General features: G+C 72.5%; 58 protein-coding genes (2 of these 58 only partly in view). 22 read left to right on the top strand and 36 right to left on the bottom strand.

Translation table 11 applies throughout. The features are described from left to right. Window positions 1-303 carry the 3' portion of a PaaI family thioesterase gene (locus tag IEX42_RS15060; RefSeq protein WP_188780505.1) on the top strand. Its footprint begins 96 nt before the window's first position, so the window shows 303 of its 399 coding nt (coding positions 97-399); its start codon lies beyond the left edge, outside the window; its stop codon occupies window positions 301-303. A gap of 14 nt (window positions 304-317) precedes the next feature. On the opposite strand, the gene IEX42_RS15055 is transcribed toward IEX42_RS15060, so the two are convergent. Further along, window positions 318-674 (bottom strand): hypothetical protein, encoded by a 357-nt coding sequence (locus IEX42_RS15055; protein WP_188780504.1) that lies wholly within the window; start codon window positions 672-674, stop codon window positions 318-320. Window positions 675-771: 97 nt separating this feature from the next. Between IEX42_RS15055 and trxA the strand changes: the two genes are divergently transcribed. Continuing rightward, complete coding sequence (gene trxA / locus IEX42_RS15050) at window positions 772-1,158, top strand: thioredoxin (protein ID WP_188780503.1); 387 nt, start codon at window positions 772-774, stop codon at window positions 1,156-1,158. 106 nt (window positions 1,159-1,264) lie between these two features. Here trxA and IEX42_RS15045 read toward each other — a convergent pair whose 3' ends face one another. Beyond that, window positions 1,265-1,522, bottom strand: a complete 258-nt coding sequence (locus IEX42_RS15045; RefSeq protein WP_188780502.1) for a hypothetical protein — start codon at window positions 1,520-1,522, stop codon at window positions 1,265-1,267. Between the two features lie 33 nt (window positions 1,523-1,555). Then, window positions 1,556-2,461, bottom strand: a complete 906-nt coding sequence (gene mca, locus IEX42_RS15040; protein WP_188780501.1) for a mycothiol conjugate amidase Mca — start codon at window positions 2,459-2,461, stop codon at window positions 1,556-1,558. A gap of 83 nt (window positions 2,462-2,544) precedes the next feature. Here mca and IEX42_RS15035 point away from each other — a divergent pair, with 83 nt between their 5' ends. After that, window positions 2,545-2,952 carry a DUF4307 domain-containing protein gene (locus tag IEX42_RS15035; protein WP_188780500.1) on the top strand — a complete coding sequence of 136 codons (408 nt, stop codon included), beginning with the start codon at window positions 2,545-2,547 and terminating at the stop codon, window positions 2,950-2,952. A gap of 198 nt (window positions 2,953-3,150) precedes the next feature. Further along, window positions 3,151-3,645, top strand: a complete 495-nt coding sequence (locus IEX42_RS15030; RefSeq protein WP_188780499.1) for a GreA/GreB family elongation factor — start codon at window positions 3,151-3,153, stop codon at window positions 3,643-3,645. Window positions 3,646-3,649: 4 nt separating this feature from the next. On the opposite strand, the gene ilvA is transcribed toward IEX42_RS15030, so the two are convergent. Genes ilvA through IEX42_RS15010 form a run of 4 tightly spaced genes read right to left on the bottom strand, consistent with a single transcriptional unit; the run spans window position 3,650 to window position 7,766 of the window. After that, window positions 3,650-4,873, bottom strand: coding sequence for a threonine ammonia-lyase (gene ilvA, locus IEX42_RS15025; protein ID WP_188780498.1), 1,224 nt, complete (start codon window positions 4,871-4,873; stop codon window positions 3,650-3,652). Window positions 4,874-4,882: 9 nt separating this feature from the next. Further along, window positions 4,883-6,073, bottom strand: a complete 1,191-nt coding sequence (locus IEX42_RS15020; RefSeq protein WP_229660895.1) for an AI-2E family transporter — start codon at window positions 6,071-6,073, stop codon at window positions 4,883-4,885. 15 nt (window positions 6,074-6,088) lie between these two features. After that, window positions 6,089-7,258: a cystathionine gamma-synthase gene (locus IEX42_RS15015; protein ID WP_188780497.1), complete on the bottom strand. Its 1,170-nt coding sequence runs from the start codon at window positions 7,256-7,258 to the stop codon at window positions 6,089-6,091. A gap of 10 nt (window positions 7,259-7,268) precedes the next feature. Further along, a complete protein-coding gene (locus IEX42_RS15010) occupies window positions 7,269-7,766 on the bottom strand; it encodes a 2'-5' RNA ligase family protein (RefSeq protein WP_188780496.1) in 498 nt (165 codons plus the stop codon). 205 nt (window positions 7,767-7,971) lie between these two features. Here IEX42_RS15010 and msrA point away from each other — a divergent pair, with 205 nt between their 5' ends. Continuing rightward, a complete protein-coding gene (gene msrA / locus IEX42_RS15005; protein WP_188780495.1) occupies window positions 7,972-8,625 on the top strand; it encodes a peptide-methionine (S)-S-oxide reductase MsrA in 654 nt (217 codons plus the stop codon). A 9-nt stretch (window positions 8,626-8,634) separates the two neighbouring features. Continuing rightward, on the top strand, window positions 8,635-10,302 hold the full coding sequence (locus IEX42_RS15000; protein ID WP_188780494.1) for a DNA repair helicase XPB: 1,668 nt from the start codon (window positions 8,635-8,637) through the stop codon (window positions 10,300-10,302). A 9-nt stretch (window positions 10,303-10,311) separates the two neighbouring features. On the opposite strand, the gene IEX42_RS14995 is transcribed toward IEX42_RS15000, so the two are convergent. Together IEX42_RS14995 and IEX42_RS14990 are read right to left on the bottom strand one after the other, a co-directional pair. Further along, window positions 10,312-10,686: a VOC family protein gene (locus IEX42_RS14995; RefSeq protein ID WP_188780493.1), complete on the bottom strand. Its 375-nt coding sequence runs from the start codon at window positions 10,684-10,686 to the stop codon at window positions 10,312-10,314. Between the two features lie 397 nt (window positions 10,687-11,083). Then, a complete protein-coding gene (locus tag IEX42_RS14990; RefSeq protein WP_188780492.1) occupies window positions 11,084-11,560 on the bottom strand; it encodes a hypothetical protein in 477 nt (158 codons plus the stop codon). Window positions 11,561-12,046: 486 nt separating this feature from the next. On the opposite strand from IEX42_RS14990, the gene IEX42_RS14985 reads away from it, so the two are divergent. After that, complete coding sequence (locus tag IEX42_RS14985; RefSeq protein WP_188780491.1) at window positions 12,047-13,237, top strand: hypothetical protein; 1,191 nt, start codon at window positions 12,047-12,049, stop codon at window positions 13,235-13,237. Window positions 13,238-13,425: 188 nt separating this feature from the next. Here the strand turns inward: IEX42_RS14985 and IEX42_RS14980 are convergent, their stop codons facing one another. After that, window positions 13,426-14,304, bottom strand: a complete 879-nt coding sequence (locus tag IEX42_RS14980) for an alpha/beta fold hydrolase (protein WP_188780490.1) — start codon at window positions 14,302-14,304, stop codon at window positions 13,426-13,428. A 326-nt stretch (window positions 14,305-14,630) separates the two neighbouring features. Beyond that, entirely contained in the window at window positions 14,631-15,482 is an 852-nt protein-coding gene (locus tag IEX42_RS14975) for a nucleoside hydrolase (protein ID WP_188780489.1), read from the bottom strand. Between the two features lie 324 nt (window positions 15,483-15,806). Here IEX42_RS14975 and IEX42_RS18210 point away from each other — a divergent pair, with 324 nt between their 5' ends. After that, complete coding sequence (locus IEX42_RS18210) at window positions 15,807-16,046, top strand: superinfection immunity protein (protein WP_229660894.1); 240 nt, start codon at window positions 15,807-15,809, stop codon at window positions 16,044-16,046. A 218-nt stretch (window positions 16,047-16,264) separates the two neighbouring features. Here IEX42_RS18210 and IEX42_RS14965 read toward each other — a convergent pair whose 3' ends face one another. Then, on the bottom strand, window positions 16,265-17,026 hold the full coding sequence (locus tag IEX42_RS14965) for an isocitrate lyase/PEP mutase family protein (protein ID WP_188780488.1): 762 nt from the start codon (window positions 17,024-17,026) through the stop codon (window positions 16,265-16,267). Between the two features lie 231 nt (window positions 17,027-17,257). Here IEX42_RS14965 and sigK point away from each other — a divergent pair, with 231 nt between their 5' ends. The 6 genes from sigK to IEX42_RS14935 all read left to right on the top strand — a co-directional run bounded on the left by sigK (window position 17,258) and on the right by IEX42_RS14935 (window position 24,405). After that, entirely contained in the window at window positions 17,258-17,872 is a 615-nt protein-coding gene (gene sigK, locus IEX42_RS14960) for an ECF RNA polymerase sigma factor SigK (protein ID WP_188780487.1), read from the top strand. Next, window positions 17,872-18,603, top strand: coding sequence for an anti-sigma factor (locus tag IEX42_RS14955; protein ID WP_188780486.1), 732 nt, complete (start codon window positions 17,872-17,874; stop codon window positions 18,601-18,603). The genes sigK and IEX42_RS14955 overlap by 1 nt, the downstream gene beginning before the upstream one ends. Then, entirely contained in the window at window positions 18,600-20,729 is a 2,130-nt protein-coding gene (locus tag IEX42_RS14950; RefSeq protein WP_188780485.1) for an FAD-dependent oxidoreductase, read from the top strand. The genes IEX42_RS14955 and IEX42_RS14950 overlap by 4 nt, the downstream gene beginning before the upstream one ends. Then, window positions 20,726-22,084, top strand: a complete 1,359-nt coding sequence (locus IEX42_RS14945) for an SAM-dependent methyltransferase (RefSeq protein WP_188780484.1) — start codon at window positions 20,726-20,728, stop codon at window positions 22,082-22,084. The genes IEX42_RS14950 and IEX42_RS14945 overlap by 4 nt, the downstream gene beginning before the upstream one ends. Continuing rightward, window positions 22,081-23,379, top strand: a complete 1,299-nt coding sequence (locus tag IEX42_RS14940) for an SAM-dependent methyltransferase (protein WP_188780483.1) — start codon at window positions 22,081-22,083, stop codon at window positions 23,377-23,379. The genes IEX42_RS14945 and IEX42_RS14940 overlap by 4 nt, the downstream gene beginning before the upstream one ends. 264 nt (window positions 23,380-23,643) lie before the next feature. Continuing rightward, window positions 23,644-24,405 (top strand): DUF1295 domain-containing protein, encoded by a 762-nt coding sequence (locus IEX42_RS14935; RefSeq protein ID WP_188780482.1) that lies wholly within the window; start codon window positions 23,644-23,646, stop codon window positions 24,403-24,405. A 27-nt stretch (window positions 24,406-24,432) separates the two neighbouring features. Here the strand turns inward: IEX42_RS14935 and IEX42_RS14930 are convergent, their stop codons facing one another. Genes IEX42_RS14930 through IEX42_RS14895 form a run of 8 tightly spaced genes read right to left on the bottom strand, consistent with a single transcriptional unit; the run spans window position 24,433 to window position 35,726 of the window. Then, complete coding sequence (locus tag IEX42_RS14930) at window positions 24,433-25,341, bottom strand: thiopeptide-type bacteriocin biosynthesis protein (protein WP_188780481.1); 909 nt, start codon at window positions 25,339-25,341, stop codon at window positions 24,433-24,435. Beyond that, the gene (locus IEX42_RS14925) at window positions 25,322-27,961 is read right to left on the bottom strand and encodes a lantibiotic dehydratase (RefSeq protein ID WP_188780480.1); all 2,640 of its coding nucleotides are present in this window, start codon (window positions 27,959-27,961) and stop codon (window positions 25,322-25,324) included. Before IEX42_RS14925 ends, IEX42_RS14930 begins: the two co-directional genes overlap by 20 nt. Before the next feature lie 45 nt (window positions 27,962-28,006). Next, window positions 28,007-29,710 (bottom strand): YcaO-like family protein, encoded by a 1,704-nt coding sequence (locus IEX42_RS14920; RefSeq protein WP_188780479.1) that lies wholly within the window; start codon window positions 29,708-29,710, stop codon window positions 28,007-28,009. Continuing rightward, a complete protein-coding gene (locus IEX42_RS14915) occupies window positions 29,698-31,416 on the bottom strand; it encodes a hypothetical protein (RefSeq protein WP_188780478.1) in 1,719 nt (572 codons plus the stop codon). Before IEX42_RS14915 ends, IEX42_RS14920 begins: the two co-directional genes overlap by 13 nt. Next, window positions 31,413-32,120, bottom strand: coding sequence for a tpaF (locus IEX42_RS14910; RefSeq protein WP_188780477.1), 708 nt, complete (start codon window positions 32,118-32,120; stop codon window positions 31,413-31,415). The genes IEX42_RS14915 and IEX42_RS14910 overlap by 4 nt, the downstream gene beginning before the upstream one ends. Then, complete coding sequence (locus IEX42_RS14905; RefSeq protein ID WP_188780476.1) at window positions 32,105-33,706, bottom strand: tpaE; 1,602 nt, start codon at window positions 33,704-33,706, stop codon at window positions 32,105-32,107. Before IEX42_RS14905 ends, IEX42_RS14910 begins: the two co-directional genes overlap by 16 nt. Window positions 33,707-33,714: 8 nt before the next feature. Then, complete coding sequence (locus IEX42_RS14900) at window positions 33,715-34,362, bottom strand: TOMM precursor leader peptide-binding protein (protein ID WP_188780475.1); 648 nt, start codon at window positions 34,360-34,362, stop codon at window positions 33,715-33,717. A 26-nt stretch (window positions 34,363-34,388) separates the two neighbouring features. Then, the gene (locus IEX42_RS14895; protein WP_188780474.1) at window positions 34,389-35,726 is read right to left on the bottom strand and encodes a YcaO-like family protein; all 1,338 of its coding nucleotides are present in this window, start codon (window positions 35,724-35,726) and stop codon (window positions 34,389-34,391) included. 68 nt (window positions 35,727-35,794) lie between these two features. Between IEX42_RS14895 and IEX42_RS14890 the strand changes: the two genes are divergently transcribed. Further along, window positions 35,795-36,595, top strand: a complete 801-nt coding sequence (locus IEX42_RS14890; protein WP_229660893.1) for a TrmH family RNA methyltransferase — start codon at window positions 35,795-35,797, stop codon at window positions 36,593-36,595. Window positions 36,596-36,607: 12 nt separating this feature from the next. Here the strand turns inward: IEX42_RS14890 and IEX42_RS18205 are convergent, their stop codons facing one another. Together IEX42_RS18205 and IEX42_RS14885 are read right to left on the bottom strand one after the other, a co-directional pair. Beyond that, window positions 36,608-37,645, bottom strand: coding sequence for a hypothetical protein (locus IEX42_RS18205; RefSeq protein ID WP_229660892.1), 1,038 nt, complete (start codon window positions 37,643-37,645; stop codon window positions 36,608-36,610). A gap of 93 nt (window positions 37,646-37,738) precedes the next feature. Then, window positions 37,739-37,885: a thiocillin/thiostrepton family thiazolyl peptide gene (locus IEX42_RS14885; RefSeq protein ID WP_188780473.1), complete on the bottom strand. Its 147-nt coding sequence runs from the start codon at window positions 37,883-37,885 to the stop codon at window positions 37,739-37,741. 160 nt (window positions 37,886-38,045) lie between these two features. On the opposite strand from IEX42_RS14885, the gene IEX42_RS14880 reads away from it, so the two are divergent. Continuing rightward, complete coding sequence (locus IEX42_RS14880) at window positions 38,046-38,633, top strand: HD domain-containing protein (RefSeq protein ID WP_229660891.1); 588 nt, start codon at window positions 38,046-38,048, stop codon at window positions 38,631-38,633. A 21-nt stretch (window positions 38,634-38,654) separates the two neighbouring features. On the opposite strand, the gene IEX42_RS14875 is transcribed toward IEX42_RS14880, so the two are convergent. Next, the gene (locus IEX42_RS14875) at window positions 38,655-38,921 is read right to left on the bottom strand and encodes a DUF4031 domain-containing protein (protein ID WP_188780472.1); all 267 of its coding nucleotides are present in this window, start codon (window positions 38,919-38,921) and stop codon (window positions 38,655-38,657) included. After that, entirely contained in the window at window positions 38,918-39,664 is a 747-nt protein-coding gene (locus tag IEX42_RS14870; RefSeq protein WP_188780471.1) for a copper homeostasis protein CutC, read from the bottom strand. The genes IEX42_RS14875 and IEX42_RS14870 overlap by 4 nt, the downstream gene beginning before the upstream one ends. A 9-nt stretch (window positions 39,665-39,673) precedes the next feature. On the opposite strand from IEX42_RS14870, the gene IEX42_RS14865 reads away from it, so the two are divergent. Beyond that, a complete protein-coding gene (locus IEX42_RS14865; protein WP_188780470.1) occupies window positions 39,674-40,021 on the top strand; it encodes a DUF8819 family protein in 348 nt (115 codons plus the stop codon). After that, on the top strand, window positions 40,018-40,635 hold the full coding sequence (locus IEX42_RS14860; RefSeq protein ID WP_188780469.1) for a class I SAM-dependent methyltransferase: 618 nt from the start codon (window positions 40,018-40,020) through the stop codon (window positions 40,633-40,635). Before IEX42_RS14865 ends, IEX42_RS14860 begins: the two co-directional genes overlap by 4 nt. A gap of 19 nt (window positions 40,636-40,654) precedes the next feature. Here the strand turns inward: IEX42_RS14860 and IEX42_RS14855 are convergent, their stop codons facing one another. From IEX42_RS14855 to IEX42_RS14835, 5 genes are all read right to left on the bottom strand, one after another. Further along, window positions 40,655-41,386, bottom strand: a complete 732-nt coding sequence (locus IEX42_RS14855) for a GntR family transcriptional regulator (RefSeq protein WP_188780468.1) — start codon at window positions 41,384-41,386, stop codon at window positions 40,655-40,657. Window positions 41,387-41,558: 172 nt separating this feature from the next. Continuing rightward, window positions 41,559-42,365 (bottom strand): SRPBCC family protein, encoded by an 807-nt coding sequence (locus IEX42_RS14850; RefSeq protein WP_188780467.1) that lies wholly within the window; start codon window positions 42,363-42,365, stop codon window positions 41,559-41,561. A gap of 1 nt (window position 42,366) precedes the next feature. Continuing rightward, entirely contained in the window at window positions 42,367-43,221 is an 855-nt protein-coding gene (locus tag IEX42_RS14845; protein WP_188780466.1) for an FAD binding domain-containing protein, read from the bottom strand. Further along, a complete protein-coding gene (locus IEX42_RS14840; protein ID WP_188780465.1) occupies window positions 43,218-45,716 on the bottom strand; it encodes a xanthine dehydrogenase family protein molybdopterin-binding subunit in 2,499 nt (832 codons plus the stop codon). The genes IEX42_RS14845 and IEX42_RS14840 overlap by 4 nt, the downstream gene beginning before the upstream one ends. After that, entirely contained in the window at window positions 45,713-46,192 is a 480-nt protein-coding gene (locus IEX42_RS14835; protein WP_188780464.1) for a (2Fe-2S)-binding protein, read from the bottom strand. Before IEX42_RS14835 ends, IEX42_RS14840 begins: the two co-directional genes overlap by 4 nt. Window positions 46,193-46,413: 221 nt before the next feature. Between IEX42_RS14835 and IEX42_RS14830 the strand changes: the two genes are divergently transcribed. From IEX42_RS14830 to IEX42_RS14820, 3 genes are read left to right on the top strand one after another with little or no spacing between them, the layout of a single operon-like run. Then, window positions 46,414-47,208 (top strand): basic amino acid ABC transporter substrate-binding protein, encoded by a 795-nt coding sequence (locus IEX42_RS14830; RefSeq protein WP_229660890.1) that lies wholly within the window; start codon window positions 46,414-46,416, stop codon window positions 47,206-47,208. Window positions 47,209-47,254: 46 nt separating this feature from the next. Then, a complete protein-coding gene (locus IEX42_RS14825; RefSeq protein ID WP_229660889.1) occupies window positions 47,255-48,073 on the top strand; it encodes an amino acid ABC transporter permease in 819 nt (272 codons plus the stop codon). Continuing rightward, window positions 48,073-48,807, top strand: a complete 735-nt coding sequence (locus tag IEX42_RS14820) for an amino acid ABC transporter ATP-binding protein (protein ID WP_188780463.1) — start codon at window positions 48,073-48,075, stop codon at window positions 48,805-48,807. Before IEX42_RS14825 ends, IEX42_RS14820 begins: the two co-directional genes overlap by 1 nt. 31 nt (window positions 48,808-48,838) lie before the next feature. On the opposite strand, the gene IEX42_RS14815 is transcribed toward IEX42_RS14820, so the two are convergent. After that, a complete protein-coding gene (locus tag IEX42_RS14815; protein WP_188780462.1) occupies window positions 48,839-49,750 on the bottom strand; it encodes an EamA family transporter in 912 nt (303 codons plus the stop codon). 73 nt (window positions 49,751-49,823) lie between these two features. Between IEX42_RS14815 and IEX42_RS14810 the strand changes: the two genes are divergently transcribed. Then, window positions 49,824-50,735, top strand: coding sequence for a LysR family transcriptional regulator (locus IEX42_RS14810; RefSeq protein WP_188780461.1), 912 nt, complete (start codon window positions 49,824-49,826; stop codon window positions 50,733-50,735). Here the strand turns inward: IEX42_RS14810 and IEX42_RS14805 are convergent. From IEX42_RS14805 to mftB, 6 genes are all read right to left on the bottom strand, one after another. Continuing rightward, window positions 50,701-51,105 (bottom strand): nuclear transport factor 2 family protein, encoded by a 405-nt coding sequence (locus IEX42_RS14805; protein ID WP_188780460.1) that lies wholly within the window; start codon window positions 51,103-51,105, stop codon window positions 50,701-50,703. The genes IEX42_RS14810 and IEX42_RS14805 overlap by 35 nt on opposite strands. After that, window positions 51,102-52,373, bottom strand: a complete 1,272-nt coding sequence (locus IEX42_RS14800) for a helix-turn-helix domain-containing protein (protein ID WP_188780459.1) — start codon at window positions 52,371-52,373, stop codon at window positions 51,102-51,104. The genes IEX42_RS14805 and IEX42_RS14800 overlap by 4 nt, the downstream gene beginning before the upstream one ends. Window positions 52,374-52,447: 74 nt before the next feature. Further along, window positions 52,448-53,896 carry a mycofactocin biosynthesis glycosyltransferase MftF gene (gene mftF / locus IEX42_RS14795; protein ID WP_188780458.1) on the bottom strand — a complete coding sequence of 483 codons (1,449 nt, stop codon included), beginning with the start codon at window positions 53,894-53,896 and terminating at the stop codon, window positions 52,448-52,450. Continuing rightward, window positions 53,893-54,606 (bottom strand): mycofactocin biosynthesis peptidyl-dipeptidase MftE, encoded by a 714-nt coding sequence (mftE, locus tag IEX42_RS14790; protein ID WP_188780457.1) that lies wholly within the window; start codon window positions 54,604-54,606, stop codon window positions 53,893-53,895. The genes mftF and mftE overlap by 4 nt, the downstream gene beginning before the upstream one ends. Before the next feature lie 78 nt (window positions 54,607-54,684). Continuing rightward, window positions 54,685-55,953: a mycofactocin radical SAM maturase gene (mftC, locus tag IEX42_RS14785; RefSeq protein ID WP_188780456.1), complete on the bottom strand. Its 1,269-nt coding sequence runs from the start codon at window positions 55,951-55,953 to the stop codon at window positions 54,685-54,687. Beyond that, on the bottom strand, window positions 55,950-56,007 hold the 3' end of the coding sequence (gene mftB, locus IEX42_RS14780; RefSeq protein ID WP_188780455.1) for a mycofactocin biosynthesis chaperone MftB. It continues 248 nt past the right edge of the window; only the last 58 of its 306 coding nucleotides appear in the window; its start codon lies off the right edge, out of view — the gene reads right to left on this strand; the stop codon is at window positions 55,950-55,952. The genes mftC and mftB overlap by 4 nt, the downstream gene beginning before the upstream one ends.

Raw genomic sequence — 56,007 nt, 5'->3', positions numbered from 1 at the left:
CTCGAGGTCGGCGACCTCGCCGGCAACGGCCTCGGCGGCACCCACGCCTCGGCGCTCGACGTGCTCGCCGAGCTGGCCGGCTTCCTCGCCGCCGTCCCCGCCCTCGGCGAGGGCGAGCACGCGGTGACGCACGCGATCTCCACCCAGCTGCTCGGCGCCGGCCGGCCCGGTCAGCGCGTCGAGGCCCGCGGCCGGCTCGTACGACGCACCGGCCGCCTGGCCTTCGTCGACGTCACCGTGACGGCCGACGACGTCGTGCTGGCGACGTCGCAGATCACCAAGTCCGTCGTCCGCCCGCGCTGAACGCGGCAGCCGCGTCAGCGAGCGGGTTCGTGCCCCGCTGTGGCGGTTTCCGTCACGTGGGCGCGCACGGCGGGGTTGATCAGGGCCACCGCCTGCAGGAGGCAGGCCCCGGCGACGGCGAGGTCACGCAACCGGTCTGCAGATCCGACCGACGCCAGGGCGTACACCGCGAACCCGGTCCACGCACTCAGCAGGATCAGAAGACGCGCGACCGAGCTGCGTCGCCACCCGACCATCGCGAGCAGCACGGCCCCGACGAACGTCCAGAAGCCGGCGACCTCGATGCCCTGCGGACCGTAGTCGGTCAGCGCGACCTGGACGACCAGGCCGATCGTCGCGAGGGCCAGCCAGGCGAGAAGGGGTGAGGGCACGTCCCGCACGCTAGCCGTACCGATGCACCCTGCGGGGTGGAATGAACGAGGACCCCGACGTGCTGCGCCCCGCAGACGTCAACGAAAGGGCATCGTCATGAGCACCACCGAGCTGACCGCCGCGACCTTCGCGGACACGATCACCGACAACGACATCGTCATGGTCGACTTCTGGGCGGACTGGTGCGGACCGTGCAAGCAGTTCGCGCCGACGTACGACAAGGCGAGCGAGGACCACCCGGACGTCGTCTTCGGCAAGATCGACACCGCGGCCGAGCAGCAGCTGGCCGCCGCGGCCAACATCACCTCGATCCCGACGCTGATGGCGTTCCGCGAGGGCGTGCTGGTCTTCTCCCAGCCCGGCGCGCTCCCGCCGAAGGGTCTCGAGGAGGTCGTGACCGCGGTCAAGGGCCTCGACATGGACGAGGTGCGCGCGGAGATCGAGAAGCAGCGCGCCGAGGCGGGCGAGACCCCCGACGCGTGAGGTCGTCGGGCCCCTCACCAGGTCTCGACGTCCTCCCTCGCTAGCGCTCGGTCAGGCTCGACCACCTGTCGTCACGCCGGTCGGGCTCGACCACGTGGCTACCTGGCTACATCTCCCCCGAGCGCTCCGCGTCGCGGCGCGCCTCGGGGGACATCTCGGGGTGACCCTCGACCGGCTCCTCGGGCTCGACGTACAGGTTCTTCCGCGCCGTCTTGAGCGAGCGCACCAGGAAGTAGCCGATCAGTGCGACCGCGACGCACAGCCCGATGAACACCGCGAAGCCGCCCCAGCCGGCGACGACGTCGTCGTCCTTGGGCGTCGGGTCGGCGGCGAGCGGTGCGAGTGCGACCAGGATGCTGTGCATCCCTCCATTGTGCGCCGCGGCGCGGAGGAGCGGTCAGCCGGTCACCCGGTCGCGGAGCCCGGCGAACAGGTCGTCCTCCGGCAGGGTGGTCTCGACCTGCGACTCGACGAGCTCGAAGTCCTCGTACGGCCAGACCTCCCGCTGCACCTCCAGCGGCACCTTGAAGAAGTGGCCGTCGGGGTCGATCTGCGTCGCGTGCGCGATCAGCGCCTGGTCGCGGACGCCGAAGTACTCCCCGCAGGGCACCTTCGTCGTGATCCGCTTGTCGTGCTCCGGGTCGGGCTTCCACTCCTTGAGCCGCTCGGCCCACGGTGACTCCAGACCGAGCTCGGTCATCTTGTCGTGGATGGCCTGCGTCCGGGGGCGGTTGAAGCCGTGCTGGTAGTACACCTTCAGCACCTGCCACGGCTCACCCGGCTCGTCACCGAGGTCGGCGTCCGGGTCGCTCGCCATCCGGTACGCCGCCATCGACACCAGGTGGCAGGCGATGTGGTCGGGGTGCGGGTAGCCGCCGTTCTCGTCGTACGTCGTGAGCACGTGCGGCCGGATGCCGCGGATCAGCCGTGCCAGCGGCACCGCCGCCTCCTCGGTGGGCACGAGCCCGAAGCAGCCCTCGGGCAGCGGCGGCTTCGGGTCACCCTCGGGCCAGCCGGAGTCGACGAACCCCAGCCACTCCTGGGTGACGCCGAGGATGTCGCGCGCGGCCTCCATCTCACGGCGGCGGATCTCGGTCATGTTCTCGAGCACGTCCGGCCGGTCCATGTTGGGGTTGAGGATCGAGCCGCGCTCGCCACCCGTGCAGGTGACGACGTGGACGTCGGCGCCCTGGGCGACGTACATCGCCGTGCTCGCCGCGCCCTTGCTCGACTCGTCGTCGGGGTGTGCGTGCACGTGCATCAGCCTCAGACCCACCGCAGAGGGCTCCACCACTCCAGCCATGGCCCCATCGTAGGAAGGCCGCGACAGGCCGCTCGCCTAGGGTGCGCCGCCCGTCACCCACCCTCGGTCCGTAGCCTGGGTCCGTGACGATCGACGACCAGGAGCGCGCGGAGCTCCTCGCCGCGCGCTACGGCACCCACCGGCCGGTCGCGCGGCTGGTCACCCTGGTGGTGGTCGTGATCGTCGCTGTCGTCGCCCTGGGCTGGCTCGCCTGGGCCGCGTGGTTCCATTCCTCAGAGTCGATCGACGCCGACATCGTCGGCTTCGAGGTCCGCGGGCCGCACCAGGTGCGTACGACGCTCGCGCTGCGGGTCGCCGACACGTCCACGACGGGCACCTGCCTGCTGCGCGCGAGCGCGGAGGACCACTCCATCGTGGGCGAGCAGTCCGTGCCGGTGAAGGGCCTCTCGGGCACCTCGCAGCGGTACGTCGACGTCCGCACCGAGCGGGCCGCGACCACGGTCGAGGTCGCCCGCTGCAGCAGCGACTGACGACGCGGCACCGGCTCGTTCGAGGTGAACGCAGCCGCGTCGGCGGCTATGGTGGAGCACTTGCCCCGCCCGGCACCGGGTCGGCGTCGGTCCCCGACCGACGTGCAGGACCACCCGAACCACGCGAGCGGGGCTCTCTCGCACCCGCAGGCGACCCACCAGGGGCCGCTCACCGATCAGCACACCAGGAGATCCCCCATGACTCAGTCCGACGAGCGCGAGACGATCTGGCTCACCGAGGACGCCCTGGCCAAGAAGAAGGCCGAGCTCGAGGAGCTGCGCGGCCCGGCCCGCGCCGAGATCGTCGACCGGATCAGTGCCGCCCGCGACGAGGGCGACCTGAAGGAGAACAGCGGCTACCACGCCGCGCGCGAGGCCCTGTCCAGCCTGGACGGCAGGATCGCGCAGCTGGAGCAGATGCTGGACCGCGCGGAGGTCGGCGAGGTCACCGACGACGGCACGATCAGCCCCGGCTACAAGGTCACCTACCGGCTCGGGACGATGGATCCCGACACGTGCCTGCTCGGCGCGCGGGAGATGATGACCGGCGAGGACATCCAGGTGATCAGCCCTCAGTCGCCGCTCGGCTCGGCCCTGATCGGCGCGAAGAAGGGGCAGACGGTCTCCTACACCGCGCCCAACGGCAAGGACATCGAGGTCGAGATCCAGGACGCCGAGCCGTACTCCGGCTGAGCGCCTACTCGCTCACCGCGTAGCCCTGGTCGCGCAGCCGCGCGACCAGGGCTTCTGCGTGCTCGGCGCCGCGCGTCTCCAGCTGCAGGCGTACGGCGACCTCGTCGAGGTGCAGCTGCATCGAGACCCGCTCGTGCGCGACGTCCATGACGTTGGCGCCCGCCTCGGCGAGCCGTCGGAGCAGCTCGGCCAGGCCGCCGGGGACGTCCGGGATCAGCACGTGGAGCTGCAGGTAGCGTCCGGCCGCCGCCATGCCGTGCCGGATCAGCTTGCCCATCAGCAGCGGGTCGACGTTGCCGCCGGAGAGGATCGCGACCGCCGGGGTCTCCCAGCGCGTCGGGTCGTCCAGGACGGCGGCGACGGCGGCGGCGCCCGCCGGCTCCACGACCAGCTTGGCCCGCTCCAGCAGCAGCACCATCGCCCGCGACATCGACTCCTCGGAGACGGTCACGACCTCGTCGACATACTCCTCGATCGCGGCGAACGGGACCTCCCCCGGCGTCCCGACCGCGATCCCGTCGGCCATCGTGTGCATCTCGGTGAGGGGTACGGGGTGGCCGGCGGCGAGCGAGGCCGGGTACGCCGCCGCCTGCTCGGCCTGGACCGCGACGACCCTCGGCTCGGGGCGGCCCTCCTCGCGGCACTGCTCCTTGACCGCCAGCGCGACGCCGGCGGCGTAGCCGCCCCCGCCGAGCGAGACCAGGATGGTCCGGGCCTCGGGGGCCTGCTCGAGGATCTCGAGACCGGCGGTGCCCTGTCCCGCGACGACCGCGGGGTGGTCGTACGGATGGATCAGTACCGCGCCGGTGCGCTCGGCGTACGCGATCGCCTCGGTCAGCGCCTCGTGCAGGTAGCTGCCGTGGAAGACCACCTCCGCGCCGTAGCCCCGGGTCGCGTTGAGCTTCGGGATCGGCGCCCCCTCGGGCATGTAGACGCGCGCCTTGATCCCGAGCAGCTGCGCCGCCAGCGCGACGCCCTGGGCGTGGTTGCCGGCGGAGGCGGCGACGACACCGCGGGCCCGCTCCTCCTCGCTCAGCTCGGACATGCGGACGTACGCCCCACGGATCTTGAACGAGCCGGTGCGCTGCAGGTTCTCCGCCTTGAGGTGGACCGGCCCGCCGACCAGGCTCGAGAGCCAGCGCGAGGACTGCATCGGGGTGCGGACCGCGACCCCGTCGAGCAGGTCGCGGGCGGCGCGGACGTCGGCGAGGGTGACGCGGTCGGGCATGGCTCGACCCTAGGCGGTGCCCTGGGCCTGGTCCGGGGTGCCCGGATCTCGTGCCGCGGCGGCGCGCGGGTCCTCGCCGGGCTCCGTCATCGCGGCGAGGTGCTGGACGACCGCGTTCAGCGCGGCGGCGAACGGGACGGCCACGAGCGCGCCGGCGACGCCGGCCAGCAGGACACCCGTACCGATCGCGACGATGACGCCGAGCGGGTGCACGGAGACCAGCCGGCCCATGACGAACGGCTGCAGCACGTGCGCCTCGATCTGCTGGACCACCACCACCCCGGCCAGCATCAGCAGGGCCACGAACGGGCCCTGCGCGATCAAGGCGACGAGCACCGCGACGGAGCCGGAGACCGTGGCACCGACGAGCGGGACGAACGCGCCGAGAAAGACCAGGACGCCGATCGCGACGACGAACGGCACCTTGAGGATCAGCGCCACGACGACGATGCCGATCGCGTCCACCGCCGCGACCAGGACGGTGGCCCGGACGAACTGGGTCAGGGACTTCCAGGCCACCCGGCCCGAGGAGTCGATTCGGTCGCGGGAGACCCGGGGGAAGATCCGGACCAGCCAGGCCCAGATCAGCCGGCCGTCGGCGAGGAAGAAGTACGTCGCGAACAGCACGATGAACGCGCCGGCCACGACGTGCCCGACCGCCGTGCCGAACTCCGTGGCGTAGCCGACGAAGCGCCCGCCGGTGTCGGAGACCGACTCCTGCAGGCTCGACAGCGCGCTCTGCAGATCGGCGTCGCTGATCCCCAGCGGCCCGTCGCGCAGCCAGGTCCTGACCTGGTCCAGGGCGTCGACCACCTGGGTCGACAGGTCCTCGGCACCGTTGAGGATCTGACTGACCACGAAGACCAGCAGCAGGGCGATCGCGCCCAGCCCGAGCACCACGACCAGCAGCGCCGACAGCTTGTGCGGCACGCCCAGCCGGTCGAGGCGGCGTACGGCCGGCCCGAGCAGCGCGGCGGCGAGCAGCGAGACGATGAGCGGGTAGGTGACCACCGCGAAGTAGTGGATCAGGAAGAGCAGGGCGAGCAGTGCGGCACCGATGACCAGCAGCCGCCACGACCAGGCGGCAGCGACCTCGACGCCGCGCGGGACGAGCGGGTCGTCACCGGGCCCGGCGGCTGCCTCCACGACGGGACGGCGTCGTGGTAGTCGCGGCCCGCGGTAACGCTTCGTCTCCCCCACGACCAGAAGGCTAGATCACACCGACAGGGCCCGGTCGAGGTCGGCGAGCAGGTCCTCCGCGGTCTCGATGCCGACCGAGAGCCGGACCAGGTCCGCAGGCACCTCGAGGTCGGTGCCGGCGACGGAGGCGTGCGTCATCAGACCCGGGTGCTCGATCAGGGACTCGACCCCGCCGAGGGACTCCCCGAGCGTGAACACCTCCGTGCGACGGCACACCTCCAGCGCGGCCTGCTGGCCGGCGGCGACGCGGAAGGAGACCATCCCGCCGAAGCGCTTCATCTGCCGGGCGGCGACGTCGTGCCCGGGGTGGTCGGCCAGCCCGGGGTAGGAGACGTGGCTGACCGCGGCGTGGCTCAGCAGGAACTCGACGACCCGCTCGGCGTTGTCGCAGTGGCGGTCCATGCGCGGTCCGAGCGTCTTCAGGCCGCGCAGGGTGAGCCAGGCGTCGAACGGGCCGGCGACCGCGCCCATCGCGTTCTGGTGGAAGCCGATCCGCTCGGCGAGGACGTCGTCGCCGGTGACCAGCGCTCCGCCGACGACGTCGGAGTGGCCGCCGACGTACTTCGTCGTCGAGTGGACGACGACGTCGGCCCCCAGTGCCAGCGGCTGCTGGAGGTACGGCGACGCGAACGTGTTGTCCACGACCAGCAACGCACCTGCCTCGTGCGCGACACCGGCCAGCGCCTCGATGTCGGCGATGGTGAGCAGCGGGTTCGTCGGCGTCTCCACCCAGACGACCCGCGTCTGCCCGGGCCGGACCGCGGCACGCACGGCCCCGACGTCGTCGAGCGGTGCGGGGGTGTACTCCAGCCCCCACCGCCGGGCGACCTGGTCGACCAGGCGGAAGGTCCCGCCGTACGCGTCGTCGGGCAGCACCAGGTGCTGCCCGGGGTCGGTCAGTGCGCGCAGCAGGGTGTCCTCGGCGGCCAGCCCGCTGGCGAACGCGAACGCGTGCGTACCCCCCTCGACCGCGGCGAGTGCACCCTCGAGCGCCGTGCGCGTGGGGTTGCCGGAGCGGGAGTACTCGTAGCCGCCACGCAGCCCGCCGACGCCGTCCTGCTTGTAGGTGCTCGTCGCGTAGATCGGCGGGATCACGGCACCGGTCGTCGGGTCGGGCTCGTAGCCGGCGTGGATGGCGCGGGTCTCGAAGCCGTAGGTCGTGCTCTGCTCGCTGTCTGGGCTCACGCGGACCAACCTAGGACCCGAGCTCGAAACGGCGCAGATGGGTCCACGGGCCGTCGTCGTAGCGCCACAGGTCCAGGCCGAGCGCGGTGACGTCGTACGCCCGGAAGTCCTCGCGGAGCTGCGCGAGCGTGGCCTTCGCCTCCGTCGGGTCGACCTTGTTCTGCACCGTGACGTGGGGCCGGAGCGGCTGACGGTCCTGTCGCGTGAGGCGCTCTTCCCAGCGCTGCTGCAGGTCCCGGTGCAGCGTCGCCAGTTCCTCGGACTCCAGGTCGTACGCGACCCCTCGCCCGAGCGACCTCACGCCGGCGACCCGGACGTCGAACGGTCGCCGCGCGGTCGCGGAGGCGAGGGCGGCCTCCACCTCCAGGTCCGCCGGCAGCGCGTGGAACAGCGTCACGTGCGCCCCGACGAGCAGCCGCTCGGCGGGGAAGTGCGCCCGGCGCACCTCGTCCCAGCGTGCCTGGGTCTCCTCGTCCACGGCGAGGCTGAGGATGCGCGGAGCGGACACGCCCCGTTCCTACCGCAGGTGCCCACGTCGCCGGGTCTCGACAGGCTCGATCACCTCGGCGGGCCGGCTGAGCCGAGGTGGTCGAGCCCGACCGAGCGCAGCGAGGGAGGACGTCGAGACCACCGGCACCGAGCACCGGCCACGCGGGAAGGATGCGGCGCGGGTGCGCGTTGGGCATGCTGACACCGAGCGATAGGAGTCCCCCGTGCTGTTCAGCCGTACCAAGTCCGAGCTGCCGACCGCAGAGAACGCCCTGAAGGGCCGACCCGACGCGTGGTTCAACCTCCGCGAGAAGCACGTCGTGCTGGACGCGCCGGTGGTGACCGACGAGGTCCCCGACGGCTACGAGGTGGCGCTGTTCGGGCTCGGCTGCTTCTGGGGCGCCGAGGAGATCTTCTGGCAGAAGCCGGGCGTGTGGTCCACCTCCGTCGGGTACGCCGGCGGCATCACGCCGCACCCGTCGTACGAGGAGGTCTGCACCGGGCGCACCGGGCACACCGAGGCCGTACGCGTCGTCTTCGACCCCACGAAGACCTCCTACGAGGAGCTGGTGGCGACGTTCTTCGAGGTCCACGACCCGACGCAGGGCATGCGCCAGGGCAACGACGTGGGCTCGCAGTACCGCTCCGCGATCTACTACGAGACGCCCCAGCAGGAGAAGGTCGCCCGCGAGGTCACCGAGCGGTACCAGAAGGTGCTGACCGAGCAGCGTCTCGGCGACATCACCACCGAGATCCGGCCCGCGAGCGAGACGCCGTACTACTACGCCGAGGACGTGCACCAGCAGTACCTCGCCAAGAACCCGTTCGGCTACCGCTGCCACGCCAACACCGGCGTGCGCGTGCCGCGCGCGTCCTGAGGCTTCGCATTGCCTGACGGAGCCCTCATCGTCCAGTCCGACAAGACGCTGCTGCTGGAGGTCGACCACCCGGACGCGGCCGACGCGCGCAAGGCGATCGCGCCGTTCGCGGAGCTCGAGCGCTCGCCGGAGCACGTGCACACGTACCGCCTGACGCCGCTCGGCCTGTGGAACGCCCGCGCTGCCGGCCACGACGCCGAGCAGGTGGTCGACGCGCTGCTCGACCACAGCCGGTACGCCGTCCCGCACGCGCTGCTCGTCGACGTCGCCGAGACGATGGCGCGCTACGGCCGGCTGAAGCTGGACAAGCACCCGACCCACGGCCTGGTCCTCTCCAGCACCGACCGGCCGGTGCTGGAGGAGGTGCTGCGCTCGAAGAAGGTCGCCGGGATGCTCGGCGAGCGTGTGGACGACGACGTCCCCGAGGTCGAGGGCGCGGTCGTCGTGCACCCGAGCCAGCGCGGCAATCTCAAGCAGGCGCTGCTCAAGCTCGGCTGGCCAGCGGAGGACTGGGCCGGGTACGTGGACGGCGAGGCGCACGCGATCTCGCTGGAGCAGACCGGCTGGGAGCTGCGCGACTACCAGCAGCAGGCGGCCGACTCGTTCTGGGAGGGCGGGTCCGGTGTCGTGGTCCTACCCTGCGGCGCGGGGAAGACCCTCGTCGGCGCGGCCGCGATGGCGCACGCGCAGGCGACGACGCTCATCCTCGTCACCAACACCGTCAGCGCGCGGCAGTGGAAGGACGAGCTCGTTCGTCGCACGAGCCTCACCGAGGACGAGATCGGCGAGTACTCCGGCGCCCGCAAGGAGATCCGGCCCGTCACCATCGCGACGTACCAGGTCCTCACGCTCAAGCGGAAGGGCGCCCACCCGCACCTGGAGCTGCTCGACGCCCGCGACTGGGGCCTGATCGTGTACGACGAGGTGCACCTGCTGCCGGCGCCGATCTTCCGGATGACCGCCGACCTGCAGGCCCGGCGCCGGATCGGCCTGACCGCGACCCTGGTGCGCGAGGACGGCCGCGAGGGCGACGTGTTCAGCCTGATCGGCCCGAAGCGGTTCGACGCGCCGTGGAAGGACATCGAGTCCCAGGGCTACATCGCGCCGGCCGACTGCGTCGAGGTGCGCGTGACGCTGCCCGAGGGTGAGCGGCTGGTGTACGCCACCGCAGAGCCCGACGAGCGCTACCGCCTCGCGGCGTGCACGTCGGCGAAGTCCCGGGTGGCCGAGGACCTCGTCGCGCGGCACCGTGGCGAGCCGACGCTGGTGATCGGGCAGTACATCGAGCAGCTCGACGAGCTCGGCGAGCACCTCGGCGCTCCCGTCATCAAGGGCGACACCAGCGTCAAGGAGCGGCAGCGCCTGTTCGACGCGTTCCGCACCGGTGAGATCGACCTGCTGGTCGTCTCCAAGGTCGCCAACTTCTCCGTCGACCTCCCCGAGGCGGCCGTCGCGATCCAGGTCTCGGGCTCGTTCGGCTCACGCCAGGAGGAGGCCCAGCGCCTGGGCCGCCTGCTGCGCCCGAAGGCCGACGGACGGACCGCTCGGTTCTACGCAGTCGTGTCTCGCGACACCGTCGACGCCGACTTCGCCCAGAACCGGCAGCGCTTCCTCGCCGAGCAGGGGTACGCGTACCGGATCGTCGACGCCGGCGACCTGGACACCCTCGACGCCTGACGAGCGGCCTCAGACGTACGGCCGGGTGATCAGCTCGAGGTAGTGCCCCGACGGGTCGAGCAGGTAGACCCCGCGGCCCCCGTGCTCGGTGTTGGTCTCGCCCGGCCTGGAGCGCTGCGGGTCGGCCCAGTGGTCGTGACCACGGGCGACGAGGTCGGCGTACGCCCGGTCGAAGTGGGCGTCCTCGAGAAGGAACGCCAGGTGCACCGGCGGGAAGTCGATCTGCGGGTCGGCGAACTGCAGCAGGACCCCGTCGTCGAGCAGCAGGTTGTGGAACGGCCCCCACGACGGGGCGTCGTGCGCCTCGAGGAGGCGACGGTAGAAGTCGGCGGAAGCGGCCGGGTCGGTGGCCGCGATGATGGTGTGGTTGAAGCGAGCGGACATGTGGTCTCCATGAGGTGTGGTGTCGAGCGGGCAGGGGCTCGACGTCATGGATGTCGAGATGCAATGAAGATTGACAGGCTTCGTGCTGGCTACTTTGACGAAGAGGCTTGGCGACCTCGAGGTCGTCAAAGTAGCCGGGAGAAGCGAGCCAGCAGCCTCGTTTGTCGCCCCCGTCCCGGTGACTGCACCCGGACGGGTCTTACGGTGACGCCCGACCCTCCGCGCGGCTCAGCAACCCGCTGAGCTGCTGCGGTGCCGGTGGTGGTTCGGGTCACGGAACCGTTCGAACATGCCAAGAGTCGACGTGTTGCGGTTAGGCGGGGTCGGGGCTCGTGAGCCGCCAAACTACGCGGGATCCCTTGAATCGCGGGTGCGCAATTCGCAGAGTCAGGGAGTCTCAGGCTCGCTTGGCGGGAACGCTGACTCCGGACGTGGTGCCGGGGGCCGCGATTTTTGCGATGGCCTCTGTGGCCTTCATGGTGACGCCCTTCGACGACGCGAGACCCGACTGGAGCCACAACCTTTCTACCGAGCCGACATTTGCGTCGCCGGGCAAGAACTTGAGTAGCAGTGCCATGACCACCCTGAACACCGGGACCACCAGTGCACTGCCGACCACGGCCCCGACGATGAGGCCCGGAGTGATCTCCCCAGACAGTTCCTGAGTCAGCAGGCCACCAGCCGTGACACACCCGCCGATGAAGACCACCCACCCGGTCAACCACAGCACGCCGAACGGGGTGACTCGTCGGGCCTCGTGCTCGACCCGTTCGCTCAGCTGGTCGAGTTCGGCCACTGTGACAGGCCTCGTCGTTGCAAAACTTTGAAACAGCTGCTGATGCGCCTCAGCCCCGCGCGAACGCTGCTGGATCACGGTGCCATCGCCCGTCACATGCCACTGAATCCGCCACGGAGGGTCTGAGTCGCCATTCCTCGCCACGTTCCATCTCACCCCAATCACGTCGACCGCGAAAGGCCCCCTAGCCTCGCTCTCAATCGGACCGCGCGGAAATCCTAGACGCTATTCCGCACGCGAGGTTCTGCCCTGCCATGGCGCCGCACACGCTCCGACCGACCATCCTGCAAAGGGGCGCTCTCCACCAAACGATCGTCAACCAAGACGCTGCAAGAGGGCGAGACCGCCGATCACGAAGAACCCAAGTCCTGGTGCACCGACGGCTGGGGTTCTCTTCCCGACAGGGGTGTCCGGTACGCCTCAGTCGACCGGACGATGACGTCAGCGGAACTTGGGAGCGCATGGCATTGGCTGGGTCTGGCCGGGCGCGGCGTCGAGCGGCACGACCACCCCGGTCTCCGTTCTTGACGCTTCGCGTGCGGCCCGGCTGCCAGGATCATGATCGTGACCATCGGACTTGAGATCGTGTCCGTGCGGACCTGGACCGACCGGGAGCTCGGGGCTGCCGTGGCCGCGGCGTGGTCTGCGCGAGGACTGCCCGAGCCCATTCTGACCGGGCGAGTCGCCACCGATCTCGTGTGCGAGGTCGGCACGGACGTCCTGCAACTGCAGGTCTTCGCTCCCCACCGGCGTACGACGCTCGCCGGGCCGCGGTGGGTCACCGCGATGGCCGTGGCGGCGTCCTCGTCCGGCGACCTGGTGGCCGCAGTGCTGGACGTTGCCGCGGACCTCGCCCGGCGCTGCGAGGGGCACGTGAGTGTCGACGGGGAGGTGGTGGAGCTCGACGGGGTGGCCGTACCCTCGGCCGAGGTTCAGACCTCGGCCCCGCCGGGGCCGAGCCCGGGAGCCGGGTCGCCGCCCTACCCGCCCGTGTTCGCGGCCGTCGTGCTCGACCTGTCGACCCCCGACGAGGAAGGGTGGCGCTCGTTGCTGGGTGCGCTGAGCCGCTGGACCGGCGGACGCGCGGACTGGATCCCGCGGTGGTGGCGGCCCGACGACGAGTGGGAGCCATTCGACCCCCAGGACGGGCCCCCGCCCTGGTGGCCGATGGAGGTCGACCTCTCCACGGGCGGAGGCACAGCCGAGTGGAGGATCACCGGAGCGGGTTTCCCGGCCGACATCTCCTCCCAGATCGATGTCGAGCTGCGCGTGCCCGTGGACACGTCCGCGGACCTGCTCGAAGATCTGGTGGGGCTGGAGGCCTGGCACCCGGTGTACGCGATGGTCCACCCCTGGCACGACGAGGAGCCGTTCCTGGTCGCAGGGCCGCGCCGGTACACCCCCGGCACGCCGCCGTCGCTGCTCCTGAGCGGGGAGCTGCTGACCGCGGGGTTGCCCAACCTCTACTGGGGCAACCTGATCGGTGAGCCGTGGGTGGGTGCGATCGGGCCCGAGCGGCTCGCGAGCGCCCCGGCGTACCGGGTCGAGGAGACGCCGGCCGGCTGCTGGGTGCTGCAGCTGACCGAGCGGCCCTCCGACGTCCTGACCGACTGGGCCGGCTTCAGCGCGCTTCGCGACCGGCTCAAGACTCACCTGGGCGCCGACCTGTTCCGCCAAGACGACGGATTCGAACGACGTGCCGCGCGCCCCCTGCCCCTGCCGACGCTGGACCAGCGGGGCCACGCCCAGGAATAAGACGGCGAACTGCGCCAACTCAATGCGATCAGAGATCTGTCGGCGCCATACCGTCGTGGATCCTCACGCCAATCGTGATCAGTTGGGGATCGCTTTACGGTCTGCACCGGCCCCCGACCCGGTCGACGAGCAGGGTTGATAACCATCGTTCTTGACCGCGACGTGGGCTTCTGATGGTGCGGTACGGGCTAGGCAGGATCGCGGAGAAATCCGAGCAATGCCTCGGCGAGTGCATGTGGTGCTTGCTCAGCCATGTGGTGACCACTCGGGATCGGCTGGCCGGTCACTGAGCGGGCCCAAGGGCGCCAGACCTCTAGGACGTCGCCGTAGAGGCTTTCCATGTCGTCCTCAGTCGACCAGCACACCAGCGTGGGGCACTGAAGCTGTCTGCCGGCTGCTCGGTCGGTGTCGTCGGCGGCGCGGTCGACCCCGAGGCCGGCTCGGTAGTCCTCGATCATCGCTTCGACAACCGCCGGGTTGCGGATCGCCGCGAGCATGTCTTGGTAGTTCTCCTCGCCCATCAACTCGACCCGCACCGAGCGTGCGCCGTACCACGCTTCAGGGTCGGCGTTGATCACGCGCTCTGGGATGTGCGGTTGGGCAAAGAAGAACCAGTGCCACCAAGCGGTCGCGAAGGTGGCGTCGGCGCGAGCCAGGGCCTCTCCGATGGGGATGCTGTCCAGCACCGCCAGTCGGGTGATCACCGTGGGGTGGTCCATCGCAGCCCTGAAGGCGACGTAGCTGCCGCGGTCGTGGCCTGCGATCGCAAATCGCGGGTGGCCCAGGCTGCTCGTCAAGGCGACGATGTCGTCTGCCATCGCGCGCTTCGAGGCTTGGCTGTGGTCCGGAAGGGGCGCCACAGTCGATGACTGGCCGTACCCGCGCAGGTCGGGACAGACCACCGTGAAACCCGCCGATGCCAGCATTGGGGCCACCAGGTGCCAGGTCGTGTGAGTGCGCGGGTGCCCGTGCACCAGGACCACCGGCGGGCCTGAGCCTCCCACCCGAGCTCTGATCCTCACGCCGTCAGCGACCTCGACGGCAACCAGCTCGAATCCCTCGAACACTCAGCCACTGTCTCAGGCGCAACGACCCAGGGGCAGATCTGACGGTTTCTGACCCTGCGCCTCTACCGGGTCGACGGCGCTGGCGAAGACCGTAGAGCGATCGCTATCTGGCGATACGCCAAGAGTGCAGGCCGTCCGAGCGCTTCGCTGTCGAGCTGCATGCCCGCGCGGCTTAGGTGCACCTTAGTTTGTGATGACGTAGGAATTTACAAACTGTCCTGCATCTCGACAATGGAGGTGAGCGGCCGCGACAGGGCCGCGTCCGGGTCACCCGTCGACCGGGTCGCCTTCCGGTGCGTGGCCTGAGCAGAGGCCGGGTCCGGTCGTCACGGGTCCGATCGTACGGCGGCGACGAAGGCCTCGACGACCGCAGGTCCGTCCGCTGCAACGACGACGTCGACCTCGCGACCGTCGGCGGACGGTACGAGCCGGTCGCCGACCATCCCCATCCGCACCGGCTCGACGGTGAACAGCTCGGGGTGCGCGAGCAGCACCACGGCTCCGGCGTCGCCGAGCAGGTGCGCGCGGCGTACGGCGAGCAGCTCACCGGCCAGGCACGCCGACGGTGCCCTCGCCCCGCGGAGCGCCTCGACCAGCGGCGCCGGGACGGCCACCGTCTCGAAGACGTCGATCGCGTAGATCGTGGTCGGCACCTCCCTGGCGAGCGCCGCCGCGGTGGCGCGCGGGTCGTGACCCACGTTGAACTCCGGCTCGCCCTCGACGACGAGCTCCCCGCCGACCATGACGAGACGCTCGACGTGCGGGTGGCCCAGCATCGCCGCGACGTTGGTCAGCGGCGCGCAGGCCACGAGCGACGCAGGACCCGCGCTCGCCAGCACCTCGACGGGCGCCGACGCCTCGGCGGGGCGCTGCGCGGGTGTGACCGGCACTCCGCCCAGCCCGTCGGTCCCGTGGTTCGTCGGCCCGACCCTCGCGCCAGATCCGGCGAGCGTCCGCCCCGCGCCGCGGACGACGGGTACGTCGACTCGCGCCTCCGCCGCGAGCACCGCGAGGGAGTTGGCGGCGGCCTGCTCGACCGGCACGTTCCCCACCACCGCCGATACGGCGCGCAGGTCCAGACGCGGCTCGTGCGACGCGTACAGGATCGCGAGGGCGTCGTCGATGCCGGTGTCGACGTCGAGGACGACCGGAACGGCCGGGACGCTCTCCGTGCTCACGTGCGCTCCCTTCCGGTCGTCGTCGGCAACGACGCGCCCACTCTCCCAGCACAGCCGGCGACGTTCGCGCCCCTCGGAGGGCTCATCATGGGCCGGAACGTCGACGGCTGCGTTCGAGCGCCGTCGGCAGGCGCCGGGCTCGTACGCCCGGCCGGGTGAGTCGCTTCCCACGGCGAAGTCGCGCTTCCCACGGCGTACCCACCATGGGGAGTGCGACCTCGTCGTGGTGAGCTGGTGAGCGTGTGACGGACGGGGCTACCGGAGGTCGGCAGCGGTCACCGGCTGCTCGATAGGCTCGACTCCCGCCGGTTCAGGGAGGAACTCGTGAGCTACCACGTCGTCACCGACAAGCGCGGCAGGCCGATCAGCGTCATCGTCAGCGTGGTGCTGGCGATCCTGACGGCGGGCTACTTCCTGCCGTGGATGATCTCGGCGCTGCGCGGCAAGCACAACGCGTGGGGCATCTTCTGGCTGAACTTCCTGCTCGGCTGGACCGTCATCGGCTGGGTCGCGGCGTTCGTGCTGTGCGTCCTGCCGCACCAGGCGGTCGCGTACCGGCGCTGAGGTCGCCATTCCTCTCACGGTCGACGGTCTCGACAGCCGTTCCTCGCTAGCGCTCGTCACTGCTCGACCACCGGTGGTTGCGGCCCGGCGAGCCCCTCACCACCGGTGGTTGTGGCCCGGCGAGCCCCTCACCACCGGTGGTCGCGGCCCGGCGAACCCCTCACCACCGGTGGTTCCGGCCCGGCGAACGCCGGTGGTTGCGGTCGGACGCCCACGCGTCAGGCGCGCCAGCCGGCGACCATGTCGGTCATCGAGTCGGTCAGGGCGGCCTGGAGGAGCGGGCCGAACGACACCCGGCCGACGCCGAGGCGGGCGTACCGCGCGAGGTCGTGCTTCACCGGGTGGGCCGTGATGTTGACGGGCACGTCGAGCGCGGAGACGACAGCGGAGATCAGGTCGTCGTCCTCGTGGATCAGCACCGGGTAGACGCTGTCCGCGCCCGCCTCGACCAGCCGCTGCAGCCGTGCGACGGCCTCGTCCAGCACGGAGGCGCGGTCCTCGACGGTCCCGAAGAGGTCGGTGCGCCCGTTGATCCACACGGGCACGCCGGCCGCCTCGGCAGCGGCCCGCAGCCCGGCGACGTACGCCGCGTGCTCCTCGACGCTGCGCAGCCGGCCTCCCTCCGAGTGCACCGTGTCCTCGATGTTCAGCCCGACGCCGCCGGCCTCGAGCAGCCCGTCGACGAGGACCTCCGGCGACTGGCCGTAGCCGGCCTCCAGGTCCACCGACACCGGGACGTCGACGGCGGCGACGATCGGCTTGACGGCCTCGACCACCTCCCGGAAGCTCTGGCCCTCGTGGTCGGCCGCGCCGCGGGAGTCGGCCAGCGGGTGGCTGCCGATCGTCAGCGCCTCGAAGCCGGCGTCGACGGCGGTACGGGCGCTCCACGCGTCCCACACCGTCGGCAGGACCAGCGGGGTGTGACGGGCGTGCAGGTCGGCGAGGGTACGAGCGCGGGTGGCGAGCTGGTCGTCGGTCATGTCGGGAGGAACCCGCCGGGAGGGTGTGAGCATTCCGGCCCCGGGTACATCGACGACGCGGCTTTGTCGGGCACTCGGCAGAGCCGCAACTTCTGCCCCGGCTCGACGCGCGGACCGGTGAGCCGGAAGAATGCGGTCAGGCTCCAATCCGGGGAGGGCACGGTGCCGAAGTCCCATCGAGGATCGAAGACAGATCGATCCCACACTGGCCGGACGAGGAGCAGGAGCACGATGACCCAGTTGCGTGCGGTGGACGACGGCGGGGTCGCCCCGTCACCGTCGAGCGCTCGCGCCGAGGAATCGGATCGTCTCGCCACGTTGCTGGGCCGCTCGGGGCGCGGCGACGAGGACGCGTTCGCCGAGCTGTACGACACGATGGCGCGCCGGCTGCACGGTCTCGCGCTGCGCGTCGTACGAGACCCGGCACAGGCAGAGGAGGTGACCCAGGAGGCGATGGTGGAGATCTGGCGACAGTCGTCGCGGTACGACCGCGCCCTGGGGAGCCCGACCTCGTGGATGATGACGATCACGCACCGGCGCGCGGTCGACCGCGTACGTTCTGCCGAGGCAGCGACCCGCCGCGACGCGACGTACCACGAGCAGAACCAGACGGTCGAGCACGACGAGACCGCCGAGGCGGTGGCCCGCAACCTCGAGGGGGCACGGGTGCGCCAGGCGCTGACCAGCCTGACCGAGACCCAGCGGGGGGCGGTGCAGCTGGCCTACTTCGGCGGCTACACCCACACCGAGGTGGCCGGGCTCCTCGGCATCCCGCTCGGCACGGCCAAGACCCGAATCCGCGACGGCCTGATCCGGCTGCGCGACGCCCTGGGGGTGGAGTCCTGATGAGCCCGAACAGCGGTGCCGACCTGCATGCCCTGACCGGTGCGTACGCCGTCGACGCGCTCGACGACCTCGAGCGGGTGCGCTTCGAGCGCCACCTCGACGAGTGCGCCGACTGCGCGGCCGAGGTGCTGAGCCTGCGCGAGGCGGCCGCCCTCGTCTCCCTCGACGAGTCCGCTCCCCTCCCGCCCCAGCTGCGGGACCGCGTGCTCTCGTCCGTGGCCGAGATCCGCCCGCTCCCCCCGGTCGCCCCGCACGAGGCCGTGCGCGACACGGCCCGCCGCTTCCCGCGGCTGGTCGCCGCCGTGGCGGCCGCGGTCATCCTCGTGGCCGGCGTCGGCATCGGCAACTGGCACCCCTGGGCACCCCAGCCGCCGTCAGAGGTCACGTCGGCCTCGCAGGTGCTCGACGCGGCGGACGCGCAGCACAGCACCGCCCGCATGCCGGGTGGCGGTCGCGCGACCGTGGTGCACTCGGCCAGCCTCGACCGCGTGGTGGTGATGACCGAGAACCTCCCGCAGGCACCGGCCGACCGGGTCTACGAGCTGTGGCTGCAGGACGCCAAGGGCGTCATGCGCCCCTCGGGCACCCTGTCCGGCGGCTCGGACACGACCGTCGTCCTGCGCGGCGCGGTGAAGGGCTCGACCGGCGTCGGGATCACCCTGGAGCCGGCCGGCGGCTCGCAGAAGCCGACCACCTCGCCGCTCGCGCTGTTCCCCCTCGCGCAGGCATGACCCGCCGCGTTGCCGTCGTCGGCAGCGGGGTCTCGGGCCTCGTGGCCGGCTGGGTGCTCAGCCGCGACCCCAGCACCCACGTCACGCTGTACGAGGCCGACGACCGGCTCGGCGGGCACGCCGACACCCACGAGGTGGCCGTCGGCGGCGGTCGTACCGTCCCCATCGACACCGGGTTCATCGTCCACAACGAGCGGACGTACCCCACACTCCTGCGGCTCTTCGACGAGCTCGGGGTGACGACCCAGGAGTCCGACATGTCGATGTCGGTCTCCGATCCCCGCTCCCTCGGCGGCTCCGGGCTGGAGTGGGCCGGGGCGCTCGGCACCGACGGGCTGTTCCCCGACCCGGCCAACCTCCGGAACCCGCGCTACCTGCGCATGCTGGTCGAGATCCCGCGCTTCCACCGGATGGCCAAGCGCCTGCTCGCCTCCCCCGAGGGCACCGCCGCCGACGAGGAGACACTCGACTCCTTCCTCACCCGCGGCCGGTTCACGGACTTCTTCCGCACCTACTTCATGACGCCCCTGGTCTCCGCGGTGTGGTCGACCGACCCGGACCACGCCCTCGCCTACCCCGCGCGCTACCTGTTCCGCTTCCTCGAGCACCACGGCATGCTGACCGTCTTCGGGTCGCCGACCTGGCGCACGGTCACCGGCGGCTCCCGGGAGTACGTCGACCGCGTGGCCAAGGCGTTCGACGAGGTCCTCCTCTCGACCCCTGTCTCCGGCGTCCGCGAGGTCGAGGACGGCGTCGAGGTCACCGCCGCCGGCGAGACGACGACGTACGACGCCGTCGTCGTGGCCACCCACTCCGAGCAGGCGCTCGCCGTGCTCGAGGGCGCACCCGGCGGCGCGAGTGCGCTGCAGCGCGAGGTGCTGGGCGCGATGCACTACGAGCCCAACGTCGCGCAGCTGCACACCGACACCTCGCTGATGCCGGTGGCGCGCAAGGCGTGGGCCTCGTGGAACTACCAGTGCCGCGGTGGCGTCGGCCGCGCGGCCGGCGCCGACAGCAGCGTCGTGGTGACCTACGACCTGTCCCGGCTGATGCGGGTGCCCGCCATCCCCGGCGACGAGCGCCGGTTCCTCGTCACGCTCAACGCCGAGGAGCTGGTCGACCCCGCCACGGTGATCGCCACCCGCCACTACGCGCACCCGATCTACGACCCCTCGTCGGTGGCGGCGCAGCGCCGGCTGCCCGAGCTGTCGACGGACCGGCTGGCGTTCGCGGGGGCGTACCACGGGTGGGGCTTCCACGAGGACGGCGCGCTGTCCGGGCGGACGGCGGCCGAGCGGGTCGGCGGCGTCTGGTCGACCCCGGACCGCGAGGAGCACCCCCGACCCACCACGACGCCGCGGCTCTACGAGACGAGCATCGGACACACCCGCACGGCCCCGCTGCGCAACCAGTTCCGCTACCGCTCGCACACCTGGCTGGTCGACGTCGACGACCTCCCGCGCTACTCCGGCGCCTTCGGGCCGCTGCTGCGCCGGCTCTCGCAGTTCCGGTCCGCCGACCACGTGGGCGACCCCCGCCACAGCATCCGGGAGAACATCGAGGCGGTGCTGACCGACCACGGTGTCGAGATGCCCTCGCGCGCCGACGGCGGCCGGATCCTGATGCTCGCGCACGCGCGCACGCTGGGCTACGTCTTCAACCCGATCTCCGTGTTCTGGTGCCACCGCGCCGACCACAGCCTCGCGGCGGTGGTCGTCGAGGTCCACAACACGTACGGCGGCCGGCACGCGTACGTCGTGCACCCCGACGAGCGCGGCAACGCGCGGGTGGCCAAGGAGCTGTACGTCTCCCCGTTCAACGACACCAGCGGCGAGTACGCCGTGTCCGTCCCGGTCCCGGGTGACGAGCTGTCCGTCACGGTCACCCTGCACCGCGAGGACCAGCCGCCCTTCGTGGCGACCATGAGGGGCACCGCCGCCAAGGCCGACACCCGAGGGGTGCTGCGCGCGTCGCTGCGCCACCCCCTCGTCCCCCTGCTGGGTGCGGCCCGGATCCGCGTGCAGGGAGTCATGCTCTGGCTGCGCGGCCTGTCCGTGCAGCCCCGACCGAGCGGTCACGAGACCGATCTGACGCACCACCGCACCACCCGGAGGCACGACCGATGACCCTCGCCGACGTACCGGCACCCCAGCCGATCGACACCGTCCGCTGGCCGGACCTCGCTCCCGCGCGCGCCAACCTGCGCACCCGCGTGGAGACCGCGGCGGCCCGCACGCTCTTCCGGGGTGCGGTGAGCCGGCTCCCCGTCCGGGTCCACCTGCCGGACGGGACGACGTACGGCGCGGGCGGCCCCGGCAGCCCCGAGATGACGGTCCACGACCCCGAGGCCTTCTTCGGCCGCGTGGGGGCGGACAAGCTGATCGGCTTCGGCGAGTCCTACATGGCCGGGCACTGGGACTCCCCCGACCTGGGCGCGTTCCTCACCGTGCTGGCGAGCCGGATCTCCACACTGGTCCCGAAGCCGCTGCAGGCGCTGCGCTCCGCGGTCGTCGCCCGGCACCCCGCCGACGAGCGCAACGAGGTGGGCAACACCCGAAGCAACATCGCGCGCCACTACGACCTGTCCAACGACATGTTCGCGACGTTCCTCGACGACACGATGACCTACAGCTCCGCGCTGTACGCCGCGCCCGACGCGGCGGCCCGTACGACCCGCGGGCGTACGGCGGTGGCCACCGCGCCCGCGCCGGGCTCGCCGGTCGCCGCCGACCTCGTCGAGGCGCAGCAGCGCAAGATCGACCGGCTGCTGGACCAGGCCGGCGTCGGCGTCGGCAGCCGCGTCCTGGAGATCGGCACGGGCTGGGGCGAGCTGTGCATCCGCGCCGCCGCCCGGGGCGCCACGGTCCGGTCGGTCACGCTCTCCAGCGAGCAGAAGGCGCTGGCCGAGGCCCGGGTGGACGAGGCGGGCCTCTCCGCGGCGGTCACCATCGACCTGTGCGACTACCGCGAGGTCACCGGCGAGTACGACGCCGTGCTCAGCGTGGAGATGATCGAGGCGGTCGGCCTGGACTTCCTGCCGTCGTACTTCGACAAGATCGACGAGGTCCTCGCCCCCGGCGGCCGGGCCGCGATCCAGGCGATCGTGATGCCGCACGACCGGATGCTGGCCACGAGGAACACCTACACCTGGGTGCACAAGTACATCTTCCCCGGCGGCTTCCTCCCCTCGGTCGAGCTGCTCGAGCAGACGGTCACCGACCGCACCCGGCTGCGGGTGACCGACCGGCTCTCGATGGGCCTGCACTACGCCGAGACCCTGCGGCTGTGGGACGAGGCCTTCCTCGCCTCGCGCGAGGAGGTGCACGGTCTCGGCTTCGACTCGGTCTTCGACCGGATGTGGCACTTCTACCTGGAGTACTCCCGCGCCGGCTTCGCGGCGTCGTACATCGACGTCCAGCAGCTGACCTTCGCCCGCCCGGACGAGACCGTCCACGAGACCACCGCAGGAGCCTCGGCATGACCGCCACGCTCGACACCGCTGCGACCACCCCGGCCGGTGGGGGCGTCGCCGCACGCCTCGAGGAGGCGCTGCGGCCCTTCGTCGGCGGCGACCTGCCCGTCCGGCTGACCGCGTGGGACGGCTCGCAGGCCGGGCCGCTCGACGCACCGAAGGTGACGCTGCGGACCCCCGACGTCCTCCGACGACTGCTGTGGCACCCGGGCGAGCTCGGGGCCGCGCAGGCGTACGTCACCGGAGAGATCGACGTCGAGGGCGACCTCGACGAGGCCCTGACCCACGTGTGGGGGGTGGTCCGCGAGCGCAACCTCTCCGGCGTGCGCCCGACACCGGCCACCCTCGCCACCCTGGTCCGGGCGGCGAAGGACCTCGGCGCGCTCGGACTCCCCGTCCCTGCCCCCGACAGCCAGGCCCAGATCAAGGGCCGGCTGCACTCCCTGGCTCGCGACCGCAGGTCGATCAGCCACCACTACGACTTCTCCAACGAGTTCTACTCGGCGATCCTCGACGACCACATGGCGTACTCCTCGGGCTACTACACCCGCCCGGACATGACGCTGGAGGAGGCGCAAGCGGCCAAGCTGGACATGGTCTGCCGCAAGGTCGGCCTGCAGCCGGGGATGCGCTTCCTCGACGTCGGCTGCGGCTGGGGCTCGCTCTCGCTGTACGCCGCCGAGCACTTCGGCGCCCAGGTCACCGGCGTCACGATCGCGGCCGAGCAGAAGAAGTTCATCGACGAGCGCATCAAGGAGCGCGGCCTCGAGGGCAAGGTCGAGATCCGGCTGCAGGACTACCGCGACGTGCAGGACGGCCCGTACGACGCCGTCGCCTCGATCGAGATGGGCGAGCACGTCGGCCAGGGCAACTACCCGACGTACGTCGACGTGCTGCGCCGCAACCTCAAGCCGCACGGCCGGGTGCTCATCCAGCAGATGTCGCGCCGCGGCCGGCACCCCGGCGGCGGCCCGTTCATCGAGTCCTTCATCGCCCCGGACATGTGGATGCGCCCGGTGGGAGAGACCGTCGAGTTCTTCGAGGCGGGCGGGCTCGAGGTCCGCGACGTGCACATGATGCGTGAGCACTACGTCGACACCGTCCGCGACTGGCTGGTGAAGTTCGAGGCCGCGGCCGACCGGCTGCGCGACCTGGTCGGCGAGGAGCAGCTGCGGGTCTGGCGGATCTACCTCGTCGGCGGCGCGATGTCGTTCCGCGACGGGCGGATGGGGGTCGACCAGATCCTCGCGGTGCGCAACGACGAGGCCGGCCACTCCGGCATGCCCCGCACCCGCGACCTGTGACGCCTAGGGCGTGTCTCTCGATTCTGGCCGTCCGCTGAACGTCGTCCAGCGCAGGCGATGGCACCTCCGGGGTCCCCGCAGGAGCGCGAGCGCAGCGAGCGCTCTCGTGGGTGGTGGCTTGGCGCGGGAGCGATGGCGGGCCGGGGCCCGGCGAGCTCTCGCAACGCAGCCAGCGTGCGTGAGGGGCGACGGGCAGCAGGCCACGAACGGAGAGGCATGCCCTCGACCGATGTGGCGCGTGGAGGACTTTGGCAGGCTGACGCCATGACGTGGGTCGTGGTGCTGGTCAGTGCGCTGGCCGTCGTGGTGATGATGGCGGCGACAGCGGCGTGGGCGCGGAGCAGCGACCGGTGGGCCGTGGTCGACACGACCTGGGGTCTCGGGTTCGGCGTGATCGCGGTGCTGGCTGCGCTCGTCGGCGACGGCGACGTCCTGCGGCGGGTCCTGCTGCTGGCGCTCCCCGCGATCTGGGCGGGGCGCCTTGCCTCGCACATCATCGGCCGGGCGAAGGGCCAGGGTGAGGACCCGCGCTACCAGAAGCTGCGCGACGAGGGCAACGGCCTGGTACGCCGGGTGCTGCTCCCCCAGGGTGTCGCGATGTTCGTGGTCTCGCTGCCGATCCAGATCGGTGTGGGCTCCGACCGCGACGTCACCTGGCTGGCTTGGGCCGGGGTCGTCGTCTGGGCCGTCGGGCTGGCCTTCGAGACCGTCGGCGACCGCCAGCTCGCCGCCTTCAAGGCCGACCCGGACAACAAGGGCAAGGTCATGGACAAGGGTCTGTGGGGCTGGACCCGGCACCCGAACTACTTCGGCGACGCCACCATGTGGTGGGGCGTGTGGATCGTCGCCGCCGACTCCGGCTGGGCCGGCGTCGCCACGATCGTCGGGCCGCTGGCGATGACGTACTTCATCCGCAACGTCACCGGCGCCAAGCTGCTGGAGCAGACGATGAGCAGGCGCGAGGGCTGGGACGACTACGCGCGGCGCACGAACCTGTTCTTCCCGATGCCCCCGCGGAGGGGCTGAGGGCCCTCCCGCTCTCGACGGTCGCCGTCAGCCGACTCTCGCGTGCAGCGCCTCGGAGAGCACCCGGGCCAGGAAGGCCTCACCGGCGGGGATGATCCCGAACCGGTTGTTGGTCGTGTGGACGTAGTTGGCCAGGATCCGCGAGTAGTCCACCCCGCCGACGACCGGGACGTCCCCGTCGCCGGTGTCCAGCTCGTCGGCTCGAGCCCGCGCCGCACGGTAGAGGTCGCGGACCACGTCGTCCCTGGTGCCGTCCCAGGCCTCGTCGACCAGCTCGTCGACCTGCCCGCGCATCTGCGCGCTCAGCCGCTGCCACGACTCGGCCTGCCCGTCGGGGACGTAGCCGCTCCACCACGACTCGTACCACTCGAGGAACCGGCCGGCCTCGGCCTGGCCGAGGCCCGACGCCGACAGGCCCACCAGCGTGCAGCGCATGGCCTCCCCGAGCGGCGGTGTCCGCGCGTACGTCTCGCGCGAGGCCAGCACGTCCAGGACCACGCGCGAGGTGGCACAGAAGACCTGCTCGGCCAGGTCGATCCCCTCCGGCCCGCCGTACTTGGCGTACTCGGGGGCGTACGACTCGCGCACCACGTCCCCCGGGCTGCGCCCGGCGCCCGGCGACTCGCCCTCGGCCGATGCCAACTGCTTCTGCATGTCCAGCTCGTAGCCGTACTCCACGCGCTGCTCCTCGGTCAGCTCGGGGATCCGGTCGCCCAGGGCGCGGGCGAAGACGTCGGCCGTCGCCTCGTCGGTGTGCAGGCGCAGCCGCAGGTGCGGTCCCCCCTGCCAGTACCGCAGGAAGAAGAACCGCGCCGACTCGGCGGTGTCCACCAGCTCCGTCACCTGCTCGCGCAGGAACGCGGACTGCACCGTGTGCGGGAGGTAGACGTGGAACGCGTGCCAGCGCTCGGCCTGCTCAGGACTGGTTGAGCTCAACGAAGTACTCCTCTGCGGCGGCGGGGCCGTGCGGCGACCGGTAGTCGGCGACGGCGGGAAGGCACTCGCGGACCACGACCAGCACGCCCTCGCGCGAGGCGGCGGTCCGGGCGAAGCTCCGCACCAGGAACGGGTTCCGGAAGTCGACGTACATCGGCTTGTGGACGCTGGCGCGGTGCAGGTGGGCGGAGTCCGTCGTGGCGTCGGCGCCGGGCACGCGCCGGCCGGTGAGGGCGGCGTACTCCTGGGGAGTCTGGCAGGTCACGAAGCACTGCTGCGGGAGCCCGAGCTCGCGGCGCCAGACGTCGAAACCGAGCAGGTCCTCCGGCTCGCCGCGGCTGAGCGTCTCCAGGCTCGGCACGGCCGTCGCGGGGAAGCGCCAGGCCCTGCGGTCCGCGACCACGTCGTCGACGACGAGCCGCGGGGAGGGCTCCTCCGGGCCGCACGCGAGGAGGTCGTCGAGGGGGTTCCACGGGTACCGCGTGGTCGGGCTCAGTGCCTCGAGGACCTGGTAGAGGGCGGGTACGCCGACCGGGATGAGGAAGTTCATCGGCACCAGGTCGACCGGGTCGCCGGACCCCGCCTCGCGCAGGTGCAGGCTCCCGGACTCGTCGTCGAGCTCGACGTCGAGGTCGCTCAGGGCGTGGCGCCGGTCGGGTTCGGGCCCTCCCCACGCCCCGGGGTAGTCGACCATCGCGTCGGTCAGGAACGGGTGGAGGTTGAAGTTGAACCCGAGCACCGCGTTGAGGTCCGCCTGGCCGGGCGCCGTCCTCCTCAGGTGGGCCCTGATCCGCTCGCGCAGCGTCCAGGCCGGGTCGGTGCTGCGCTCCACGAACGAGGCGAACCGCGAGAAGTACACACCGTGGCCCGAGAGCACCCCGTTGACGACGACCTGCGGGCGCGGTTCGTCGTTCGTGAGCTGGACGCGGAAGGTCACCGACCCCGGCTGCACCGCCCGCGGCACGCGGTCGCAGATCTCTCGGAGACGATCGGACCCGAGACGCGCCGTGCCGTCCTCGACGTGGAGGCTGGAGCGCAGCTGCGCGAACGCGGCCGTACGGTCGGCCGCGAAGCGCTGCGCCGAGCTCGACCGGACACCGTCGAGGACGGCGCGCTGCTCGTCGGGGTCGAGCTCGGTGAAGCGTGCGAACAGGTCGAGGAACGGCACGGTGGTGGCGTCCGGGAAGCACGACCGTGCGAAGTCGTAGAGCCCCAGCCGCCGCACCTGCCCCTGGTCCGCGATCCCCGCCAGCCGGCTCAGCGCGCCCAGGGCGGGCAGCGACCCGGACACCGCGTCCCCGTCCCACCCCCGGGGCCCGCCGGCCGTCCAGGTGTCCTCGAAGAGCGGCGAGCGCATCGTCGACTCCGGGGGTACGTCCACCTGGCTCACCGCAGCGATGTCGCGGATCGCGCTCAGCGAGTCCGCGATCAGCTCGCCGCGCGACTGCGCGTCCGCCTGCCCGAACGAGTCCTGGGCGTGCCGCAGGCGCTGGAAGGACTCGGCGATGGCCGTCGTCTCCGGGGTGCCGGCCGCGGCCAGGAAGCGGCCGAGCCGCTCGTCGTACCCGGGGTCCAGCTCGTCGAACCCCGGCCGGTAGAAGAGCAGGCCGATGTTGATGAGGACGCGGATCATCCTCTCGCTGGCCTCGGGCTGCCCCGTGGCCTCGACCAGCGCGTCGCGCAGCGTGGCCGTCGGGCAGCTGCCACCGTCGAGCGTGGCGAGGACCAGGCGGGTCGCCGGGTCCAGCTTGAGGCGTACGACACCCTCGGAGCCACCGAACCCGGAGTCGCTGCCCTTCGGGTCGACGCCGACGAAGCGGACCGCGTCCTCCTCGACCCGCAGGCTGGAGTTGAGCAGCAGGTAGCCCTGCCGCATCCCGTCGGGGGTCCGCTGCGCGACACCGACCATCCAGTTCAGCAGCAGCCTGTTGAGAGTCACCGTCGACTCGGTCCGGTCCGTGGCCGTCGTCGGGGAGTCGGGGTCGAAGGCCCCGGTCTCGGTGAACCGCCCGAAGGGCGAGGGCTTCATCGCTGCGCGGTACGCGAAGTTCACGAACGACGACTCGTGGATGCGCAGCTTGCTCGGCTTCCCGTCCCGCGGCGCCCGGACGAACCGCTGCAGGCTGCGGTAGAGCTGGTCGCCCGAGAGCTGGATGCTCATGGCCATCGAGTCGTGCTCGAAGATGGCGGCGAAGTCGCCACGGGCGGCGTCCTGCTCGGCGCCGAGGAGCCGGACCACCTCCTCCCGGTCCTGCGAGGCGGCGCGCTGCTCCTCCAGCCACCGGCCGACCCGCGCGGACAGGTCCGGCCCGAGCAGGTCGCCCGCGTCCTCCGTGCGCCGGACGACGCGGTCGACCCGACCGTTGAAGAGGTCGCGGCGCAGGGACACCAGGTCCGCGCGGCGATCGTCGCGCGCGTCCTCCACGAGCTCGCCGACCCGGTCGGCGAGCTCCTCGCGGAGCTCGCGCGCACGCCGGTCCCGCCGCTCCCACTCGTCGTGAGCCCGCCAGGTCGACGGGCAGTCCATCGCGGCGAGGGTCGAGAGCGGCAGCCGGGCGCGGCGGAAGACCGCGTACGGGCTGAGCTCGTCGCGGTCGCGGCCGGGGATCACGTCGGTCATGCACACTCCAGGCTGGTCGGTCGGGGACGGGGACGGGGACGTACGTCAGGGGAAGGGGTGCGGCGGCTGGTCCTCCGGCGTCCTGCCGCTGAGCCGGGACCGCAGGCCGGGGACGGGCTCGTGCAGCCGGGGCAGCCCGTGCAGGCGCCGCTGGTCGTGGCCGAAGGTCATCGGCAGGAAGCCCGGCACGAACGACCGGACACAGCTGAGTCCTCGCCACTCCAGCTCGGCGGTCGTCACCTCCGTCGCGTACACCTCGCTGCCGTGGTCCTCGAGGCGTCCGACGAGGTCCTCGAGCGCGGCGGTGACGGTGGGGTGCCGGGGCCGTCGCGCCTCGAGCGCGGCCAGGTCGACGCGCTCGCGGTCCTCGCCGGTGAGGAAGTCGTACCAGGGGCGCGAGGAGGCCAGCGCCCCCAGCAGGCTGTGGTCGTGCATCGTGCGGACCCGGTTGTGGTCCTCGGCGAGGCTCGCCGCGTGCGGCAGGTCGTCGGCGAAGCCGTGGGTGACCGCCATGGAGATCGCGGCCACCTCGAGGACGGCGGAGCGTGCCGCCGCGCGCGGCGACAGGCTCGCGCCCGCGGAGACGAAGGTCGCCGGTCCGGTCTCGGCATCGCGACCGGCCAGGGCGACCACGACGGGCACGCCCTCCTCCATCGCCGCCCACAGCAGGCGGACCCGGAAACCGGTGACCACCTCGTACCGGTCGACGAGCACGGCGAGGTCGTCCTCGCCGGTCTCGATCTCGAGCTCGGGCAGCGCCAGGCGTTGGTGCCAGGTGCGCAGGAAGGCGTCACGCTCGACGACCTCCAGCACGCCGTGCAGCGCGGCCTCCTCGGGTGTCGAGCCGAGGGCGAACCCGTTGGAGGTGTCGTAGAAGAGCGGCTTCCGTCCGGCGGGGACGGCGTTCCAGGCCACCGCCATCTCGGGCACCCACCGCCGTGAGCCGCGGCCGAGCGGGGTCAGTGGCAGCCAGCGCACCTGCTCGTCGGGCGCGAGGGGGGCGTACGCACCGGCGGCGTACTGCTCCGGCGCGGGCGCTCCGAGCAGGGCCGGGTCCAGCGCCGCCTCGCCCAGCTCCGACAGGCTGGCCACGGTCGCCGCAGTCCCCGCAGCGCCCTGCAGGGCCGCGAAGCGCTCGAGCCCCTCGAGCACAGCGACACGCCGGCTCGAGGCGAAGTCCTCGGTTCGTCCGATCCCGGGCTCCTCGCCGCCGTCGGGCAGGGGTACACCGACCTGCACCGCCGGGACGGGTCCGTCGATGTCGAGCCGTGCCGGGGTGAACATCGTGGTGGCGCCGACGTAGGCGCTCTCCAGGTCCGGTGCCGGGCCGGCGCCCCCGCGCAGACCGTCGCCGGCGATCGCCAGGCGGGCCTCGTCCACCGTCGCAGACAGTCGCCCCGACGAGGCCTGCCCGGTGTGCCCGCACGCCGTGGCCGGCGGCACCAGGGCCCACCGGACGCCGAGCGGCCGACGACGCACGACCGCCACCGATCCCTCGGGCCGGGTCTCCAGCTCGTCGGTGACGGCGTCGAGCAGCGCAGCGAGCGCCGGGTCATCGGTCTCGGGCGCCTCGGGACCGCCGACCGTCCCGTCCAGGTCTCGGGTGTCCGACGCTCGGCTGCCCGGCACCTGCTGGCGGTGGAGGAACCAGCGCAGGCAGTCGGGGCACCCGGCCCCGACCGACGGGGCGGCGCGCATCACCAGGAGGTCCGATCGCCACGCGACGACGGCAGTGGTCAGCTCAGGCACACCAGCACCACCTGGTCCGTCGGGAACGGCAGCCGGTCGCGCGCGGCCACCGGGCGGTGGGCCGGTCGCAGGACCGTGGACCACACGTCGTCCCACGACGCCGCCTGCGGAGGCACCACGACCGGCGACGAGCGATCGGCGAGAAGGGTGAGCAGGGCGGAGATCCGGGCCTCGTCGGGGCACAGCCCGACCCCGCGCACCTCCTGGCCTCCCAGGTGTCCGTGCACGACGGCGAGGCCGCGACGGCGTACGGCCACCCCCCAGCGCGGCGCGTGCCCGGTCAGGTGCTCGGCGGCCCGCTCGACGAACGAGCAGTAGCGGCCGCAGTCACCACCGGCGTGGTCCGGACCTGCGGAGCGCTCCGGCCCGGCAGGGTCCGTGCCGTCGGCCGGCAGGTCGCGGACCTGTCGTACGAGCGCACGGTAGACCGCCTCGTCGAGACTCCACCCCGCCGCGGTGGTGCCGTCCTGGCCTCGGGCGGACGCGGCGACCAGCTCGACAGCGGCGAGTGCCGCCTCGTGGCGGGCCTCGCGAGAGGTGACGGCCACGGAGGTGACCCGGCCCCGCGTCCAGTGTCGGCGCTCCTGCTCCCCCGTCTCACGCAGCACCTCCCCCACGACCCGACCGAGGGGCACCTGGGCGAGGTCCGCCTCGTCCAGGCGCAGCAGCGGGCCCAGCTGCGGGTCCACCCAGCTCGCCGTCCGGTCGGCGAGCCGGTCGAAGCCGAGGTCGTCGCGGACCTCACCGGGCGCGACAGCGAGCGGGCGCGGCGGCAGCACCGGCGGCGAGCCCGTCGTCGTCCTAGGCACGCGCCCGCACCTGCACCCCTGGCCCGACCACGCCCGGTGGCGATCGACACGGACGTCGGCGTGCACGGACGCGACGGGGTCCGCGAGCACCGACGCGTCGCCCGGCGCGGCGAGCAGGGCGTGCACCGCGTCGGCGATCACGGCCGCGACCAGAGGTCCGTCCACCGGCGGCGCCGTCGTCCCGTCGTCCGGTGCGGCCCGCGCCAGGCAGGGCCAGCACGCGGGGCTCGCGCCGGTGCTCGGCGCGACCCAGACCGCGTCGCCCAGGGTGCCCGCGACGACCTGCCGCCACGCGGGCGGGCCGAGGAGTGGCGGGGGCGTCGCGCCGGGTTCCACCTCAGGGTCGAGATCCACGACCACCGCGGTGCTCGGGTCGGTGTGCGAGAGCGCCTCGTGGAGCGCGCCACGGTCCGCGAGCTCCTGGACGGTCGGCCCCTGCAGCGCGTACGACCCCAGCGCCCGGCGCAGTGCGGCGCGGGCGGACGCCGGGCCGACGAGCAGGACCGCTCCCGTCACGATCCGGCCCAGTGCGGCTGCGGGGTCACGGTGCCGCTGCGCCAGGTCCGCGACGAGGCGGCCGGCGCCGGGTCCGTACCGCTCCACGAGCTCACCGACCGGGAGTGCGAGGTCGACGACGTACCCGCGCTCGGCGAGGACGTCGAGCAGCCGCGCGCGCACCTCGCGCCCGGCTCCTGCGGCGTCGAGCAGGTCCTCCGCCGAGCGCGACCCGTCCAGACCCGTCATCAGATCGGCCAGCACGCGGTGGACCCCGGCCCCGCCGACGGTGAACGAGCTGTCCGCCGTGCCGAGCCACGCCCCCGACGCGGTCGGCACGAGCGTGACGTCGGAGCGCAGCAGGGGCCAGGAGAGGCCGGCATCGGAGGGGGCGGTCGTCACTGCGCGCTCTGCGCGTCCTGCGCCGCCTCCGCGGGGAGCGCGTAGGTCGTCGACAGGACGGGGTGCCTGGTCACGCCGTCCGCGCGGGTCAGGTGCCGTGCCGCCGCGGGGATGAACCCGCCGAAGATGGTGCCGACGAGCCCGCCGGCCTGCATCGTGAAGTTGAGGTCGTAGAGCAGGGCTGCACCGCGGGTCGTGAGGAGGCGGTAGCCGTGCGCACCGGCCGACACGTCGCCTCGAGCGAGGGGGGCGTAGACGGTGGCGATCCCGGCGGCGGTCGCGAACTCCCGCTGGCCACCCAGCTCCTCGAGGTCCGTGAACCGCCGGTCGTCGGCGATCCGCTCGCAACCGTCGCGGTGCACGCGGTAGACGCCTCTCGGCAGGTCGCTGGAGCGCTGGGCGAAGACCATCAGCTCCAGCGGGCCGGTCCGCTCGTCCTGCTGCCAGGCCGCGGAGTCCCGCTGCAGCGCCGCACGGCCCAGCGCGAGGACCGTGCCGGTGGCGACCGGCCGGGGTGCGTACTGCAGCGTGGAGTGGCGCGACCCCAGCGTGGCGGCGTAGTCGACGTCGTCCGTCGCGGCCTCGACCGGCACCGGCACCGCTCCCGGGAGCTCGACGGCCGCGCCGGCGCCGGTGACCGCGACGTCCACGGTGCCGTCCCAGGCGGCCAGCAGCCGCCGCATGGTGGTCAGGTCGTTGCGCACGGTGCCTCCAGCCTGAGCACGCCCTCGACGGGCTCCTCCATCGGATCGGTGCCGAGGTACTCGCTCAGCGCGTCGTCGTCCCACGACGTGAGCACCTCGCACCGCAGCCCACGGTGGTCGGCGTGCCTGCGCAGGGCGCTGATCGTGCACCCGGTGTCGAGCAGCGAGAGCTTCAGCCCGAAGGTGCCGTACTTCGCGACGACCTTGCGCAGGTTCCCGGTGAGGACCACGAGCGTCCCCCGGTGCCCGTCGGGCACGTCGTCGCGCAGCCCGGCCAGCTGGTGGGTGGACTCCAGGAAGGCGTGCACCCCGACTGGGAGGCCGGCGGAACCGTCGGAGACGACGTACGCCGTGACGGTCCCGATGTTGCCGGCGGCGGCCGTCCAGCGCTTGACGCTCCCGTCCGGTCGGGTCTGCTTGATGCCCAGCCCGACGTGCAGGGCGAGCGCGAGCTCGTCGAGGGACCAGTCGGACTCCTCGTCCTCGTGGGAGAGCAGCGAGAGGTCCGGGCCGGGGAGGTCGGTCGTCGGCGCGGACGCCCAGGCCCGGAAGGACGACTGCAGCGCGATGTTGGCGGTGAAGTAGTGGGCCATGTGGCCCTTGGCGTCGAGGAAGCGCCGGGGCGGCATCGCGACCGAGGCCTCGAAGACCGCGCCCGGGCCGGCGTCTCCCACGGACCCCGCGGTGGGCGGCGTCGTGGAGCAGCGCGGGCAGCCGGGCCGCGTGACCGGGGGGAGGTACGTCGTCGTGAGCTGCTCACCGTCCACGATCGCGACGTCGAGCGGCAGGTGCGAGATGGTCGCCCGCGAGACCAGGGCACACAGGTGGTGCACGGCGAGCCCCGCCGCCAGCTCCGGCGTCGCGTCGGCGACCGGCTCGAGGGGTGCGGGGTCGACCGTGTGGGTGGCGCACTCCCAGCACGGCGTGAACGACGGGTCGACGTACGGCCCGACCAGCACCCGCGCGCCAGTCAGGGTGACGACCAGCAGAGGACGCCCGTCGCGCCAGCAGGCCTCTTGGACCGTGTCGAGTGCCGCTTCGGAGGCCGCGGTACGGACGTAGAGCACGAGCGTCGCCCCGCCCACGTCATCGCTCGTCGGGCAGAGGTCGTCGACCAGGGGCCGCACGAGCGAGGTCAGCGCGGGGTCACCGAGGACGCAGACCGTCGTGCTCTCCAGCCGCTGTGCCGCCTCGGTCCAGGAGTGGTTGGTGGCCGTGGCGTTCCCCAGCCGCGACAGCATCGTGCGCATCGGCTCGTCCAGCCGGGGCTCGACCGGGCGCTCAGGAGCCTCCTCCACGGCGCCGATCGCCCACAGGACCGCCAGCGCGGAGTCGAGTGCGGTGGGGTCCAGGCCCGTCTCCCGCGACAGGTCGGCGTGGTTCCTGCTCCCGTCCAGCAGCGCGACCAGGCCGGGCAGGTGCGTCGAGGCGAAGGCCCCGGAGAGCTGCTGGGACCGGTCGGCACCCTCGAGGAGCATCCCCTCGGGGACCTCGCGGAGCCGGACCCCGCGCCGGACCACCGGCCGCGCGGGCACGAACACCTGCAGGTCGCGGTTGACCGCGCGTCCCAGGGTCGCGGCCCTCATCTCGGTGCTCATCGGCCCTCCCGGTCGTCGAGGCGTACCCAGGCCGCGGGACGGTCGTCGTGCTCGCCGGTGCCGCAGCGGTCGCACCCGTGCACGGGTACGACGCTCGCCGTCGACACGGTGCCGCGCACGAGGTCCAGGCTGCGCACGGTGCCGCCGCGGCCGGCGTACCGGTCCTCGGCGGCCAGACGGAGCAGGGAGGTGACGACGGCGACGTGGTGGTTGCCGAAGCCCTCGGGCAGCCCGGTGCTGTCCAGGTCGCGACCGGCGCCGTCGACGGCGTGCTGCGCCTGCCTCCGCCGGTAGCACCGGTGACAGGCGCCGTGCCCGGGCACCACCGTCGGGCCGACGACGATCCGGGTCGGCAGCACCTCGACGGCGGTCGAGGCGATCCCGCGACGGACGGACCAGGCGTCCAGCGCGTCGCGGAGCCCCTCGTCCTCCCCGGTCCCGACGAGCGCGACCAGCGCCACGCCGACCGGCGCCTCGTCGCCCTCCAGCACCGCGCGGAGACGGGCAGGGGTCAGGGCGCGCTCGGCGGGCAGACCCGAGCGCTCGAAGACCCGCTCGGCCAGCTCGCCGGACAGCGCGTAGAGGTCCGGCCCACTCGCGGCGGGCGAGGCTGACTCGCGGATCGACACCGGCGCAGTGTCCACCGTGCTCCTCTCGTCGTGGTCCGTGGTCATGCGAACGGCTGGGGCTCGGGGTTGATGTCGGAGGAGGCGGCGTCGTCGGTGCGGGCGGCGGCCTCCCGGAGACGAGGCGTGGCGAGGTAGCGCTCGGCATGGATGAAGGACAGCGGGACCGCCTCGGGGACCAGCACCTTCACCCCGGTCATCCCCACGCTGCGGGCCTCGTCGGTGGTGACGTCGACGACGATCACCTCGCCCCCGCGGGAGCCGACCCGGTCGACGACGTGCGCCAGCCGCGATGCGCTAGCGGGGACGCGGGGGAGGTCGCCGAGGTCGTGGACGGCACGCTCGCCGTCCAGCAGGTGGGAGAAGGAGCCACGGCGCTCGCGCTGCCCCTGGTACGCCGCGCCGGCGAGCACGCTGACGGCGTCGTCGGCCGGGCGCGAGGAGGGGTGCTGAGCGACGTAGTCGCGCAGCGCGACTCTGAGTGCGGCGAGCTCGCGGTGGATCTTGCCCACCGCGCGGCCGGGCTCCAGGTCGCAGGTCGCGCACACCATCTGGGCGACCCGGGGCTCGTGCTCGGACAGCTGGAGGGCGTACACGACCGGGATCCCGAGGTCGGTGGTGGCGTCGAAGAGTCGCACCTCGAGGTGCGTCGCACTGCCGGTGCGTACCGCCTGCGCGTCGGCGGCGGACAGGTCCGCCTCCGCGACCCGCAGAGCGGGGAGGCGCCGCCTGAGCAGCCACGCCAGGGTCAGGGCGTCCCGCTCGACGACCTCCAGCGCGCCCGACAGCACCGCCTCCTCAGGGTCGGAGTGGACGGCGGCACCGGTCGTGACGCCGCGGGTGAACAGCTCGGAGTCGCTGATCGGCACCATGTGCATGTAGACGGTCACGGCGGGGACGAGCACCTCTCGCCCGCGCGTCAACGACCAGCCTCGTACCCACCTGATCGGCAGCGACGGGTCGTAGCGCCGCAGCCCGCACGCCTGCGCTGCGAGCTCGGCGTCCGAGGGCCGCGGCCAGCGGGCCGGTGAGACCACGTCGTCCGCGGCCAGCGCAGTCTCCGGGGCGGTGACGAGGTCCTCGTCGCGCCAGGCGCACAGGGAGTAGCGCTCCAGGGCCTCCGCGACCGAGACCAGCCGCGCCCGCTCGGGGTCGAGGTCGCTCCCGACCCCGTTCATGTTCCCCATGTTGACGTCGTGGGACCACCCCGACAGCCCGCCCAGCACCGCGCCGGGGTTCCCGACGTACGAGGCGTGCACGGTGAAGCGAGGGTCGCCGGGCGCGCGAGGAACCACGGCCGAGGCGTTGACCAGCCCGTACGGCGAGACCAGCCGCTCGACGGCACGCAGGGAGGCCGGGACGCTGCTCCCGGTGTCGGTCATCGCACGGCCCCTCGGCCCCGCAGCGCACGATCGGGGGTCGGGCCCGCACCCCGTGCTAGTTTCACGCGGTGTCCGACGCCGACGTGCTGACCGACCTCTCCGACCCGGCCGTTCAACGGATCGCGGACATCGTCAAGAAGTCCCGCGCCAACGTGCGTACGGCGATCGTCGAGGACCCCGAACCGCTGCTCGAGGCGCTGTCCGCGGGCGTGGAGTTCCTCGAGGTGTACGCCGACGCCTCCCGCGAGGTCCCCGCCGACCTCGCCGCGGCCTGCGCGACGCGGGAGGTGACCGTCCGCCGCGTCGATCTGGGCGTGCTGAACAAGGTCTTCAAGTCGGAGAAGCGTCCGCGGCAGTTCGGTCTGATCCGGGCCCCCCGCGCCGTCGGTCTCGCCGAGGTGGGCGGCGTGACCGGCGACCTGGTGATCCTCGACGGCGTGAAGATCGTCGGGAACATCGGCGCGATCATCCGGACCGCGTACGCCCTCGGAGCGGGCGCCGTGGTGCTGGTCGACAGCGACCTGACCTCGGTGGTGGACCGCCGGCTCGTCCGGGCCAGCCGGGGGTTCGTCTTCTCGCTGCCGGTGGTCCTCGCCTCGCGCGAGGAGGTCCGCCGACAGGTCGAGTCCGACGCCTGGTCGCTGGTCGACGTCGACATGGGCGGCACCCTCGGGACCGACGACCTGCGAGGCCTGCCCCGCCGACTGGGGCTGGTGCTGGGCGCGGAGAAGTCCGGCGTCGGGGAGTCGCTGCACGACCTCTGCGAGGGCACGGTCGGGATCCCGATCAACCCGGCAGCGGACTCGCTGAACGTCTCGGTCGCCGCGGGCATCGTCCTGCACGCGAGGTACTCGCGCACCGTCTCCTAGGCGGACCACGCCTCAGACCTCCGCGCCGGCGACGGACCGGGCGACCTCGCCGAGCCGTTGCTGCAGGTCGGCCGGCGCCAGGCCCGAGCGCTCCTCGTTGCCGTCCGCGACCATCGAGCAGAACAGGTAGCGCTCGGGGAGGCTGAGACCCGCGGTGTAGAGCACCGTGTAGAGCAGCGTCGTGAGCAGGCGGTAGGCCCCGAAGTCGGGATCGTCGTAGAGCAGGTGCGCCATGGCCGGGGAGATCTGGCGGTGGAACGACGAGAGCGTCGCAGCGCGCTCCGGGTCCTCGGCCACGCGGTCCAGACGCTCGCCGCTCGCGGCGAGCCGCCCCTCGACGAGCAGCTCACGCACCCGTGGGAGGGCGTCGGTGACGAGGCCGCGCCACTGGCCCAGCCAGGGCTGAGCGGGCGCCGGCGTGGCCGGGTCGAGCGCACCGAGGACGGCCAGGCGGTGCTCGCGGTAGGTCGCGGCGAACAGCGCGGCCATCGCGTCGCGATCGCGGAACCGCGCGAGAGCCCCCTCGGCGTGCGAGCGATAGCTGAGGAGCCGCAGGGGCACCAGCTCCTCGGCGGACAACCCGGTCAGCACGGACTGCGACGAGACGGCGACCGCCGCTCGGGCGTGCTCGGCCATGAGGCCGATCGCCAACGGGTAGTCCCGCGCCGGGTCGCCGCGCAGGGCGGCCGTGAGGGCGCTGGCGACGGGAGCGGCGGCGACCAGCAGGTCGGTCCAGGTCTCGGCGAGGGCCGGGCCGTCGAAGCCGAGCCCCGAGTCGTCCAGCGGTGGCTGCTCGGACTCGCGCGGCACCGGAGCGCGCAGTCCGTGCCGCTCGATCACCGAGCGGGCGACGTCCTGCTCCTGGGGCGAGACCCGGTCGGCGACCGCAAGCAGGATGTCGTCACCGGCGCCGGGGCTGCCCACCGTGCGCACGACGAGACGACGCGTGCGCGATCCGAGCACGCGCTCCGCGTCAGCGACCAGCCGGCGGGCCGGCCCGACGCCTCGGTCGGGCAGGTCGGCCAGCGGCACGACGTACGACGTCCACACGACTGCTCCTCGGCTCGTCTCGGATCGGTCCCCACACGCACATCTGCCGGGGACGACCGTAGTCGTCCCCGGCAGATGCCAGTCGACGTCGAGTCAGGAAGACGACGAGGACGAGGAGCTGCACGCGCAGCCGCTCGTGGTGCACGAGGCGGCCATCACCTGCGAGAGGGAGTCGTTGCCCCCGTCGGTCTCGGCCATCAGGTCCGAGATCTCCAGCGCGTTCAGGTCGATCTTGTCCATGTGCATTTCCTCTCCGAGTGGATGAGGTTCCACCAGACCAAACCTGGATCGAACCCATCAACACGGCGTCTCGTTAATCGAGACACCCGATGAGTGTTCAATTAGTTGGCGACGACAACGTCCTGTTTTGTCGGCAGATCGGCGCCTCTAGGCTGGCGAGATGGACCGGGGAGCGATCGCCGGGTTGCCCTGGCCCCCGGGGTACGACGAGGCGCTGCGCGACGCGCTGCTCCGGGCGTACGACGAGCCGGGGCGCGGCTACCACGACCGGACGCACCTGTGCGAGGTCCTCGCCCGGCTCGCCGAGCTGGGCGTCGACGACGGCGCGGTCGTGCTCGCGGCGTGGTTCCACGATGCGGTGTACGACGGTGCCGGCGACGACGAGGAGCGCTCGGCGGCGTGGGCGGAGAGTGCGCTCTCCGACGAGCCGGACCTGGCCGCGGAGGTGGGCCGCCTGGTCCGACTGACCGCGACCCACCGCCCCGAGCCCGGTGACGTCGCGGGTGCCGCGCTGTGCGACGCGGACCTGGCGATCCTGGCAGCCGGGCCGGAGCGGTACGCGACGTACACCGCCGGCGTCCGCACGGAGTACGCCCATGTTCCCGACGCCGACTTCCGCGCCGGGCGTCGGGCGGTGCTCGACGGCCTGCTCGCCAAGGAGCACCTGTTCGAGACCGAGGACGGCCGAGCGAGGTGGGAGCGAGCCGCTCGCGCGAACCTGCGGCGCGAGCTCGACCGGCTGCGCTGAGCCACCGCCGCACGCACCGGGTCAGCGCGAGCGCGGCGCCTTCCTGACCCGCAGCCCGGCCGAGCGCAGCCGGGCGACCAGCTCGCGGCTGGACACCGGCGTCGCGCCGGCCTCGACGATGGTGTCGTGCCACTCCGCGGGTACGTCGTAGTGGTCGCGGTCGAACGCACCCTCGGGCACCCCGTGCTCGAGGGCGAAGCCGTGCAACTCGGCCAGCGACGCGTCGGAGGCCAGGTGCGACCACAGCCGTCCGCGGCCGGCGGCGTTCGGCGGGTCGATGAGGATCATCCGACGGGTACGCCGTCCGCCAGGTCGCAGGCGTCGTCGAGCAGCAGCCGCCAGGCGCGGACCCGCTCGACGGACACGTCGGAGCGGTGCCAGGAGCCGTCCTCCCGCACCTCGGGACCCAGCTGGAGCCGACGGACGCCTGCCCGGACCAGCCACGGGACCTGGTCGGCCCGCAGGTCGCCGGCGGCGAGCACCAGCGAGGCGAGCCGAGCGTCGCCGGAAGCCCGTCGCATCAGCTCCTCGCCCCCGACCGGAAGCCCGCGGGCGGCCCCGCCGGAGGTCACCGACTCCAGACCTGGCAGGTCGCGGACGTCGCGCCACGCGCGGTCGGCCGACAGGGCGTCGTCGAACCCGCGGTGGAAGCCCCACGGGACGCCCAGCACCCGGGCCAGCCCGGCCGTGCCGGTCACGTCGACCTCGAGCTGGTCGTCGAGGAAGCCGATCGCCACGCTGGTCGCCCCGATCGCGAGCAGCTCGCGCGCACGGGCGACGAGGTGGTCGGCCGACGCCTGGTCGGTCGGTGCCCGGTCCGGCGCGCTGTCGTCGCGCAGCAGCACCCGCAGCGGCACCTCGCTCTCCCGGGCCGCTGCGCTGACGGCGGCCGGCGAGGGGGTCGCACCTCCCGAGGCCGGGCCGTCGACGAGCAGCAGCCGGTCGGCGCCGCCCTCGGTCGCGGCCGCGACGTCGCGCACGTGGGCGCAGACGACCTCGAGCACACGCGCCTGGTCGGGCTCACTTGTCACACTGGCATCGTGACATCCCCGGACCCGCTGATCACCGCACGCGCACAGGTGTTGCGCGACCTCGAGGCCACCGACGTCGCCAGCGCCGAGTGCGTCTCCATCCTCGAGGAGGCGGTCAGCCAGCGCCGGTGGTGGCTCGAGCAGTGGGCCGAGGGCTCGCCGTTCGTCACCGGGCTGGTGGCCCAGGACGTGCAGGACGCCCTGCTGTCGACGTCCGGCCGCTGGCCGCTGTGCCACCACTGCGACGTCGAGACCCCCCACGCGCTGTACGTCGACCCCGACATCGGGGGGCCGGACCCGCAGTGGGTGTGCGAGGAGTCGGGCACCGTGGTCGCGGCGGTCGGAAGGCTCTCGTGAGCACCCCGGCGACCAGGTGGGAGCAGGGCGACCACTCCCACTACGCCGACCGGTTCACCCGGCTGATCGCCGCCGGCGAGGACATCGACGGCGAGGCCCGCCTGGTCGACGTGCTCGCCCCGCGCGGCGCCCGCGTCCTCGACGCCGGGTCCGGGATGGGCCGCGTGGGAGCCGCGCTGGCCGGGCGCGGGCACGACGTCACCTGCGTGGAGAAGGACGCGGAGCTCGTCGCGGCGGCGCGCACGTCGTACCCGGACCTGCCCGTGGTCACCGCCGACCTCCTCGACCTCACCCCGGAGCTGCTCGCGCGCGCCGGGCGACCGACCTCGTACGACGTCGTGGTGGCGGTCGGCAACGTGATGGTCTACGTCGCCGAGGACACCGAGGAGCAGGTGCTGCGGAGCCTGGCCGCGCTGCTCGCACCGGGTGGGCGGGTGCTCGTCGGCTTCAAGACCGCTCACGGTCCCCGGAACGCGGCGGCGTACCCGGAGGCTGCCTTCCGCACCGACGTCGAGGCCGTCGGCCTGGTCGTCGAGCACCGGTTCGGCGGCTACGACCTGCGCGAGACCGACCCCGACTACGCGGTGTTCGTGCTCGGCCGACCTCCTGCGTGAGGACGCCCTCGCGGCCCGCTCAGGCGCCACCCGGGTCGGAGCGGAGGACGGGGACCCAGAGCGTGAACTGGTCGGCGCGGTAGGTCGACCGGGAGACCTCGCACACCACCTCGCGGCAGAAGGCCCGTCGGGAGACGCGGAGCACTGCCGACCCCTCCTCGATCTGCAGGATCTCGGCCTCCTCTGCGGTCGCGACGGCGGCCACCACGGAGTCCTCCCCCCAGGTCGGCAGGAGGTCACGTTCGGCGAACCACGAGTACAGCGAGGACGGCTCGGCCCCACTGAGGAGGTGGTCGAAGTGCTCCAGCGAGAAGTAGACGTCGCAGATGCAGACCGGCACCCCGTCGGCGGTGCGAAGGCGCCGCCAGTAGCCGACCGGCTCGCCCTCCTCGATCTGCATGGCTCGCGCCACGCCCGGCCCCGCACGACGTCGGGTCCGCTGCATCGTCGACGACCCCGGCTTGCGCCCGCGCCGCTTCATCTCCTCGGTGAACGAGGAGAGCCGCGACTGCATCTCGACGTGCGGCTTGGCCACGAAGGTCCCGCGCCCGGGGATGCGTTCGAGCAGCCCCTGCGCGACCAGCCCGTCCATCGCGTGCCGCACGGTCATCCGGGCGACGTTGAACCGCTGGACGAGCTCCCGCTCGGAGGGCGCGTGCGCACCCGGCTCGGCGGCCAGCGCCAGGCTGCGGACGTACTCCCGCACCTGCTCGTGCTTGAACCGCGCACCGGGGGTGTTGACGGTGTCCACGCCTGTCCCTTCCAGGCCCGAGCCTCACACGTCCAGAGCCCGAACGTAGCCATCCCGACACGCCCTTCGCAGGGTTTTCGACCGATCGGAATCGTGCTTCTCGCTCACCCGCCACCACGCCACGAGGGCCCGGCTCCTCGGGCGAGGAACCGGGCCGTGGGGGCGTCGGGTGCTACCTGACCAGCAGCCAGACGATCACCGCGATCACGACGACGGCAGCCAGTGCCTGCTTCCAGTAGGCCTTGGCGAGGATCGGCAGGACGGTCGCACCGAGGTCGATCGCATCGTCCTGCTGCGGTGCGGGCTCGGACCTGCTCGCCGATGGTGCCGGCGAGGGCGACCCGGCCGGTGCCGGGGACGCGGGCGCGCTCGCCTGCCCGGGCGCCGGGACGACGCTGGGCCCGGGCACGGCGCTCGGCCCTGCGTCCGTCCCAGGACCCGTCCCACCCGCACTTCGGGCGGCCGGGCTGCCGTCGTCCTCGGTGGCGGGACGGGCCGGTGCCGTGGGCGCGGAGGCGGGCGGTCTCTCCCCCGCCCCGCTGCCGACCTTGGACTCCAGGCAGGTGACGAACTGGCCGAGCAGCTTGTCCGAGACGTCCTGGATGACGCCACGGCCGAACTGCGCCGGCTTGCCGGTGATGGCCAGGTCGGTGACGACCTCGACGTCGCACGAGTCGCCGTGGGGGGTCAGCGTGGCCACGACGTCGGCGCCGGCGGTGCCGTTGCCGCGCTTGTCCTTGCCCTTCGCGACGATCAGCATCCGCCCAGAGGCCTCGTCCTTCTCGGTGAACGTCCCGGTGCCCTTGTAGACCAGCGCGATCGGCCCGAGCTTGACCTTGACGGTGCCCTCGAACGTGTCGCCCTCGACCGAGGTGACCAGCGCGCCGGGAAAGCACTCGGCAACCGACTCGATGTCGTCGAAGGCGGCCCAGGTGGTGTCCTTCGACGCGGGGACGGTGAACCGGTGGGTGAGCTGCACCTCAGCCTCCCGCCGCGGCGAGCACGGCTCGCCTGGTCAGGACCGTGGCCAGGTGGCGGCGGTAGTCGCTGTCGCCGTTGAGGTCCGAGGGCGGGGCGGTGCCGTCGGCGGCGGACGCGGCCGCGGCGCGGACCGTCTCCTCAGTGGCCGGCTGACCGGTGAGGGCCTGCTCCACGGCGGTCGCCCGCAGGGGCGTGGAGCCCATGTTGGTCAGGCCGACGCGGGCCTCGGTGATGGTGCCGCCCTCCGCCTTGACCGTCGCCGCGACGGCGACGATCGGCCACTGGTGGGCCACGCGGACGAACTTCTCGTAGTGCGCCCCCCAGCCGGTGTGCTTGGGCAGGCGTACGCCGACCAGCAGCTCGTCCTCGCCGATCGCGGTCTCGAACAGGTCGACGAAGAAGTCCGAGGCGGGCACGGTGCGCACCCCCGACTGACCGGCGATGACGAACTCGGCGTCCAGCGCGAGGGCCGGCGCGCCCATGTCGCCGGCCGGGTCGGCGTGCGCGAGCGCTCCGCCGAAGGTCCCCCGGTGCCTGATCTGCGCGTCGGCCAGGTGGTGGACGGCCTTCGTGACGAGGGCCGCGTGCTCGGCGACCAGCGGGTTGCCGAGCATCTCGGCGTGGGTGGTCATCGCGCCGACCGTGAGCACGTCACCGTCGTCGCGGACCCCCGAGAGCCCCTCGATCCGGCCGAGGTCGACCACGATCCCGGGAGCGTTGAGGCGCATCCGGAGCACCGGCAGCAGGGACTGGCCACCGGCGATGACCTTGGCCTCGTCGCCGTGCTCGGCGAGCAGGGCCAGCGCCTCCTCCACCGACGTGGGGGCGGCGTAGTCGAACTGTGCGGGGATCATTCGCCCGCTCCTTCCTGACCGGCGGAGCGGTCCGCGGTGTCCTGGGTGTCGAAGTGCGCGGCAGCCGCTCCGGTCGTCGGATCGGCGCCGTCCGCTGCTGCTCCGTCCTTGGCGTGGACCGCCTTCCACACCCGCTCGGGCGTGCAGGGCATCACCACGTCGTCGACCCCGAAGGGCCGCAGCGCGTCGACCACGGCGTTGACCACCGCGGGGGTCGAGGCGATGGTGCCCGCCTCGCCGACGCCCTTGGTGCCGAGCGTGTTGGTCAGCGAGGGCGTCGTGTTGTGCTCGACGTCGAAGCTGATCAGGTCGGCAGCGGTGGGGACGAGGTAGTCGACGAACGACGCCGAGACGAGCGTCCCGGACTCGTCGTGGACCGCCTCCTCGAACAGCGCCTGCGCGATGCCCTGCACCAGCCCACCGTGCACCTGCCCGGCCACGATCAGCGGGTTGATGACGTTGCCGATGTCGTCGACGCAGGTGTACTTGCGCATCTGCACCTGACCGGTCTCGGTGTCCACCTCGACCGCGCACAGGTGGGTGCCGTGCGGGTAGTTGAAGTTGATCGGGTCGTACGTCGCCTCGGAGTCCAGCGAGGGCTCCATCCCGTCGGGCAGGTCGTGGGCGGCGAAGACCGCCCCCGCGATGTCACCGATGCCGACACCCTGGTCGGTCCCGCGCACGGTGAACGTGCCGGCACTGAACTCGATGTCGTCGACGCTCGCCTCGAGCATGTGGGCCGCGACCGGCTTGGCCTTCTCGATCACCTTGTCGGCCGCCTTCACCAGGGCCTCGCCGCCGACGACCAGCGAGCGGGAGCCGTACGTGTCGAGGCCCTTGTGCGCGATCTGGGTGTCGCCGTGCAGGACCTCGACGTTCTCGAACGGCACCCCCAGCCGGTCGGCGACGATCTGGCTGAACGCCGTCTCGTGACCCTGGCCGTGGGCGCTGGCCCCGGTGACGATCTCGACCGTGCCGGTGGCCAGCATCCGAACGCTCGCGTGCTCCCAGCCGCCGGCGCCGTAGTCCAGCGAGCCGAGCACCCGGGAGGGGGCCAGCCCGCACATCTCGGTGAACGTGGAGACGCCGATGCCCAGCTGGACCGGGTCGCCGGCGTCGCGACGACGCTGCTGCTCGGCGCGGAGCTCGTCGTACCCGAAGGAGGCCTTGGCCTTCTCGGTGGCGGCCTCGTAGTTGCCGGAGTCGTACTCCAGCCCGGCCACGGTGGTGAACGGGAACTCGTCGTGCTTGATCCAGTTCTTCTCGCGCACCTCGAGCGGGTCGACGCCGAGCACGTCGGCGAGCTCGGTCATCATCCGCTCGATGCCGAAGGTCGCCTCGGGCCGGCCCGCACCGCGGTACGCGTCGGTCCAGGCCTTGTTCGAGAGCACCGTCTGGCAGGCGAAGTGGTACGCGGGGAACTTGTAGATCGCGTTGAACATGAACGCGCCCAGCACCGGCACGCCACCGCCGACGACGGCGACGTGCGAGCCGAGGTCCGCGAGCAGCTCCACCTTGAGACCGGTGACCGTGCCGTCCTTCTCGGCGGCCAGGGTCAGCTTCTGCCACTGGTCGCGACCGTGGTGGGCCGCCATCAGCGACTCCGAGCGGGTCTCGGTGTACTTCACCGGCTTGCCGATCCGACGGGCCAGGCACCAGGTCAGCCACTCCTCGGGGGTGACCTGGAGCTTGCCGCCGAAGCCGCCGCCGACGTCGGGGGCGATGACGCGGATCTTCGACTCCGGCACCCCCGTGGTCGCCGCCAGCGCGAAGCGCAGGATGTGTGGGACCTGGGTCGCCGACCACATGGTGTTCTGCTCGCCGGTCGGGTCGACGACCACGGAGCGGGGCTCCATGAACGCGGGGATCAGCCGCTGCTGGCGGAACTCGCGCTCGACGACGACGCCGTCGGCCCGGGCCTTGGTGATCGCCTCCTCGACGTCGCCACCCGTGCCGGCCTCGGCGGAGTCGAAGACCCACAGCGCCGACTTGTTGGTGCCCAGGTCGGGGTGCGCGAGGACCTTGTCCTCGGCGTTCTCCTTGAGGTCCAGCGCGGCCGGCAGCTCCTCGTAGTCGACGTCGACCAGCTCGGCGGCGTCACGGGCCTCGGCGGCCGTGCGCGCCACGACGACCGCGACGATCTCGCCCGCGAAGGACACCCGGTCGGCCGGCATCGGCAGGTGCACGGGGGCGACCTGCTCCGGCGTGATCGGCCAGGCGTTGATCAGGACGCCCTGGCTCTCGCCGAGGTCGGCACCGGTGAAGACGCCGACGACGTTGGGCGCTGCCTCTGCCTCGCTCTTGTCGATCGAGACGATCTTCGCGTGGGCGAAGGGGCTGCGCACCATGGCCATGTGCAGCATCCCGGGCAGGGTGATGTTGTCGGTCCAGCGCGTACGACCGGTGATCAGGCGCTGGTCCTCCTTGCGGCGTCGGTCGCGACCGATCTCGCCCGCAGGTCCCGCAGCGGCGGGGCGGTCCTCGGTGACGGTCATGCCTGACCCCCCTCGCTCGCGCCGGCGGCCGCGGTCTGCACGGCGCGGACGATGTTGTGGTAGCCCGTGCAGCGGCACAGGTTGCCCTCCAGCCCGACCCGGATCTCGTCCTCGGAGGGGTTCGGGTTGTCCTTGAGCAGGTCGACCGACTGCATGATCATCCCCGGCGTGCAGTAGCCGCACTGCAGGGCGTGGCACTCGTGGAACGCCGCCTGGACCGGGTGCAGCTCGCCGTCCTGCGCCAGGCCCTCGATCGTGGTGACATCGGCGCCGTCGGCCTGCACGGCCAGCACGTTGCACGACTTCACCGACTTGCCGTCGAGGTGCACTGTGCACGCGCCGCAGTTGCTGGTGTCGCAACCGACGACCGTGCCGGTCTTGCCGAGCGTCTCGCGCAGGTAGTGCACGAGGAGCGTCCTCGGCTCCACGTCGTCGGAGACCTTCGCCCCGTCGACGGTGAGGTTGATCCTGGTCATTCCCACTCCTTGGTCCTCGAGGGCTGCACCGGACCGCGGACGTACAGAGTCGGCCGCGAGCGTGTCCTGGATCACACAACGTAGGTGGGCTCGGTTGGCCGAAGGTTGGTGCTCGGCGCCGGTCCCGGCCGCGGGGCTCCTGGGACGGATGAGCAGTTTCGTGTCCGTATCGAGACCTCGTTGTGGGCGGGATCACCGCCTCGGGTGGTTACGGTCTGCCCATGCGTACGCGACTGATGACAGCAGCCGTCTCCACCGCCGCCCTCGCCCTGGGCCTGACCGCCTGCGGGTCCAGCGGGGGCACCACCGAGAGCGGGGTGAGCCTGGTCAAGAGCGGCACCCTCTCGGTGTGCACCCAGCTGCCGTACAAGCCGTTCGAGTTCCAGCAGGGCAGCGACGTCGTCGGCTTCGACATCTCGCTGATGGACGAGTTGGCCAAGCAGCTGGGCGTGAAGGTCGCCGTGGTCCAGACCCCGTTCGAGGGCATCCAGTCCGGCCAGGCCCTCAACACCAAGCAGTGCGACATCGCCGCGGCGGGGATGACGATCACGGACGCACGCAAGAAGGTCATCGGATTCTCCGACCCGTACTTCGACGCCACCCAGGCACTTCTGGTCAAGAAGGGCGGCGCGAAGACGCTCGACGACCTCGCCGGCAAGACCATCGGTGTCCAGCAGGGCACGACCGGCGAGATCTACACCAAGAAGAACGCCCCCAAGAACGCGAACATCCGCGTCTTCGAGGACCTCGGCCTGCTCACCACCGCGGTCAAGACCGGCCAGGTCGACGCCGCCGTGCAGGACAACGGCCCGCTGCTGGACTACGCCAAGACCAACACCGACACCGAGGTCACCGCCGAGTTCGACACCGGCGAGCAGTACGGCTTCGGCGTGAGCAAGAACGGTGGGGACAAGCTCAAGGACGCTGCCGACAAGATGCTGTCCGAGGTCAAGGACGACGGGACGTACGACTCCCTCTACAAGAAGTGGTTCGGGCAGGCCGCTCCCCAGAGCTGACCCCACGCCAGTCCCCCGAAGACACTCCCCGTCCCAGGAGACCGTCATGTCGACGACCACAGCCCCACGCCCGTCGGGGATGAGCCCACGCCAACGGGCACGCGCGAGCAGGGGCGTCCAGTACGTCGTGCTGGTCGCGGTCATCGTGGCCCTGGCGCTCATCGCCGACTGGGGCGAGATCCGCTCGCAGCTGTTCGCCGGCGACATCATCTCGAAGCTGTTCCCGTCGATCATCACGACGGCGCTGAAGAACACCGTCATCTACACCGCCGGCGCGTTCGTCTTCGGGCTGGTCCTGGGGCTGATCCTGGCTCTCATGCGGCTGTCCTCGGTCGGCCCCTACCGCTGGATCGCCACGGTGGTGATCGAGTTCTTCCGCGGGGTCCCGGCGCTGATCGTCTTCATCGCCTTCGGCTACGGCCTGCCGATCGCGTTCGGCATCCTGCTGCCCGGCGGCATCTTCACCACCGTGACCGTGGCGCTCGGCCTGGTGGGGGCGGCGTACATGGCCGAGACCATCCGGGCCGGCATCCAGGCCGTCCCGAAGGGGCAGATGGAGGCGGCCCGGTCGCTCGGGATGAGCCAGAGCCGGGCGATGGTCTCGGTGGTGATCCCCCAGGCGTTCCGGATCGTGCTGCCACCGCTGACCAACGAGCTGATCCTGCTGACCAAGGACTCCTCGCTGGTCTACATCCTCGGGCTCGGCCCGTCCGCGCTGGAGCTGACCTCCTTCGGGCGTCAGGCGCTCAACCAGTACGTCAACCTGACGCCGCTGTTCGCGGTGTCGATCGCCTACCTGGTGATCACGGTCCCGCTGTCCATCGTCGTACGACGCATGGAGGCACGAGCGGAGAGGGCCCGCTGATGAGTACTCCCGCGATCGACGTCCAGCAGCTGCACAAGTACTTCGGCGACAACCAGGTGCTCAAGGGCATCGACTTCCACGTGGACAACGGCCAGGTGGTCTGCGTCATCGGCCCCTCGGGGTCGGGCAAGTCGACGCTGCTGCGCTGCGTCAACCTGCTCGAGCAGCCCACCTCGGGCAAGATCTTTGTCGAGGGCGACGAGATCACCGACCCCGACGTGCACGTCGACGCGATCCGCAGCCGGATCGGCATGGTCTTCCAGCAGTTCAACCTGTTCCCGCACCTGACGGTGCTGCGCAACCTGACGCTGGCCCAGCAGCGGGTGAAGGGTCGCGGGAAGGACGAGGCGGCACAGATCGCCCGGAAGAACCTGGAGAAGGTGGGGCTGGCGGCCCGCGAGGACGCCTACCCGGCGCACCTCTCCGGCGGTCAGCAGCAGCGCATCGCGATCGCGCGGGCGCTGTCGATGGACCCCGACATGATGCTCTTCGACGAGCCGACCAGCGCGCTGGACCCCGAGCTGGTCGGCGACGTGCTCGGCGTGATGAAGGACCTCGCGCGCGAGGGGATGACGATGATGGTCGTCACCCACGAGATGGGCTTCGCCCGCGAGGTCGGCGACAAGCTGGTCTTCATGGACGGCGGCGTCATCGTCGAGGAGGGCGACCCCGTCGAGGTGCTCGCCAACCCGCAGCACGAGCGGACGCAGTCCTTCCTGTCGAAGGTGCTCTAGCCGGTCGGGCGCCGGTCGCACCGGCCAGCGCTCACCGGCCGGCGGGGGCGGCGTCGACAGCGGCGGACACGGGAGTTGTCGACGCGAGCCGGCGTCCCCCCATCATCGTCACCAGCACCCCGGTGAGCATCACCGCCCCACCGCCGAGCTCTGCCGGTGTCGGCACGTCGCCGAGGGCGAGCCAGGCCGAGGTGATCGACACCGGCGGCACCAGCAGTACCCATGGCACGACCGCCGAGGGCGGATTGCGGGACAGCAGGGTGTTGAAGATGCCGTACCCGACCAGCGAGGCGAGCAGCGCGGTGTACGCCGTCCCCAGCGCGGCGTGCCATCCGAAAGCCCTCGCCCCGTCGAGGACACCGCCCGGCCCGTCGACGACGAGGGACAGCGCCAGCGCGGGCACGGGCACCACCAGCGCCGACCAGACCGTCAACGACAGCCCACCGGCGACGCCGGATGCGCGGGAGACGGTGTTGCCGACTCCCCAGCTGAGCGCGGCCGCGAGACACAGCAGGAGCGCGATGCCCGGCGTCTGGCCACCGCGACCCAGCGCCACCACCAGCAGGCCGGTCGCACCGATCAGTATCCCGACCACCTGGTGCCGGGTCGGCACCTCCCTCAGCGCACCGGCGGCGATGACGACGGTGAACACCACCTGGGCCTGAAGCACCAGACCTGCCAGACCTGGCGGCATGCCCGCGGCGATCGAGAGGTAGAGCAGGCTGAACTGGCCGAGCGACATGAAGGCACCGACGGCCGCGACGACCCGCCACGAGGCCGCCGGACGGGGTACGAGGAACACCGCGGGCACCACCACGACGACGAACCGGACCGCGAGGAACAGCAGCGGCGGGATCCCCGCCATCCCCCAGTCGATCACGACGAAGTTGAACCCCCAGATCACCGCGACGAGCGTGGCGGCGGCCGAGTCACGAAACGTCATGGCGTCATGGTGAGTGACAGCAATCGTCAAGCACCAGCGAAAGAAGGTCGTACCGACCACGTAGCATTGCTTCATGATCGACCTCGACGCGCTGGTCTCTCTGCGGGCGGTCTCGACCCATGGCTCCGTCAGCGCGGCCGCCGACGCCCTCGGGTTCACGCCGAGCGCCGTCTCCCAGCAGGTGAAGCGGCTGGAGCGGCAGGTCGGGTTGGCTCTGCTCGAGCGGGTCGGTCGCGGAGTGATCCTGACCGACACCGGCCGCCGGCTCGTCACGTCCGGCGGATCGCTGCTGCAGGACCTGGAGCGCGTCGAGAGCGATCTGCACCACGCAGCCGGATCGGTCTCCGGCGTGCTGAGGATCGCGACGTTCTCCACCGCCGTACGTGGGCTGGTGGCCCCCGCCCTCGGGCCGGTCGTCCGTACGCACCCGGACCTGCGGCTGAAGATCACCGAGCACGAGCCGTGGGACGCGGTCGCCCGGGTCGCCGACGGTCGCGCCGACCTGGGGGTCGTGCACAGCTGGGGCGATGTCCCGATCAGCGTGCCGGAGCACCTCGACTCGCGCGAGATCGCGCGCGACGTGGCCGACGTCGTCGTGCCGGCCGGCCACGCGCTCGCCGAGCGTCGTCGGGTGCGCCCTGCCGATCTGGTCGAGGTCGAGTGGATCGCCACGCCGGAGGGCACCATCTGCCGCCAGTGGCTGGACCGGATGTACGTCGGCACCGGACGCACCCCGCGGATCGCTCACGTGTCGATGGAGTTCGACTCCCACCTGGCACTCGTCGAGGCGGGCCTCGGTATCGCCCTGGTCCCCCGTCTCGGGCGTGCTCCGCTCGCAGACGGGGTCCGGGCGCTGGAGGCGCACGACCCCGTGCCGACACGGACGGTCACCGCCCTGCACCGGCGCAGCATGAAGGACTCCCCGGCGGTCCTCGCCGTGCTCGACGCGCTCAGCCGAACAGCTGCGCCGCCATCTGCTCGATGAGCACGTCCAGCGCCCGCTTGGGACGGACCATGACGGTGAAGTCCACCAGCCGGTCCTCGCCGTCCCACCGCAGGAAGTCGATGCCGTGGACGAGCGTGCCGTCGAGGTCGGCCTCGAACTCCAGGACGGCCGAGTCCTCGGCGTACAGCTCGCGGCGGTAGCTCAGCGTCGGGCCGAGGACGGCCATCGCGGCGGTGAGGTACGCCGTGGCCGCCTCCCGCCCCTCCTGCGGGGCGAAGACGGCCGGCGAGCGGAAGACGACGTCGTCGGCGAGCAGCCCGGCCAGCAGGTCGCGCACCCGCCCGGCGTCCGCGCGGGCGTCGACGACCTCGTGCCAGGCGGCGACCGCGGTCGGCCGCTGCGCACTCATCGTGCCGCCGCGGCGAGCCGGCCCCTGAGCAGCGCTCGAGCCGGGTGCGGAGCCGCCCCGAGCCCGGCGAGGCAGTGCTCGAGCACCTCGGTGTCGTACGGCGCGATCTCGCTGTAGCCCATCACGGCGTCCGGCTGGGGATCGGCCAGCAGGGCCTCGCGCAGCGCGACCGCGACGTAGTCGGCGAGCTCGGACAGGACCGGCGAGTTCGTCCCGGGCAGCAGGTCGCCGCCGTACGCCGCCACCGCGCCGAGCACGTCACCGCTGCGGATGTGCGCGATGACGCTGTCGACGTCGACCTCCACCGGCATCATCAGCCGGTACGGCCGCGACGCCAGCGCCCCGCCCAGCGCAGCGCGCAGGTGGGAGACCTCGGCCTTGAGGGTGGAGGCCGTCACGGCCTGGTCGCCGTAGAGGTACGCGTGCAGCTGGTCCAGCGACAGCCCGTCGGGGTGCATGGCCAGGAGCGCGAGGATCTCCGTCTGCCGCCGGTTGAGCAGGAGCCGCCGGCCGTCCAGCCGGGCCTCGGCCGACCCGAGCAGGGTCAGGCTCAGCCCGAGACCGGCCACCTCGACCGGCGAGCCCGCCGCGCCGCGCGGGCGAGGCGGCGCGGCCCGGTCGGGGATCGCGGTCTCGATCAGTCGCGCCATCATCCGGGCGGTGGCCAGACCGATCGGGTGGGTGCGGTCCCAGGTCGTCGAGAGGTCGATGACACCGAGCCGCTCGCCGGTGGCAGGGTCGTGGACCGGCGCGGCCCAGCACACCCAGTTGTGCACGATCGGCGCGTAGTGCTCGGCGCTGAACACCATCGACGGGGTGTCCATGCGTCCCGCGAGGTCGAGCGCGTTCGTGCCGACGCTGGTGTCGTCCCACCGGCCGCCGGGGACGAAGTTGACGGTCTCCGCCTTCGTCCGCATGACGCGCCCGCCGTACGTCCACAGGATGCGGGTCTGCGGGTCGGTCACCGCGAGCACGAGGTCGCCGTCCTCGGCCGTCCGTCGCAGCTCGTCCTCGATCCGGGACACCGCGACCTGCAGCGCCGACTCGCGCCAGTAGGCCGCCGTGTCCTGCTCGTCGTCCAACGGCGCGCCGCTGACGCCGAGGTCGATCGCCGGGGCCGAGCGGCGCCAGGAGCTGAGGATCTCCGGTCGGATCGCGGTCCGGCGAGCCGGGGAGACGTCGTCCAGCGCGCCCTCCCCGTGCTCCACGAACGTCGTCCAGGCGCGGACCGCGTCGCCGCGCAGCTCGTGCAGGGTGCCGGTGTCCATCGAGTCGCTCCCCGGTCGTGTGGTCGGGGTCACGCTACCCGCCCGGTGGTCGCCCGCCGCGCCGATCCCGGAAGTCACGAGCGCCACTGCGGCGCCAGGGCACGCAGCGCGCCCCACGAGCGACCGCGGGCGACCCGGGACATCACCCCGCCCCACAGGCCGGCACCGTAGGCCGCGTCGTCGAGCCGCCGAGCGACCAGGTAGCGGGCGGGGTCCAGCCGGGGCCGCCGGTGGTGGTGGTCCAGCGCGGCGTCGACGACGGCCGCGACCAGCAGTGCCCGCCGCGCGCGCACGGAGAACGCGGAGACGACGACCGAGACCGGCCAGTAGTGCCGGCACAGCGCCGAGGCGGCCTGCCCGTGGGCCGCCGCCGCTCCCTCGAGGGTCAGCCGTGCGGCGGTCCGCAGCGGCGAGTCCGCTCGCTCGAGGCGTCGTGAGAGCCCGACGGTCGCGACGCCCCACGAGCCCAGTGCCACCGGGACCGACCACCGCCGCTGAGCCAGCACCGCGCCGGTGAGCACGGCGGTCCAGGCCGAGAGGACCATCGGCGCGACGGCGTCGCCGTGCCGCTCGGCCAACCGGCCGGCCGAGGAGCCGTAGAACGCCTTGCGCCCGAGCCACGCCCGCACGGTCGTGCGGTGGTCGTGGCGCACGGCGGCGCCCGGCTCGTACCGCACCCGCCAGCCGGCGCCGAGGAGGCGCCAGACGAGGTCGACGTCCTCCCCCGAGCGCATCGAGGTGGCGAACCCCTCCCCCAGCGCGTCGACACGGGCGAGGACGCAGGCGCTGGGGACGTACGCCACCGTGCCGAGGATGCGGACGGCCGCCGGGTCGTGGCCGAGGTCCAGGCTGGAGCGGACCTCCTCGTAGCGCGTCAGCCAGCCCGCGTCCGCCCCGCTCGTCACCCCGTGGACCCGCGGGGCGACGAGCCCCGTCGCCGGGTCGGCGAGGTGCCGGCGGAGCACGGACAACCAGCCGGGCTCGGGGACGACGTCGGAGTCGACGAAGGCGACGTACGGCGTCGTGACCCGCGCGAGGCCGGAGTTGCGGGCCGCGGCGGGCCCCGCGTTGCGCTCGTGGCGTACGACGTCCGCACCGGCGGCCGCGGCGACGCGGCCGATCGACGCGGGGTCGCGCGACCCGTCGTCGACCACCACGACGGGGATCTCGCGCGGCAGTGCGCCGAGCAGCCGGGCCAGCGCGTCCGGCCGGTCGAGGACGGGGACGACGACGGTGACGTCACCGACCGCCTCGTCCTCCTCGGCCGGGGTGCGCGCCCACGCGGGCCAGCAGGGGTCGGCCAGCCCGCGGTCCAGGAGCAGCCGGGCGAGCCGCCGCGAGGTCTGGTCGCGGACGACGAGGCCGGTCGGCTCTGCCAGCCGCTCGACGGCGGCGGGGGCCAGGAACACCACCCGCCCGGCCGTCCCGCCGACCAGGCAGCGGCCGCCGTCGCGGACCTTCGTACGCGGCGAGAGGCGTACCGCGAACCCGTCGGGGAGGGTCTCGCTGGCCGGCGGGGTCACCGGGCCGTCCCGCGCAGCCGCCCGCGCGGGTCGGGGTCGGCGATCCCGATCTCGTCGATCACCCGGACGACGACGCTCTCGAGGACCTCGCGGCCGTGCGCGGCGCTCGCGCCGCGCGGATCCCCCAGCACCCCGCTGGCCGACACCGCGCGTACTCCGCCCTCGCGCAGCGCGGGCAACAGCTCCTCGACCGGCTCGGTGGCACCGACGGCGAGGCGCTCCTGCCTGACCTCGTCGGGAACGAGGTGCAGCAGCACCGAGGTCTCCGTGACCCCCGCGTGCGCGTCCGCCCCGGGCGTGGCGGTCGAGGTCCACGCGACGTCTCGCCCCTCGACCCGCAGCTGGGTGACCGCCGAGCGGACGGTCGCGACGTTGCCGCCGTGACCGTTGACCAGCACCAGCCGGCCCGCCCAGCGGCAGGCCGAGCGCCCCAGCTCGACGAGGAGGAGGTGCAGCGCCTCGTGCCCGATCGACACGGTGCCGGGGAAGCCCTCGTGCTCGCCGGACGCGCCGTACGACACCGTCGGCGCGACCAGCACGTCCCCGCCGAGCCGCTCCGCGACCATCGCGCAGACGGTGGTCGCGACAAGGGCGTCGGTGCCGCACGGCAGGTGCGGACCGTGCTGCTCGAGCGCGCCGACCGGCACCAGCAGCAGCGGCGATCGTCCGTCCAGCTCGGTCCAGGCCGCGGCGGCGAGCCGCTCAGCCATCCGCGCACCCCCACAGACGCCGGGTCACGCCGTTCTGCACCCGCACACGCGCCGGGTCGGCGGCCGTCCCACGCCGGGTCAGCCGAAGCTGCGGCCGGGCACCAGCGGGCTCTCGTCGCACGCCCCGGACGGTGGCCGGCGCATCAGGGTCAGCGGCACCGGCGCGTTCCGGACCGTCCCCTTGTGCGAGTGGTCCTGCGAGGTCCCCGGCAGGCCACCGCGGTCGCGGGCCTCGAGGCTCGAGGCCGCGTTCCCCTTGACACACTCGGGGTCGGGTCCGTCCAGCGGCAGCCCGGTGAAGAACTTCGCCGCCATGCAGCCGCCGCGGCAGGAGTCGTACGCCGAGCACTTCGTGCAGGCGCCGCCGGTCTGCGGGCTGCGCAGGTCGGTGAACAGCTCCGAGTGCTTCCACACGGTGTCGAAGTCGGTGGCGCCGGCACCGTCGCGCACGTTGCCGGCCTTGAACCGGTCGTGGATGGCGAAGGGGCAGGCGTACACGTCGCCGACCGGGTCCACCAGGCACACCACGCGACCGGCGCCGCACAGGTTGAGCCCCGGCAGCGCCCCCTGCCCGTCCTCGGCGAAGGCCGAGAGGTGGAAGAACGAGTCCCCGGTGAGCACCTGGTCGCCGTTGGCCACCAGCCAGTCGTAGAGCTCGCGCTGCTGCTCCGGCAGCGGGTGCAGCTCGTCCCACACGTCGGCCCCGCGGCCCGACGGGCGCAGCCGGGTCAGCCGCAGCTGGGCGCCGTAGGTGTCCGCGATCGCCTTGAACTCGTCGAGCTGGCCGATGTTGTGCCGGGTGCACACCACCGACATCTTGAAGTCCTTCATCCCCGCGTCACGCAGGTTGGCCATCGCGCGCAGGGCGGCGTCGTACGTCCCCCTCCCCCGCACCGAGTCGTTGACCTCGGCGGTGGCGCCGTCCAGCGAGACCTGGACGTCGACGTAGTCGGTGGCCGCCAGCTTCGCCGCACGCTCCGGGGTGATCCGGAAGCCGTTGGTGGAGAACTTCACGCCCACGTGGTGCGCGACGGCGTAGTCGAGCAGCTCCCAGAAGTCCGGTCGCACCGTCGGCTCGCCGCCGCCGATGTTGACGTAGAAGATCTGCATCCGCTCGAACTCGTCGATCAGCGCCTTGCACTCCTCGGTGCTCAGCTCGTCCGGGTCGCGGCGCCCCGAGCTGCTCAGGCAGTGGGTGCAGGCCAGGTTGCAGGCGTACGTCAGCTCCCAGGTCAGGCAGATCGGTGCGTCGAGGCCGAACTCGAACTGGTCGACCAGCGGGCCGGTGGTGGGTCGTACGGGCCGGGCCGGGGCGGGCGTGGCGCGTCGCTCGGGTGCGAGGGTCATGGACGCTCCTCGATCAGGCCGCTGCCGGCCAGGGTGGTCAGGGCGGAGAGGTAC

Origin of the sequence: Marmoricola endophyticus (assembly GCF_014644415.1) — a bacterium.
GTDB lineage: Bacteria > Actinomycetota > Actinomycetes > Propionibacteriales > Nocardioidaceae > Marmoricola > Marmoricola endophyticus.
This window is presented reverse-complemented; position numbering and strand designations above follow the sequence as displayed.

Coding starts and splice junctions, on each gene's coding strand:
- trxA (WP_188780503.1), top strand. CDS start 772: ATGAGCACCACCGAGCTGACCGCCGCGACCTTCGCGGACACGATCACC.
- IEX42_RS15045 (WP_188780502.1), bottom strand. CDS start 1,522: ATGCACAGCATCCTGGTCGCACTCGCACCGCTCGCCGCCGACCCGACG.
- mca (WP_188780501.1), bottom strand. CDS start 2,461: ATGGCTGGAGTGGTGGAGCCCTCTGCGGTGGGTCTGAGGCTGATGCAC.
- IEX42_RS15030 (WP_188780499.1), top strand. CDS start 3,151: ATGACTCAGTCCGACGAGCGCGAGACGATCTGGCTCACCGAGGACGCC.
- ilvA (WP_188780498.1), bottom strand. CDS start 4,873: ATGCCCGACCGCGTCACCCTCGCCGACGTCCGCGCCGCCCGCGACCTG.
- IEX42_RS14995 (WP_188780493.1), bottom strand. CDS start 10,686: ATGTCCGCTCGCTTCAACCACACCATCATCGCGGCCACCGACCCGGCC.
- IEX42_RS14965 (WP_188780488.1), bottom strand. CDS start 17,026: ATGACCGACGACCAGCTCGCCACCCGCGCTCGTACCCTCGCCGACCTG.
- sigK (WP_188780487.1), top strand. CDS start 17,258: ATGACCCAGTTGCGTGCGGTGGACGACGGCGGGGTCGCCCCGTCACCG.
- IEX42_RS14955 (WP_188780486.1), top strand. CDS start 17,872: ATGAGCCCGAACAGCGGTGCCGACCTGCATGCCCTGACCGGTGCGTAC.
- IEX42_RS14950 (WP_188780485.1), top strand. CDS start 18,600: ATGACCCGCCGCGTTGCCGTCGTCGGCAGCGGGGTCTCGGGCCTCGTG.
- IEX42_RS14945 (WP_188780484.1), top strand. CDS start 20,726: ATGACCCTCGCCGACGTACCGGCACCCCAGCCGATCGACACCGTCCGC.
- IEX42_RS14940 (WP_188780483.1), top strand. CDS start 22,081: ATGACCGCCACGCTCGACACCGCTGCGACCACCCCGGCCGGTGGGGGC.
- IEX42_RS14935 (WP_188780482.1), top strand. CDS start 23,644: ATGACGTGGGTCGTGGTGCTGGTCAGTGCGCTGGCCGTCGTGGTGATG.
- IEX42_RS14925 (WP_188780480.1), bottom strand. CDS start 27,961: ATGACCGACGTGATCCCCGGCCGCGACCGCGACGAGCTCAGCCCGTAC.
- IEX42_RS14905 (WP_188780476.1), bottom strand. CDS start 33,706: ATGAGGGCCGCGACCCTGGGACGCGCGGTCAACCGCGACCTGCAGGTG.
- IEX42_RS14895 (WP_188780474.1), bottom strand. CDS start 35,726: ATGACCGACACCGGGAGCAGCGTCCCGGCCTCCCTGCGTGCCGTCGAG.
- IEX42_RS14885 (WP_188780473.1), bottom strand. CDS start 37,885: ATGGACAAGATCGACCTGAACGCGCTGGAGATCTCGGACCTGATGGCC.
- IEX42_RS14880 (WP_229660891.1), top strand. CDS start 38,046: ATGGACCGGGGAGCGATCGCCGGGTTGCCCTGGCCCCCGGGGTACGAC.
- IEX42_RS14875 (WP_188780472.1), bottom strand. CDS start 38,921: ATGATCCTCATCGACCCGCCGAACGCCGCCGGCCGCGGACGGCTGTGG.
- IEX42_RS14845 (WP_188780466.1), bottom strand. CDS start 43,221: ATGATCCCCGCACAGTTCGACTACGCCGCCCCCACGTCGGTGGAGGAG.
- IEX42_RS14840 (WP_188780465.1), bottom strand. CDS start 45,716: ATGACCGTCACCGAGGACCGCCCCGCCGCTGCGGGACCTGCGGGCGAG.
- IEX42_RS14835 (WP_188780464.1), bottom strand. CDS start 46,192: ATGACCAGGATCAACCTCACCGTCGACGGGGCGAAGGTCTCCGACGAC.
- IEX42_RS14830 (WP_229660890.1), top strand. CDS start 46,414: ATGCGTACGCGACTGATGACAGCAGCCGTCTCCACCGCCGCCCTCGCC.
- IEX42_RS14825 (WP_229660889.1), top strand. CDS start 47,255: ATGTCGACGACCACAGCCCCACGCCCGTCGGGGATGAGCCCACGCCAA.
- IEX42_RS14820 (WP_188780463.1), top strand. CDS start 48,073: ATGAGTACTCCCGCGATCGACGTCCAGCAGCTGCACAAGTACTTCGGC.
- IEX42_RS14815 (WP_188780462.1), bottom strand. CDS start 49,750: ATGACGTTTCGTGACTCGGCCGCCGCCACGCTCGTCGCGGTGATCTGG.
- IEX42_RS14810 (WP_188780461.1), top strand. CDS start 49,824: ATGATCGACCTCGACGCGCTGGTCTCTCTGCGGGCGGTCTCGACCCAT.
- IEX42_RS14805 (WP_188780460.1), bottom strand. CDS start 51,105: ATGAGTGCGCAGCGGCCGACCGCGGTCGCCGCCTGGCACGAGGTCGTC.
- IEX42_RS14800 (WP_188780459.1), bottom strand. CDS start 52,373: ATGGACACCGGCACCCTGCACGAGCTGCGCGGCGACGCGGTCCGCGCC.
- mftE (WP_188780457.1), bottom strand. CDS start 54,606: ATGGCTGAGCGGCTCGCCGCCGCGGCCTGGACCGAGCTGGACGGACGA.
- mftC (WP_188780456.1), bottom strand. CDS start 55,953: ATGACCCTCGCACCCGAGCGACGCGCCACGCCCGCCCCGGCCCGGCCC.